The sequence below is a fragment of the Cognatitamlana onchidii genome, assembly GCF_004804355.1.
GTDB classification, from domain to species: Bacteria; Bacteroidota; Bacteroidia; order Flavobacteriales; family Flavobacteriaceae; genus Cognatitamlana; species Cognatitamlana onchidii.
In genome coordinates this window covers 461,371-519,041 of record NZ_SRWZ01000003.1, presented here as the reverse complement: position 1 = coordinate 519,041, position 57,671 = coordinate 461,371, and the positions used below count along the sequence as shown (strand labels likewise).

At 33.6% G+C, this 57,671-nt stretch carries 59 protein-coding genes and 1 tRNA gene (1 of these 60 running past the window's edge); 33 read left to right on the top strand and 27 right to left on the bottom strand.

What is annotated here, in order from left to right; genetic code table 11:
- Window positions 1-149: 149 nt before the first annotated feature.
- Together E5D58_RS08550 and dnaA are read right to left on the bottom strand one after the other, a co-directional pair.
- The gene (locus E5D58_RS08550) at window positions 150-602 is read right to left on the bottom strand and encodes a low molecular weight protein-tyrosine-phosphatase (RefSeq protein ID WP_235835874.1); all 453 of its coding nucleotides are present in this window, start codon (window positions 600-602) and stop codon (window positions 150-152) included.
- An 11-nt stretch (window positions 603-613) separates the two neighbouring features.
- On the bottom strand, window positions 614-2,041 hold the full coding sequence (dnaA, locus tag E5D58_RS08545) for a chromosomal replication initiator protein DnaA (protein ID WP_136481430.1): 1,428 nt from the start codon (window positions 2,039-2,041) through the stop codon (window positions 614-616).
- A gap of 191 nt (window positions 2,042-2,232) precedes the next feature.
- Here dnaA and E5D58_RS08540 point away from each other — a divergent pair, with 191 nt between their 5' ends.
- Window positions 2,233-2,634, top strand: a complete 402-nt coding sequence (locus tag E5D58_RS08540; RefSeq protein WP_136481429.1) for an acyl-CoA thioesterase — start codon at window positions 2,233-2,235, stop codon at window positions 2,632-2,634.
- Here the strand turns inward: E5D58_RS08540 and E5D58_RS08535 are convergent.
- From E5D58_RS08535 to ribD, 3 genes are read right to left on the bottom strand one after another with little or no spacing between them, the layout of a single operon-like run.
- Window positions 2,631-3,245: an IMPACT family protein gene (locus E5D58_RS08535; protein ID WP_136481428.1), complete on the bottom strand. Its 615-nt coding sequence runs from the start codon at window positions 3,243-3,245 to the stop codon at window positions 2,631-2,633. The genes E5D58_RS08540 and E5D58_RS08535 overlap by 4 nt on opposite strands.
- Window positions 3,246-3,250: 5 nt before the next feature.
- Window positions 3,251-3,865, bottom strand: coding sequence for an HAD-IA family hydrolase (locus E5D58_RS08530; RefSeq protein ID WP_136481427.1), 615 nt, complete (start codon window positions 3,863-3,865; stop codon window positions 3,251-3,253).
- Window positions 3,858-4,832 carry a bifunctional diaminohydroxyphosphoribosylaminopyrimidine deaminase/5-amino-6-(5-phosphoribosylamino)uracil reductase RibD gene (ribD, locus tag E5D58_RS08525; protein WP_136481461.1) on the bottom strand — a complete coding sequence of 325 codons (975 nt, stop codon included), beginning with the start codon at window positions 4,830-4,832 and terminating at the stop codon, window positions 3,858-3,860. The genes E5D58_RS08530 and ribD overlap by 8 nt, the downstream gene beginning before the upstream one ends.
- 154 nt (window positions 4,833-4,986) lie before the next feature.
- On the opposite strand from ribD, the gene E5D58_RS08520 reads away from it, so the two are divergent.
- From E5D58_RS08520 to E5D58_RS08505, 4 genes are all read left to right on the top strand, one after another.
- Entirely contained in the window at window positions 4,987-5,478 is a 492-nt protein-coding gene (locus E5D58_RS08520) for a GNAT family N-acetyltransferase (protein WP_136481426.1), read from the top strand.
- 45 nt (window positions 5,479-5,523) lie between these two features.
- Window positions 5,524-6,369 (top strand): peptide chain release factor N(5)-glutamine methyltransferase, encoded by an 846-nt coding sequence (gene prmC / locus E5D58_RS08515; protein ID WP_136481425.1) that lies wholly within the window; start codon window positions 5,524-5,526, stop codon window positions 6,367-6,369.
- 1 nt (window position 6,370) lies between these two features.
- Complete coding sequence (gene ligA / locus E5D58_RS08510) at window positions 6,371-8,368, top strand: NAD-dependent DNA ligase LigA (protein ID WP_136481424.1); 1,998 nt, start codon at window positions 6,371-6,373, stop codon at window positions 8,366-8,368.
- A gap of 86 nt (window positions 8,369-8,454) precedes the next feature.
- Window positions 8,455-9,219, top strand: coding sequence for a hypothetical protein (locus E5D58_RS08505; protein WP_136481423.1), 765 nt, complete (start codon window positions 8,455-8,457; stop codon window positions 9,217-9,219).
- An 11-nt stretch (window positions 9,220-9,230) separates the two neighbouring features.
- Here the strand turns inward: E5D58_RS08505 and E5D58_RS08500 are convergent, their stop codons facing one another.
- On the bottom strand, window positions 9,231-9,605 hold the full coding sequence (locus E5D58_RS08500; protein WP_136481422.1) for a DoxX family membrane protein: 375 nt from the start codon (window positions 9,603-9,605) through the stop codon (window positions 9,231-9,233).
- A gap of 176 nt (window positions 9,606-9,781) precedes the next feature.
- Between E5D58_RS08500 and E5D58_RS08495 the strand changes: the two genes are divergently transcribed.
- Window positions 9,782-10,540, top strand: coding sequence for a hypothetical protein (locus E5D58_RS08495; protein WP_136481421.1), 759 nt, complete (start codon window positions 9,782-9,784; stop codon window positions 10,538-10,540).
- On the opposite strand, the gene E5D58_RS08490 is transcribed toward E5D58_RS08495, so the two are convergent.
- Window positions 10,537-11,454 carry a bifunctional metallophosphatase/5'-nucleotidase gene (locus tag E5D58_RS08490; RefSeq protein WP_136481420.1) on the bottom strand — a complete coding sequence of 306 codons (918 nt, stop codon included), beginning with the start codon at window positions 11,452-11,454 and terminating at the stop codon, window positions 10,537-10,539. The two genes, E5D58_RS08495 and E5D58_RS08490, sit on opposite strands and share 4 nt — an antisense overlap.
- Entirely contained in the window at window positions 11,454-12,215 is a 762-nt protein-coding gene (locus E5D58_RS08485) for a 5'-nucleotidase C-terminal domain-containing protein (protein ID WP_235835873.1), read from the bottom strand. The genes E5D58_RS08490 and E5D58_RS08485 overlap by 1 nt, the downstream gene beginning before the upstream one ends.
- Window positions 12,216-12,273: 58 nt before the next feature.
- On the opposite strand from E5D58_RS08485, the gene E5D58_RS08480 reads away from it, so the two are divergent.
- The 14 genes from E5D58_RS08480 to E5D58_RS08415 all read left to right on the top strand — a co-directional run bounded on the left by E5D58_RS08480 (window position 12,274) and on the right by E5D58_RS08415 (window position 25,483).
- Entirely contained in the window at window positions 12,274-12,795 is a 522-nt protein-coding gene (locus tag E5D58_RS08480) for a DUF6913 domain-containing protein (protein WP_136481419.1), read from the top strand.
- 2 nt (window positions 12,796-12,797) lie between these two features.
- Window positions 12,798-13,673: a 4-hydroxy-tetrahydrodipicolinate synthase gene (gene dapA / locus E5D58_RS08475; protein WP_136481418.1), complete on the top strand. Its 876-nt coding sequence runs from the start codon at window positions 12,798-12,800 to the stop codon at window positions 13,671-13,673.
- Window position 13,674: 1 nt separating this feature from the next.
- On the top strand, window positions 13,675-14,598 hold the full coding sequence (locus E5D58_RS08470) for an ion channel (RefSeq protein ID WP_136481417.1): 924 nt from the start codon (window positions 13,675-13,677) through the stop codon (window positions 14,596-14,598).
- A gap of 109 nt (window positions 14,599-14,707) precedes the next feature.
- Complete coding sequence (locus E5D58_RS08465) at window positions 14,708-15,508, top strand: outer membrane protein assembly factor BamD (protein WP_136481416.1); 801 nt, start codon at window positions 14,708-14,710, stop codon at window positions 15,506-15,508.
- Between the two features lie 12 nt (window positions 15,509-15,520).
- Complete coding sequence (locus tag E5D58_RS08460; protein ID WP_136481415.1) at window positions 15,521-15,850, top strand: DNA-directed RNA polymerase subunit omega; 330 nt, start codon at window positions 15,521-15,523, stop codon at window positions 15,848-15,850.
- A gap of 5 nt (window positions 15,851-15,855) precedes the next feature.
- Window positions 15,856-17,067 (top strand): bifunctional phosphopantothenoylcysteine decarboxylase/phosphopantothenate--cysteine ligase CoaBC, encoded by a 1,212-nt coding sequence (coaBC, locus tag E5D58_RS08455; protein WP_136481414.1) that lies wholly within the window; start codon window positions 15,856-15,858, stop codon window positions 17,065-17,067.
- Complete coding sequence (porD, locus tag E5D58_RS08450) at window positions 17,060-17,947, top strand: type IX secretion system protein PorD (protein ID WP_136481413.1); 888 nt, start codon at window positions 17,060-17,062, stop codon at window positions 17,945-17,947. The genes coaBC and porD overlap by 8 nt, the downstream gene beginning before the upstream one ends.
- 63 nt (window positions 17,948-18,010) lie before the next feature.
- Window positions 18,011-19,663: a DNA repair protein RecN gene (gene recN / locus E5D58_RS08445; protein WP_136481412.1), complete on the top strand. Its 1,653-nt coding sequence runs from the start codon at window positions 18,011-18,013 to the stop codon at window positions 19,661-19,663.
- 51 nt (window positions 19,664-19,714) lie between these two features.
- Window positions 19,715-20,530, top strand: a complete 816-nt coding sequence (locus E5D58_RS08440; RefSeq protein WP_136481411.1) for an enoyl-ACP reductase FabI — start codon at window positions 19,715-19,717, stop codon at window positions 20,528-20,530.
- A gap of 63 nt (window positions 20,531-20,593) precedes the next feature.
- Complete coding sequence (locus E5D58_RS08435; protein WP_136481410.1) at window positions 20,594-21,604, top strand: glycosyltransferase; 1,011 nt, start codon at window positions 20,594-20,596, stop codon at window positions 21,602-21,604.
- Entirely contained in the window at window positions 21,601-22,557 is a 957-nt protein-coding gene (locus tag E5D58_RS08430) for a YbbR-like domain-containing protein (RefSeq protein WP_136481409.1), read from the top strand. The genes E5D58_RS08435 and E5D58_RS08430 overlap by 4 nt, the downstream gene beginning before the upstream one ends.
- Window positions 22,554-23,144 (top strand): dephospho-CoA kinase, encoded by a 591-nt coding sequence (gene coaE, locus E5D58_RS08425; protein ID WP_136481408.1) that lies wholly within the window; start codon window positions 22,554-22,556, stop codon window positions 23,142-23,144. The genes E5D58_RS08430 and coaE overlap by 4 nt, the downstream gene beginning before the upstream one ends.
- A 63-nt stretch (window positions 23,145-23,207) precedes the next feature.
- A complete protein-coding gene (locus E5D58_RS08420) occupies window positions 23,208-24,776 on the top strand; it encodes a sensor histidine kinase (RefSeq protein WP_235835879.1) in 1,569 nt (522 codons plus the stop codon).
- A 2-nt stretch (window positions 24,777-24,778) separates the two neighbouring features.
- The gene (locus E5D58_RS08415; protein ID WP_136481407.1) at window positions 24,779-25,483 is read left to right on the top strand and encodes a response regulator transcription factor; all 705 of its coding nucleotides are present in this window, start codon (window positions 24,779-24,781) and stop codon (window positions 25,481-25,483) included.
- Window positions 25,484-25,620: 137 nt separating this feature from the next.
- Here the strand turns inward: E5D58_RS08415 and corA are convergent, their stop codons facing one another.
- Genes corA through E5D58_RS08380 form a run of 7 tightly spaced genes read right to left on the bottom strand, consistent with a single transcriptional unit; the run spans window position 25,621 to window position 31,092 of the window.
- Window positions 25,621-26,688, bottom strand: a complete 1,068-nt coding sequence (gene corA, locus E5D58_RS08410) for a magnesium/cobalt transporter CorA (protein WP_136481406.1) — start codon at window positions 26,686-26,688, stop codon at window positions 25,621-25,623.
- A 28-nt stretch (window positions 26,689-26,716) separates the two neighbouring features.
- Entirely contained in the window at window positions 26,717-27,253 is a 537-nt protein-coding gene (locus E5D58_RS08405; RefSeq protein WP_136481405.1) for a mechanosensitive ion channel domain-containing protein, read from the bottom strand.
- 51 nt (window positions 27,254-27,304) lie between these two features.
- Window positions 27,305-28,270, bottom strand: coding sequence for a septum formation inhibitor Maf (locus tag E5D58_RS08400; RefSeq protein WP_136481404.1), 966 nt, complete (start codon window positions 28,268-28,270; stop codon window positions 27,305-27,307).
- Window positions 28,271-28,287: 17 nt separating this feature from the next.
- The gene (locus E5D58_RS08395) at window positions 28,288-28,881 is read right to left on the bottom strand and encodes a Maf-like protein (RefSeq protein WP_136481403.1); all 594 of its coding nucleotides are present in this window, start codon (window positions 28,879-28,881) and stop codon (window positions 28,288-28,290) included.
- Window positions 28,881-29,795 carry a geranylgeranylglycerol-phosphate geranylgeranyltransferase gene (locus tag E5D58_RS08390; RefSeq protein ID WP_136481402.1) on the bottom strand — a complete coding sequence of 305 codons (915 nt, stop codon included), beginning with the start codon at window positions 29,793-29,795 and terminating at the stop codon, window positions 28,881-28,883. Before E5D58_RS08390 ends, E5D58_RS08395 begins: the two co-directional genes overlap by 1 nt.
- An 18-nt stretch (window positions 29,796-29,813) precedes the next feature.
- Window positions 29,814-30,344 carry a KdsC family phosphatase gene (locus tag E5D58_RS08385; protein ID WP_136481401.1) on the bottom strand — a complete coding sequence of 177 codons (531 nt, stop codon included), beginning with the start codon at window positions 30,342-30,344 and terminating at the stop codon, window positions 29,814-29,816.
- The gene (locus tag E5D58_RS08380; RefSeq protein WP_136481400.1) at window positions 30,334-31,092 is read right to left on the bottom strand and encodes a Rossmann-like and DUF2520 domain-containing protein; all 759 of its coding nucleotides are present in this window, start codon (window positions 31,090-31,092) and stop codon (window positions 30,334-30,336) included. Before E5D58_RS08380 ends, E5D58_RS08385 begins: the two co-directional genes overlap by 11 nt.
- A gap of 59 nt (window positions 31,093-31,151) precedes the next feature.
- Between E5D58_RS08380 and E5D58_RS08375 the strand changes: the two genes are divergently transcribed.
- Window positions 31,152-31,553, top strand: a complete 402-nt coding sequence (locus tag E5D58_RS08375) for a group III truncated hemoglobin (protein WP_136481399.1) — start codon at window positions 31,152-31,154, stop codon at window positions 31,551-31,553.
- Between the two features lie 117 nt (window positions 31,554-31,670).
- Complete coding sequence (gene ccsA, locus E5D58_RS08370; RefSeq protein WP_136481398.1) at window positions 31,671-34,859, top strand: cytochrome c biogenesis protein; 3,189 nt, start codon at window positions 31,671-31,673, stop codon at window positions 34,857-34,859.
- A gap of 97 nt (window positions 34,860-34,956) precedes the next feature.
- On the opposite strand, the gene E5D58_RS08365 is transcribed toward ccsA, so the two are convergent.
- Entirely contained in the window at window positions 34,957-35,679 is a 723-nt protein-coding gene (locus E5D58_RS08365; RefSeq protein WP_136481397.1) for a DUF3307 domain-containing protein, read from the bottom strand.
- The gene (locus tag E5D58_RS08360) at window positions 35,673-36,275 is read right to left on the bottom strand and encodes a transcriptional regulator (protein ID WP_136481396.1); all 603 of its coding nucleotides are present in this window, start codon (window positions 36,273-36,275) and stop codon (window positions 35,673-35,675) included. The genes E5D58_RS08365 and E5D58_RS08360 overlap by 7 nt, the downstream gene beginning before the upstream one ends.
- Window positions 36,276-36,477: 202 nt before the next feature.
- On the opposite strand from E5D58_RS08360, the gene E5D58_RS14970 reads away from it, so the two are divergent.
- Window positions 36,478-36,630 carry a hypothetical protein gene (locus tag E5D58_RS14970; protein WP_168796663.1) on the top strand — a complete coding sequence of 51 codons (153 nt, stop codon included), beginning with the start codon at window positions 36,478-36,480 and terminating at the stop codon, window positions 36,628-36,630.
- Here E5D58_RS14970 and E5D58_RS08355 read toward each other — a convergent pair.
- Window positions 36,627-37,283 (bottom strand): HAD family hydrolase, encoded by a 657-nt coding sequence (locus E5D58_RS08355; protein ID WP_136481395.1) that lies wholly within the window; start codon window positions 37,281-37,283, stop codon window positions 36,627-36,629. The two genes, E5D58_RS14970 and E5D58_RS08355, sit on opposite strands and share 4 nt — an antisense overlap.
- Window positions 37,284-37,408: 125 nt before the next feature.
- On the opposite strand from E5D58_RS08355, the gene rlmF reads away from it, so the two are divergent.
- Window positions 37,409-38,290, top strand: coding sequence for a 23S rRNA (adenine(1618)-N(6))-methyltransferase RlmF (rlmF, locus tag E5D58_RS08350; protein WP_205660310.1), 882 nt, complete (start codon window positions 37,409-37,411; stop codon window positions 38,288-38,290).
- An 85-nt stretch (window positions 38,291-38,375) separates the two neighbouring features.
- Here the strand turns inward: rlmF and E5D58_RS08345 are convergent, their stop codons facing one another.
- Entirely contained in the window at window positions 38,376-40,205 is a 1,830-nt protein-coding gene (locus E5D58_RS08345) for an SLC13 family permease (RefSeq protein ID WP_136481393.1), read from the bottom strand.
- Window positions 40,206-40,499: 294 nt separating this feature from the next.
- Between E5D58_RS08345 and bshB1 the strand changes: the two genes are divergently transcribed.
- Together bshB1 and E5D58_RS08335 are read left to right on the top strand one after the other, a co-directional pair.
- Window positions 40,500-41,219, top strand: coding sequence for a bacillithiol biosynthesis deacetylase BshB1 (gene bshB1, locus E5D58_RS08340; protein ID WP_136481392.1), 720 nt, complete (start codon window positions 40,500-40,502; stop codon window positions 41,217-41,219).
- Between the two features lie 115 nt (window positions 41,220-41,334).
- Window positions 41,335-41,408, top strand: a tRNA-His gene (locus E5D58_RS08335).
- Between the two features lie 85 nt (window positions 41,409-41,493).
- On the opposite strand, the gene E5D58_RS08330 is transcribed toward E5D58_RS08335, so the two are convergent.
- The 5 genes from E5D58_RS08330 to E5D58_RS08310 are packed head-to-tail and all read right to left on the bottom strand — an operon-like array spanning window position 41,494 to window position 46,711.
- Window positions 41,494-42,150 carry an alpha/beta hydrolase gene (locus tag E5D58_RS08330; RefSeq protein WP_136481391.1) on the bottom strand — a complete coding sequence of 219 codons (657 nt, stop codon included), beginning with the start codon at window positions 42,148-42,150 and terminating at the stop codon, window positions 41,494-41,496.
- Window positions 42,151-42,483: a hypothetical protein gene (locus tag E5D58_RS08325; RefSeq protein WP_136481390.1), complete on the bottom strand. Its 333-nt coding sequence runs from the start codon at window positions 42,481-42,483 to the stop codon at window positions 42,151-42,153. It lies immediately after the preceding gene.
- A gap of 2 nt (window positions 42,484-42,485) precedes the next feature.
- Window positions 42,486-43,742, bottom strand: coding sequence for a dihydroorotase (locus E5D58_RS08320; protein WP_136481389.1), 1,257 nt, complete (start codon window positions 43,740-43,742; stop codon window positions 42,486-42,488).
- On the bottom strand, window positions 43,739-45,664 hold the full coding sequence (locus tag E5D58_RS08315; protein ID WP_136481388.1) for a vWA domain-containing protein: 1,926 nt from the start codon (window positions 45,662-45,664) through the stop codon (window positions 43,739-43,741). The genes E5D58_RS08320 and E5D58_RS08315 overlap by 4 nt, the downstream gene beginning before the upstream one ends.
- A 39-nt stretch (window positions 45,665-45,703) precedes the next feature.
- Complete coding sequence (locus tag E5D58_RS08310; protein WP_136481387.1) at window positions 45,704-46,711, bottom strand: glycosyltransferase family 2 protein; 1,008 nt, start codon at window positions 46,709-46,711, stop codon at window positions 45,704-45,706.
- Between the two features lie 84 nt (window positions 46,712-46,795).
- Between E5D58_RS08310 and E5D58_RS08305 the strand changes: the two genes are divergently transcribed.
- Together E5D58_RS08305 and E5D58_RS08300 are read left to right on the top strand one after the other, a co-directional pair.
- Window positions 46,796-48,688: a M61 family metallopeptidase gene (locus E5D58_RS08305; RefSeq protein ID WP_136481386.1), complete on the top strand. Its 1,893-nt coding sequence runs from the start codon at window positions 46,796-46,798 to the stop codon at window positions 48,686-48,688.
- Window positions 48,689-49,200: 512 nt separating this feature from the next.
- On the top strand, window positions 49,201-50,280 hold the full coding sequence (locus E5D58_RS08300) for a hypothetical protein (protein ID WP_136481385.1): 1,080 nt from the start codon (window positions 49,201-49,203) through the stop codon (window positions 50,278-50,280).
- A gap of 212 nt (window positions 50,281-50,492) precedes the next feature.
- Here the strand turns inward: E5D58_RS08300 and E5D58_RS08295 are convergent, their stop codons facing one another.
- Window positions 50,493-51,989: a S10 family peptidase gene (locus tag E5D58_RS08295; protein ID WP_136481384.1), complete on the bottom strand. Its 1,497-nt coding sequence runs from the start codon at window positions 51,987-51,989 to the stop codon at window positions 50,493-50,495.
- A gap of 46 nt (window positions 51,990-52,035) precedes the next feature.
- Window positions 52,036-52,800, bottom strand: coding sequence for a TIGR02757 family protein (locus E5D58_RS08290; RefSeq protein ID WP_136481383.1), 765 nt, complete (start codon window positions 52,798-52,800; stop codon window positions 52,036-52,038).
- 213 nt (window positions 52,801-53,013) lie between these two features.
- Here E5D58_RS08290 and E5D58_RS08285 point away from each other — a divergent pair, with 213 nt between their 5' ends.
- Both E5D58_RS08285 and E5D58_RS08280 read left to right on the top strand, forming a co-directional pair.
- Window positions 53,014-53,832, top strand: a complete 819-nt coding sequence (locus E5D58_RS08285) for a hypothetical protein (RefSeq protein WP_136481382.1) — start codon at window positions 53,014-53,016, stop codon at window positions 53,830-53,832.
- Window positions 53,833-53,910: 78 nt separating this feature from the next.
- The gene (locus E5D58_RS08280) at window positions 53,911-55,089 is read left to right on the top strand and encodes an MFS transporter (protein ID WP_136481381.1); all 1,179 of its coding nucleotides are present in this window, start codon (window positions 53,911-53,913) and stop codon (window positions 55,087-55,089) included.
- A gap of 63 nt (window positions 55,090-55,152) precedes the next feature.
- Here the strand turns inward: E5D58_RS08280 and E5D58_RS08275 are convergent, their stop codons facing one another.
- On the bottom strand, window positions 55,153-55,824 hold the full coding sequence (locus tag E5D58_RS08275; RefSeq protein ID WP_136481380.1) for an ABC transporter ATP-binding protein: 672 nt from the start codon (window positions 55,822-55,824) through the stop codon (window positions 55,153-55,155).
- Window positions 55,825-56,097: 273 nt separating this feature from the next.
- On the opposite strand from E5D58_RS08275, the gene folE reads away from it, so the two are divergent.
- The 3 genes from folE to E5D58_RS08260 all read left to right on the top strand — a co-directional run.
- A complete protein-coding gene (folE, locus tag E5D58_RS08270) occupies window positions 56,098-56,685 on the top strand; it encodes a GTP cyclohydrolase I FolE (protein WP_136481379.1) in 588 nt (195 codons plus the stop codon).
- Between the two features lie 51 nt (window positions 56,686-56,736).
- Window positions 56,737-56,997: a hypothetical protein gene (locus tag E5D58_RS08265; RefSeq protein WP_136481378.1), complete on the top strand. Its 261-nt coding sequence runs from the start codon at window positions 56,737-56,739 to the stop codon at window positions 56,995-56,997.
- A gap of 125 nt (window positions 56,998-57,122) precedes the next feature.
- Window positions 57,123-57,671, top strand: the 5' end (the start) of a protein-coding gene (locus E5D58_RS08260; protein ID WP_136481377.1) for a CTP synthase. The gene runs 1,092 nt beyond the window's last position; 549 of the gene's 1,641 nt are visible here — the first part of the coding sequence; its start codon is at window positions 57,123-57,125; the stop codon falls past the right edge of the window.

Sequence of the window (57,671 nt, the reverse complement as noted above, 5' to 3'; positions counted from 1 at the left end):
CGTTTTTTTTATTAAATAACATCAAGTTGTTAAATTAAAACAGCTGGTTACTATTAGTGTTTATAATATAAAAATTTTGTTTTTTTAGAAAAAATGGTGTTACGTGTAAAGTTAAGGAATAAAGACCATAGCGTGTTTAAAAGCGTAAATTAAGCAAGTTCTTTTGCAATAACGTCGCAAGCTTCATCTAACATCTTGTATACATTTTTAAACCCTTCGGTTCCACCATAATATGGGTCGGGAACGTCGTAGTTTTTACCTGGATGTACCTTGTTTAATATCAAGTCTACTTTAGATATATCTTGATTGGTTCGAGCAAGTTTTACAACATTGTCGTAATTAGACTGATCCATAACATAAATATAATCGAAATGATCAAAGTCTGAAACTTCAAATTGTCGGCCTTTTAAATGCGAAATATTCAATCCATTTTTACTTGCAATGGCTTCCGATCTTGGGTCTGGTGCACTACCAATATGATAAGCTGCTGTGCCTGCAGAATCTATTAAAAAAGTGCTATGGGGTAATTTAGATTTAAGAATGCCCTCTGCTAAGGGAGAACGGCAGATATTTCCCAAGCAGACCATTAAAATTTTAGTCATGCTATTTTAAGTTAAATAGATAGCTTTTTGGTGATATCTTCAACATACTTCCTAAACTGTTTGTCTGTTGATGATAAATTATCAACTGTTTTACAGGCGTGAAGTACGGTAGCGTGGTCGCGTTTTCCTATTTGCGACCCTATGCTAGCAAGCGATGCTTTTGTGAATTTTTTTGCAAAAAACATGGCTAATTGACGCGCTTGTACAATATGGCGCTTTCTGGTTTTAGATTGTAGAGTATCAACATCCATTTGAAAGTAATCTGAAACTACTTTTTGAATGTAGTCTATAGAAACTTCTCGTTTCGTGTTTTTTACAAATTTTTCAACAATCACTCTAGCTAAATCAATGGTAATTTCTTTTTTATTGAAAGAAGATTGAGCGATTAAAGAGATAATAGCTCCCTCTAATTCTCGTACATTAGATTTAATGTTTTTGGCAACATATTCAATAATATCTTCAGGCATTTCAACACCATCACGATATAACTTGTTTTTTAGTATAGATATTCTGGTTTCAAAATCTGGATTTTGAAGTTCAGCAGATAACCCCCATTTAAACCTTGAGAGCAAACGCTGTTCAATATCTTGCATATCAACAGGCGCCTTGTCACTAGTTAAAATGACTTGCTTCCCGTTTTGATGTAAGTGATTAAAAATATGGAAAAACACATCTTGTGTTCCTGTTTTACCAGAAAGAAACTGTACATCGTCTATGATTAAAACGTCGATAATTTGGTAAAAATGAATAAAATCATTTCTATTATTTTTCTTTACAGCGTCTATATATTGCTGTGTGAATTTTTCAGCAGAAATATATAGAACAGTTTTTTCTGGGTATTTATCTTTAATATCAACTCCAATGGCGTGTGCAAGGTGCGTTTTCCCCAAACCTACGCCCCCAAAAACCAATAATGGGTTAAAAGAGGTTCCGCCTGGTTTCGCGGCTACAGCTAATCCAGCACTTCTAGCCAATCTATTGGAATCTCCTTCTAAGAAATTTTCAAAACTATAGTTAGGGTTGAGCTGTGATTCAATTTTCACATTTCTAATTCCTGGAATAACAAAAGGGTTTTTTAACTCTGGGCTTTTATTATTCAAAGGAATGTCAACGTCCTGCGATTTTACAGCTAGTCTGTTAGAACTTGGTATTTTTTCTGTAAAAGGTTGTTTATTGCCATAGGTGTTTTCCATCTTAATGATGTACACCAATTTGGCCGTTTCTCCAAGCTCTTTTGTAAGCGATACTTTTAAGATTTTAACGTAATGTTCTTCTAACCACTCATAAAAGAACTTACTAGGTACCTGAATACTTAAGGCATTATCGGTAAGTTTAACTGCAACAATAGGTTCAAACCAAGTTTTGTAAGCTTGCGGTTGGATGTTATCCTTTATAAATTCAAGACAATTGTTCCATACCGATTGCGCAGTTTTACTCATTTTTTAATTCTATAGGTTTATTTGGTTAGTTTAGAATACGTGCAAAAATTGCTTTTGCATCCCCCTTTTCTAGTGTGGCAAATATGTGAACAAAAATCTTAAAAAAAAAATCCTTTTCTATTGAATTTTTAGAAATTTTTATGCATGTTTAACCTCCAGCCGAAGCTACAAAAAAATATTCAATAAAGCTTATGAAATTCGATGAAATACAAATAAGAGTGAGATACGGTGAAACAGACCAGATGGGTGTTGTATATCATGGCAATTATGCACTATACCTAGAAATGGGGCGTATTGAGTGGTTACGTAAAATTGGAGTTTCGTATAAAGAAATGGAAGAAAATGGTATTATGCTTCCAGTAGTTTCTATGAGTTTAAACTTTAAAAAATCAGCGGGTTATGATGATGTAATTAATGTAAAGACTCAATTAAAAAAAGCACCTACAGTAAAGATTGAATTTGACTATATTATTACTAATGAAAAAGGGGAAGTTTTAACTACAGCCAATACCGTTTTGGTTTTTATTGATAAGAGAACCAACAAACCAACAAGACCCCCGCAGTATATCTTAAAAGCTCTAGAGAATCTTTAGTTCACTTTTTTGATATCTACTTCATAAACTCTATCAAATAACTCGAAAATATTTTGTGAATCGTTCTTTCTTACAGAAATGTAAATTTTACAGGCCATTTCTAGTTCTTGATTCGAAATAGTTATTTGCTTCTCTTTTATAAGTCTCATGACGGTGTTCATGTGTTTATAGTCAAAAGATATAATAAAATTAACATCTATGGTTTTTTCAACAATTAGAGATTGTTCTAATACCATTTGTGCGGCCGTTTTGTATGCATTAATTAACCCGCTAACTCCAAGCTTAACCCCTCCAAAATACCTTACAATTATCACAAGAACGTTTGTTAGTTGAAACGACTGAATTTGTCCGTAAATAGGTGCGCCAGCCGAATTACTTGGCTCGCCATCATCATTGGTTCTATAAAAGATTTGTTCTGTTCCAAGTTGATAGGCATAGCACCAGTGTCTGGCAGCGTGATGTTCTTTTTTAAGCTTTGTTAAGTGGGTTTTAACATCATGTTCTGTATTTACTGGAAATGCATAGCCAAAAAACTTACTGTTTTTATCTTTGAATAAAACAGGTGCAGGCGCCGTGATTATGGTTTTATAGGTGTCTTTTAGTTGAGACATAAAATTTAATCAAATAATTTTTTATAAATTTTAAACAAGCTGGTGACATCTTCTTTATAGGGTTTAATATGCCATGTGTTTATATTATGGGTTTTGGCCGCTAAAATGTTGTACTCATTATCATCAATAAAGAAGCATTCCTCGGCTTTAAGTTGGTTTTCTCTTAAAACAAACTCAAAAATATATTGGTTAGGTTTTACCAAGTTTATTTCATGAGACAGGTAAAACTTATTGAAACAAGCTTTAAATTCCTCATAAAACATAATGTGTTTCTTTATCCAGTTTATATGAAGTTCATTCGTGTTGCTTAAAAGAATGAGGTTGTATTTTGATGATTCTTTGAGCGTTTTTAAGAAATCTAATCGACGTTTCGGGAAATCTTTCAACATAAAGTTCCAAATACGCGTAAGATTTTGAGGCGAAAGTTGTGGGAATTTTTTAGAATAAAACGCAAGAAACTCACTAGTCGATATTAAGCCCTGTTCATACAGACTATTATTAAGAAGCATATCTTCCGATAATTTATCTATTTGAAAAGCATTAAGTGCATGCTCCTGCGCTCCTTCAATATCAAGGTTTATGAAAACATTTCCAAAATCGAAAATTATGGTTTTAATCATTTATATACAGGTTAAGGGTGTCTTTTAGGATGTAGTTTTGGTCTATCAAGTTTCCTTTTAAACTTGGTCCTTGGACTCCAGAACCAAACTTAGTTTGCCCTACAAATACTCTGGCTTCGTCCCATAAATTGGCGTCAATAAAGGATTGTAATGTTTTAGAGCCTCCCTCAATAATAACAGAAGTTATTTGGTTATCAAACATAATATCACATATTTTATTCGCATCTATAGGATTTTTAAGCTCAGTAATATGGACGGTAGGTGCTTGATTATCAAAAATGTTATAAGATTTTGCTAGTTTAGGCTTTTTGTCAATTACCACTCTAATCGGGTTTTTACCAACCCAATCTCTTGCTGTTAAGCTAGGATTATCCTGAATAACTGTGTTGGTTCCAACTAATATAGCATGTTCTTCGGTTCGCCATTTGTGAACTAGTTGCCTTGAATATATATTAGTGATCCATATAGGTTTGTTTTCAGTTTTTGATTTAGGAGCTATAAGACCATCTGCCGTTTCTGCCCATTTCAAAATAATGTAGGGGCGTTTTTTATTATGAAATGTAAAAAAACGTTTGTGATGCTTTTTGCAAGCTTTGTCTAAAACTCCAACCAATACTTCAACACCAGAATCTTCTAGCTTTTTTATGCCTTTACCTGCTACCTTTTCATGATCATCAACACAGCCTATAACCACTTTTGGGATTTTATGTTTTATAATTAAGTCGCTACAGGGAGGCGTTTTTCCGTAGTGTGAACAAGGCTCTAGCGTTACGTATAGAGTGGCTGTTTTTAATTGGTTTTTGTCTGTAACAGAACGTATCGCATTAACCTCGGCATGATTGCCACCATAGGCACTGGTATATCCTTCTCCAATAATTTTACCGTTGTTAACAATAACGCAACCAACAGAGGGGTTGGGGTAGGTCTTACCAAAACCGTTTTTTGCAATTTCAATACAGCGTTGCATGAAGTTATGATGCGAGTCTTGTTGCATTATAATAATCTTGTTCAAATCCAATCATAGTTGCTTTCTAAGCTAATGTTGATAAGATTATGATTTTTTTAATGATGATTTTTTCCTATTTGACGTATCTTCACTTACTGAAAATATCGTAATCAAGGTGGGTAAAGATACTATAGTTATACGAGAAATAGAACCTCAAGATAACAGGCAGCTAGAAGAAGTTATTAGAGCTTGTTTTCATGAATTTAAAATACCACTAGAGGGAACGGCTTATGCCGATGCTGAAACACCCAGAATGTATGAGTCTTATCAGAATGATAATGATATTTATTTTGTTCTGGATAGAAATGGTGTGATACTTGGTGGTGGAGGTGTAAAGCCTCTTAAAGATTATGAAAATGACGTTTGTGAAATTCAAAAAATGTATTTTTCACCGCAAGTAAGGAATAAAGGACTAGGGAAATCTTTATTTAAAAAATGCTTGGTTGAGGCAAAAAGGATGGGGTATAAACAATGTTATTTAGAATCGGCACCTCAACTTAAGGCCGCCATTCATATTTATGAGAGCTTTGGTTTTAAACATTTGGAGTCTGCTTTGGGTAATACAGGACACTACTCTTGCGGGGTTTGGATGATTAAAGATTTGTAAACTAATGAGCTGTAATGCCACCAAACATTTTAATAAGTGTTTAGAATGAAATTAAAGGCCATTCAAAATTTATTTCATGAAGAGTTGAAATTAATATTTCCTAGTCAGGAGATTGACAGTTTCTTTTATATGTTAATTGATAGGTATTATGGAGTGAGTAGAATTCAATTAGCAACTAGCCGGGATAAATCTGTCCCAGATGCTAGCAAAATTATAGAATCACTAGGGCTTCTTAAAAAAGAAAAACCTATTCAATATATCTTAGGAGATACGATCTTTTTCGGTTTACCTCTTAAGGTGAATGAAAATGTACTAATTCCACGTCCCGAAACTGAAGAATTGGTTGAATGGGTGCTTAAATATGCTAGGACCACCAATGAAATAAAAATACTGGATGTCGGCACAGGAAGTGGGAGTATAGCTGTTTCTTTAGCAAGTCATTTACCTGATGCCACTATTTATGGTTTAGATATTAGTTCTAAAGCTTTAAAGGTTGCAAAAGACAACGCTCAAATAAATAAAGTGAACGTTAATTTTATTGAGGCCGATATTTTGAGTTTAGACTGCATAAAAGATGTCGAGTTTGATATTATCGTTTCAAACCCTCCCTATGTTAGAGAAAAAGAAAAGAAACAAATGAAGGCTAACGTTTTAAATAACGAGCCACATTTGGCTTTATTTGTAAAAGATAATGATGCGTTAAAGTTTTATAAGGGGATTATCAAATTTTCAAGGATAAGTTTAAAAAGTGGCGGTATGTTGTTTTTTGAGATTAATGAATACTTAGGCAAAGATATGATTGCGTTGTTTCAAGCACATGAGTTTTCTAAGGTGGTTTTAAAGCAAGATATGTTTAAAAAAGATAGAATGATAAAAGGGATTAAAGGCTAGAATGGATAAGGTTAAAAAACAAATAGATACTTTAAGAGAGGTTTTAAGAAACCATAATTACAATTATTATGTTTTAGATAAACCTACTATTACAGATTATGAGTTTGATTGTAAATTAAAGGAACTTCAAGGGCTTGAAAAAAAGTACCCCGAGTTTTTTGATCCCAACTCACCAACACAACGCGTAGGTGGTTCTGTAACCAAGAATTTTGAAACAATAGTTCATGAACATCGTATGTATTCTTTAGATAATTCATACTCAAAAGAAGATTTACAGAATTGGGAAGCGCGAATAAAAAAGTTAGTGGATGGTGAAATTCAATACACTTGCGAGTTAAAATATGATGGTGCTTCCATAAGTTTAACATATGAGAATGGGAAATTATTAAGAGCGGTAACTAGAGGTGATGGGTTTCAAGGAGATGATGTAACAGCAAATATTAAAACGATTAATTCTGTACCACTTCAATTACAGGGGGACTATCCAGATAAGTTCCATATAAGAGGTGAGATAGTATTGCCTTTTGCAGGTTTTAATAAAATGAATGAGGAGCGCATCGAGATTGGCGAAGAACCTTATAGAAACCCGAGAAACACGGCTTCTGGAAGTTTAAAATTGCAAGATAGTGCCGAAGTTGCAAAGCGCCCTTTGGAATGTTTATTGTATAATATTACTGGTACTAGACTTGGTTTGAAATCGCAATATGAAAGTTTGCAAAAGGCAAGAGCATGGGGGTTTAAGGTGCCAGATGCTGCAAAATTGGCAAATTCAATAGAAGAGGTTTTAGAGTTTGTGATGTATTGGGACGAACAGAGACATCATCTTCCATACGAAACAGATGGGGTTGTTATTAAGGTTAATAGTTTACAACAACAAGAGGAGCTGGGTTACACAGCGAAGGCGCCCCGTTGGGCTATGGCTTATAAGTTTAAAGCCGAGCGTGTTTCAACACGACTCCATAGTATTACCTATCAAGTAGGTAGAACAGGGGCTATAACGCCTGTAGCTAATCTTGAGCCTGTAGAATTAGCGGGTACTACAGTTAAGCGCGCTTCATTACATAATGCCGACCAAATTGAAAAGCTTGATGTACGTGTGGGTGATGAGGTTTATGTTGAAAAAGGTGGAGAGATTATTCCTAAAATTCTAGGTGTCGATTTAACTAAACGACCATTACATTCCGAACCAACCAAATATATAGAGCATTGTCCAGAGTGCGCAACAGAACTCGTTAGAAATGACGGAGAAGCGCAACATTACTGCCCAAACGAAAGTGATTGTAAACCTCAAGTTATTGGTAGAATTCAGCATTTTATATCTAGAAAAGCCATGGATATCGATGGTTTAGGGGGAGAAACAGTCGCTTTATTGGTTAATGAAGGGTTAATAAAAAACTATTCAGATTTATATGAGTTAACCAAGGAGCAAGTTATGCCTTTAGAGCGTATGGCAGAAAAAAGTGCCGATAACCTTATAAAAGGTATAGAGAAATCAAAGGCTATTCCTTTTGAAAGGGTGTTGTTTGCTCTGGGTATTCGATATGTCGGGGAAACTGTGGCTAAAAAACTGGCTAAACATTACAAAAATATTTTAGCCATTGCCGAGGCGTCAAAAGAAGATTTGGTTAATGTTGATGAAATTGGAGTCAAGATCGCAGAAAGTGTTTGTGATTTTTTTAATTCAGAAAAAAATAATCATAACATCGAAAGACTCAGACGATTTGGCGTTCAACTTGAGTTATCTGCAGATGTGCTTCAGAATCAAACAGAAAAACTTAAAGGAGAGGTTGTAGTGGTATCTGGTGTGTTTGAATCTGTCTCAAGAAATGAACTTAAAAAACTAATTGAGGACAATGGAGGAAAGGTAAGCAGCTCAATTTCCTCAAAAACCAGTTATATAGTTGCAGGCAGCAATATGGGGCCGAGTAAAAAAGAAAAAGCGGACAGGCTAAATATCCTATTAATAAACGAGTACGAATTCTTACAAAAAATAGAATAATTTAACCTTTTTATCGATAAAAAGCTTTTTTATTCGTTTAGTTGTTAAATTATTGTTATGTTTGAACATTAACCATAATCTTTGTTATGTCCAAATCTAACATCTTGGTTGGTTTAGTGCTATTGCTATACATACTTTTCATTGGCTTTGAAGTTAGCGGTGAAACGAATATAGCTTTTTTACTAAGCTCATTATTAGTTCCAGTAATTACTGTGGGTTACATTTTCTTTTCCAAAAGAAAAAATGTTTACTTTCTACTTTTTTTAGTACTTTATTCTATCTCAGATATATTAGGAGTCACTGTTCACTATATATTGTATTATAACTTCCAATATGTTGATAGTATTAGGTTTTATGAATTAGACTATTATATAGGGAGTTCAATGTATATTTTGGGGTATTTGCTATTATCTATTGTAATTGTTAAAACGATTTCTTTTAAGCATGTTTTAAAGAATTTTAAAATTCATCTAGTTGTTTTAACAGCCTTAAACATATACCTTATCTATGTGCTTCAATTTATTGTAGAGTCTAATATAGAATACAGATATGAGTACTATGTAGAATTGGTTTATAACGTCGTTATGCTTTTATTTTTATCCATAGCTTTAATATCTTATTTCTATAGAGATAATAAAAAATCGCTTTATTTATTTGTGGCTGCCTTATTTATAGTTTTTTCTGAAGTATTGGATGTAGCTTATAATTATATAGACCAAAGGGCCTTGCTAAGTGTAATAGGAACATCATTAGCTTTATGTGCATTTTATTTCTTTTACCAACAGGCCAGATTTAGGTATGGTGTGCGCCACCAAGAAGAGGAACGCTATGCTCTTCTAGATGAGTGCTAGCCCGAAATTATCTATTTAAAAAAAGGCACTTTAAGTCGGTTCATATAAAGCAATATTCCAGAGAGTATAAATGTAAATATGGCTGTAAAGAAAAGTAAGCCTCCGTCGTTTTTTACTTCAATGCCTATTTGGGTTAAATGCATCACGATAGCTCCTCCAATAATGCCCAACGTTAATATGGCTCCGGCCCAAACAGTTTTTGGGATTAATAATAATATTCCAGCAACTAGCTCTAATACACCAATACCAATTCGCCCATAAGGTTCTAAACCAACCTTTTCAAATATATAAATACTGTCGGGGTGAGCTGTGAATTTATAGCGTAAAGTCTGAATTAATATAATGGCAACAATCAGTCTTAGAACTAAGGGAATGAACTTTTTCATATTTAGTCTTATTTGTATTGTGCATTAGACGTTTAAGTATTCATTACATTTCATTTTTTGAGGTCAATCTTGGATAAAACGCAAGTCCATTGTGTTTTTTATCGATAAAAGGGGTGATTTTTACGATGTAAGTATAATAATCCCTATGTTTGGTTCGACCGACTTATGCAATAATCATGGAAAAACTAAGCTTAAATAATTACAATAGAGTTTTGCTTGCTACATTTTTTAACTTGGCCGCGCTTAGTGGAATTGCAATATTTATTAAGGATAAAGGCTTATTTGTTGCCGTAAAATCGTTAAGCATACCTGTTTTTTTACTGTTCTTTTTTGTTAAGAATTACCGAATTAAAATTCCATTAATGTTGTTTTTGGTGTTTACTTTTTTAAGTGACAACGCTAATATAATTTTCTATAAGTTTAGTGTGGTTGGAGCGGAAAGTACCCTATACTGTTTGGCCTTTACGCAACTAATAGCTGCCATTTTACCAGACTTTAAGTTTTTTAGATTGGACAACGTCATTAAGGCCTACCTATTTTTAATTCTTTGTGTCGTGCTTTTCTTTTTTAAACTATTGTACGATATGGTTGGATTGAATACCCAACTAAGTGCTTTGGAATTAATTTTGTTTTTTGCGAGGTGCTTATCAGTGTTATTTCTTGTTTTTATGGCCTTTGGAGCATATTTGCAAAATCAAACTAAAAAGTCTATTATGTTTTTCATTGCAGCTGTATGTTTTGGATTCTCAGGAGTAATAGATTATATAAGTCTATCATTTATTGGTAATGCATCCACTTTTATCCTGTTTAACCGGGTTATTTATCTTTTAGGCGTATTTTTTATTTTCAAGTTTATTATTGAAGAAAACGAGCTTAATAATCGATCTAGAAGTGTGCATGAGCAATATTTTTCAGAAGACAATATCTGGGTTTAAAGAGGTATCGAAATACCATTAGCCGATTTGTTTTTTTTACGGTCAAAATAAAAATCAATTTTTCCAAGATTAAGTCCATAGCACCCCACTTGGTTAACCAGAACATCTTCATTATTTATGTTTTTAATTAATGTTGGTTTTTCTAAAAAGGTGTGCGTATGTCCTCCAATTATTAAATCAATGTCTTTTGTCGTTTTAGCTAGTTTTAGATCGCTTACCTTGTTTGGGGTGTTATGGTAATGATACCCGAGATGTGAAAGACAGACTATCAAGTCGCAATTATGGTCTGTTTTTAAAATTTTGGTCATTTCTTGCGACATTTCTATTGGGTCTAAATATTTAGTTTCTTTATACATGGATTTGTTTACCAGTCCTTTGAGTTTTATTCCTAAGCCAAATACGCCAATTTTTATACCTCCTTTTTTAAACACCTTATAAGGCTTGCAATGAGAGTCCATTATTGTATTTGTAAAGTCATAATTAGCAGATATAAATTGAAACTTAGCATGCGGAAGTTGTGCAAACAACCCTTCTATGCCATTATCAAAATCGTGATTTCCTATGGTAGCAGCATCATATTTTAGTATGCTCATAAGCTTAAATTCGAGCTCACCTCCATAAAAATTAAAATATGGCGTGCCTTGAAAAATATCACCAGCATCTAACAGAAGCGTATTAGGATTATCTTGTCTTATAGATTCTATTAGGCTTGCTCTCCTTGCTATACCGCCTCTATTAGGGTTTCTATAGTGGTTTTCCTTGAAACTATCAATATGACTATGTACATCGTTTGTATGTAAAATAGTAATTTTAGTTGGTTTTAATGAGCTTGATAAAGCCTGTAAGCTTCCTGTTCCCATTGCTGTAAAAGTAGCGGCAGCAGATGTTTTTTGAAGAAAGTCTCTACGTTTCATTAGTCTTTTATTTGAATCAATCTAAGGTCAATTTCCGGGTTAATGGTGTCTACCTTTTTGAAGTTATCAATAAGCGCATTTCTTATTTTGTATCGTGTTTCATATACCGTATCATGTGCTTTAAAAAAGGTCATATTGTCGCCACCATTAAGCAAATAATCACTGGTAGCCACATAATACGTTTTTTTGGGGTTAACAGTTCGACCTTTTATTTTTGCTTCAATAATATTGAAGTTTGCATTTAAGATTAATTGGAGCTTTGAAATAGGATGTGCTATTTTGTTTTTAGCTAGGTAAGTTGTTAAATTATTTACTTGAGATCCTTTAAGAGCAACTATTACAATGGTGTTTTCAAAAGGCATTAACTCATAGGCATGTCTTGCAGAAATAGGTCCTTGTGGCACTATGGCCCTAATGCCTCCATGATTTAGCAAAACCATATCTATTTCATGCCCGCTCCATGTTTTGAAAATGGGGTTAGCCTGGTCGTAAACAACGTCTGCCATATAATTTCCAATGGCTGTGTTTAAGAAGCCGTCGGTTTTGGAATAGGTGTTAGCAGAATAGGTTAAAATACTGTCTAACTCTGTATTAATATAATCTCTGTAAGGCTTAATAAAGTTTTCAACATCAGCATTGGGTTCTAGACTATTATCAATGGAAATTTGAGAAACACTAATTTTTGAAAGATGATGTTTTTTGCTTTTACAATTCAGAAAAAGAAAAAAATATAACAAAAACATTAAATATGTAAACCTCATGTAAAAATCAAATATTTTGCTTGTACTTTTGCTACCTTTGCGCAAAGTATAAAGGTAAATGATTTTAAAAGGTTTTAAGGAGAAATCAAATCAAAAATACTTGAACAAATTACTGTCCGAACGACACGTAAATGTTAACGAAGACCCGGTTAAGAGCTTAGGTGTTATTTTCAATATTAATGAAATTGACGATTTTGAATTATTTACAAAATTTGCAGATTTAATTAAAGTAAGACCTAATATTACTAAGATTATTGCGTTTTCCCAAAATGAAAAAGAATCCGTAAAATCTTGGGATAAATGTTATAACAGAAGAGATTTTGGACGCCATGGGATAGTGAAGAATGCCGAGTTAGACACGTTTTTAAATACGGAGTTTGATTTGTTAATTAGCTATTATGAAGAGGAGATTTTAGAGTTGAAGCTGATGACAGCGCTTTCAAAGGCTAAGTTTAAAATTGGTATTTTACAAGCAGATGAGCGGTTGAATGATTTAATCATTAAAACCAAATTAAAGAATATTGATTTGTTCAAAAAAGAGGTTTATAAATATTTAAAAATATTAAAAAAAATAAAGTAGTAATGAGTAAATTTTTAGGCACAGGAGTAGCATTGGTTACGCCATTTAATGCAAACTTAGAGGTAGACCACGAGGCTCTTGCTAATATTGTAAACTATAATATTGATAATGGTACAGATTACTTAGTAATTTGTGGTACCACTGCTGAGAGTGTTACCCTTACAAAAGAAGAAAAAAAAGACGTTTTAAATACAATTACTAAAATCAGTAATGGTAGGGTGCCACTTGTTTTGGGTATAGGGGGGAGCAATACAGCTTCAATAATTAAAGAAATAAAGTCTACAGATTTATCTCAAATAGATGCAATTTTATCGGTAGCTCCCTATTACAGTAAGCCAACACAGGAAGGTATTTATCAACATTTTAAAGCAATTTCTGAAGTGTCCCCAGTAGATTTAATTTTGTACAATGTACCTGGTAGAACCTCAAAAAATATGGATGTTGATACAACCCTAAGACTTGCTAATGATTTTAAGAATGTTATCGGAGTAAAAGAGGCAGGTAATAATATGTCTCAATATTATGAGTTAATTAAAAACAAACCAAGTGATTTTTTAGTGATTTCTGGAGATGATGATTTGGCTCTTGGTGTTACTTTGGCTGGAGGAGCAGGAGTTATTTCTGTTATAGGCCAGGCGTTTCCAAAGGAATTTTCTGAGATGATTCGCTTAGGTTTAAATGGAGACGCGAAGGCAGCTTTTAATAGTCATTTTAAGCTTATGGATGTTATTGGGTACATTTTCGAAGAGAATAACCCTGCCGGGATTAAAGCTGTTTTTAAAGCGCTGAACTTATGTAGTGACCAGGTTAGACTACCTATCGTTCCAGCTTCAAATGTATTACAAGAAAAAATCAATAGTTTTGTAAGAAACTTTTAATTTGGGTAAAAAGATAAAAGATCCTGGTTTAGGGAATTCGTCAGCGCAGTTTGCTAAACGAATGATTAACAAAGATGGGTCTTTTAATGTTGTTCATGTAAACAAGAAAAGGCGCTTTTCTGAAGCCTATAATTTTCTTATTGGTATTTCTTGGTGGCAGTTTTTTGTGCTGTCCTTTTTGTCTTATATCATCGCGAATGTCTTTTTTGCAAGTATCTATTTTTTTATTGGAATAGAGGAGGTCACGCTCTCGCAGAGAAATGTTTACAAGGATTTTGTTAATGCTTTTTTCTTTTCTGCACAAACCTTTACCACCTTAGGATACGGAGCTATGGCGCCCAAAGGTATGGCTAGTGGAATCGTATCGTCTATAGAAGCGTTTCTTGGTCTTATGTTTTTTGCTTTTACCACGGGGCTACTGTATGGTAGGTTTTCAAAGCCAAAGGCCGCTATTCGATTTAGTAAGCAAATAGTTTTTAGGGAATTTAGAAATGGCCAAGCGTTAATGTTTAGAATTGAGAATAACAGAAACAGCACCATGATAGATCCTAAGGTTTCTGTGAATTTAAGTCTTTCAAAAAAGAATAAAAAAGGCGAATATGTTAATGATTTTTATGTCTTAAAATTAGAAAGACAGACCATTCGTTTTTTACCTACTACATGGACTTTGGTTCATTTAGTAGATAAGGAAAGTCCATTGTTTGAGTTTTCTGAGGAAACGTTGTTGAAGCAAAATGGTGAGTTTCTTGTACTGGTTAGTTATTACGACGAATCTTTCAATCAAGAAGTGCATCAAATGTATTCATATTTAATAAGCGACATTAAGTTTAATTATGGCTTTGTTAAAGCTTATTATTACAATGAAAAAGGGGAAATGGTTTTAGATCACAAGCTATTTGATTGTGTAGAATCTTTAAAAAGTTAAATATTACTTAAACCGTAGTACTACTGCATTCTCAAGAATTACTTTCGTCTAAAATTATATTTTTAAAATCCATTATAATAACTTAATTTTGCATTCTGTTTAAAAATCTATGAAAAAGTTTTTTTACATATTCCTAATTAGCGCTGTTTTAACCAGCTGTGGTGAGTATCAAAAGGTGCTTAAAAACCCAGATGTTGCGGCTAAATTTAAATTGGGAGAGAAGTTATACAACGAGGGTAGATATGATAAAGCCAATAAGTTGTTTGCTCAAATAGTTCCAAATTACAGAGGGAAGCCTCAAGCAGAAAAACTCATGTATTTGTATTCTAATTCTTTTTATAAGATGGAAGATTTTTATGTAGCTGGTTATCAATTTGAGCGTTTCGTGTCTAGTTATCCAAGAAGTGAAAAATTGGAAGAAGCCTCTTTTCTAAGTGTAAAGAGTTACTACATGTTATCACCTCGATATAGTAAGTCTCAAAAAGAAACTAAGGAAGCTATTACCAAATTACAAGAGTTTATCAACTTATTTCCAGACTCACAGTATTTACCAGAGGCAAATGAAATGATGAAAGAGTTGGTGTTTAAACTAGAAAAAAAGGCTTTTGAAATAGCAAAACAGTACAATACGATATCAGATTATCAAGCATCTATAAAGTCGTTCGAAAATTTTATTTTTGAATATCCAGGGTCAACATTAAGAGAAGAAGCTTTATACTATAGATTTGATTCGGCATATAGATTAGCTATTAACAGTGTTGAACGCAAGAAGCAAGAACGTTTAGAAGTAGCTAAAGACTATTATAATACTTTTAAGGGATCTTATAGCGAATCAGAGCACATAGAAGAAGTTGATAAAATGGCTTTAGTAATTGAAGAAGAATTAAAAGAATATAGTTCAAAAAGTTAAATAACTATTACAATGGATTTAAAAAAAACCAACGCTCCGGTTAATACAGTAACGTATGACAGAAATCAAATTGATGAGCCAACAGAGAACATCTATGAGTCAATTTCTATCATTTCAAGACGTGCTGAGCAAATTAATACAGAGATTAAAAAAGAACTCATCGATAAGTTAGAAGAATTTGCTACTTATAATGATAGTCTTGAAGAAATCTTTGAAAATAAAGAGCAAATAGAGGTTTCTAAGTTTTATGAAAAATTACCTAAGCCTCATGCGTTAGCCGTACAAGAATGGTTAACAGATAAAATATATTTTAGAAATACTGAGGAAGACTCTCAGGAATAATTCTTATGAGTATACTAAGCGGCAAAAACGTTCTGTTAGGTATTACAGGTGGTATTGCCGCTTATAAAACTGCTTCGTTAGTAAGGTTATTGGTGAAATCGGGAGCGGAAGTAAAGGTGGTTATGACCCCTGCTTCTAAAGATTTTGTAACACCTTTAACACTCTCAACACTTTCCAAAAACCCGGTTTACTCGTCTTTTGTAAATGAAGAAGACGATAATGCTGTATGGAACAATCATGTAGATTTAGGTTTATGGGCAGATCTATTTATAATAGCACCTGCTACGGCAAATACCATGTCAAAAATGGCAAATGGTGTATGTGATAATTTACTACTAGCTACTTATCTTTCTGCAAAGTGCCCAGTATATTTTGCTCCGGCTATGGATTTAGACATGTACAAGCATCCTACAACTGTTAAATCCTTTGAAAAGCTAAAATCTTTTAATAATATTATTATTCCTGCAACAAGTGGAGAACTAGCCAGTGGTTTAATTGGAGAAGGAAGAATGGCAGAGCCAGAAGATATAATCACCTTTGTAGAAAAGGATATCTTAGAAAAGCTACCGCTCAAAGGGAAAAAAGTGCTTATTACGGCAGGGCCAACCTACGAAGCTATTGATCCTGTGCGTTTTATTGGGAATCATTCCAGTGGTAAAATGGGATTTGAAATAGCAAAAGCTTCGGCTAATTTAGGTGCTGAGGTAATTTTAATAACGGGGCCAACACATCAAGATATTGCGCATACTTTGGTAAAGGTTATTCCTGTTACCAGTGCTCAAGATATGTACAACGAAGTACATAAACACTTTAAAACAGTTGATATTGCTATTTTATCTGCTGCAGTGGCAGATTATAAATCTAAAGAAATAGCTTCTCAAAAACTAAAAAAGAAGTCTCCAACGTTAATTTTAGAGTTGGAGAAAACTCAAGATATTTTGGCGTCTCTAGGACAAATTAAAAAAGGGCAATATTTAGTTGGTTTTGCTTTAGAAACGAACAATGAAATTGAGAATGCCAAAGACAAATTAATAAGAAAGAATTTAGATTTAATTGTCTTAAATTCGTTAAATGATAAAGGTGCTGGTTTTAAGGGAGACACTAATAAAGTTACTTTTATTGACAATAAAGAACAAATTACTGAGTTTCAATTAAAATCGAAGGCAGATGTTGCTCAAGATTTATTAAATAAAATCATATCACAGATTGATGCGTAATATTTTTGTTTTACTAATGTTCTGTTTTACAGTTCAGTTATTTGCACAAGAGCTAAATTGCAATGTTGTAGTAGACGCCAGACAAACCGGAAACGAAAATTTTCCAATTTTTAAAACCCTAGAAAAGCAGGTTACCGAATTTATTAATAACACAAAATGGACTAATAAAACGTATAAATCGCAGGAGCGTATTAATTGCAGTATGGTTATTAATGTGAATAACTACTCTGGAGAAACCATGAGAGCGACCTTGCAGATTCAGTCGTCCCGTCCTATTTACGGTTCTGCGTTCAGTACGCCTATCTATAATTTTAATGATAAGGACTTTACATTTACATATCTCGAGTTTCAAAATTTAATTTATAATCCAACCCAATTTGAGTCTAATTTAATTTCTGTTTTAGCATTTCATGTATACATGATTTTGGCCTTAGATGCAGATAGCTTTTCTCCAAAAGGAGGCGATGATTATTATAAACAGGCTCAAGTTATTACTAATTATTCGCAACAAGGGAATTTTAAAGGCTGGAAAGTAGAAGATGGTTTACAAAGCAGATTTGCGCTAATAGACAATATTTTGTCGCCTACCTACAGAGAATATCGAGAGGTGATGTATGACTACCATAGGTTAGGTTTGGATGTTATGAGCGAAAATGTAAAAGCAGGTAAAGAAGCCATCGCAACGTCTTTAACTAAATTTCAGGCTATGAATAGTCGTAGACCTAACTCTTTTTTACTCCGTACCTTTTTTGATGCTAAATCCGAAGAAATAGAACAAGTTTTTACTGGCGGTCCCAATGTAAACATCGCAAAAGTTAAAGAAACTTTGCAAAAAGTAGCCCCAATGTATTCCAGCAAATGGGAAAATATTAAGTACTAAAAATAAGTTCGTTTTTTGTCGCATTTACTATCTTTATTTTTCATTAAATAGTTTCTATAAGTTTTGCTTACCTCATTATCCATTAAAAATTATGCGCTAATAGATAGTTTACAAGTCGATCTTAACGATGGTCTATCTATTATTACAGGAGAAACAGGGGCCGGAAAGTCTATTTTATTAGGGTGTTTATCTCTTATTTTGGGAAAACGTGCCGATTTAAGCAGTTTGAAAGACGCTACTAAGAAATGTATTATTGAAGCCGTTTTTAATATTTCGGACTACCAACTTAAAGAACTGTTCCATAAGGAAAACTTCGATTATGAAGACCAAACAATTATAAGAAGGGAAATACTGCCTTCAGGAAAGTCTAGAGCTTTTGTAAACGACTCTCCAGTAAATTTAAGCAGTTTGCAGGTATTAGGAGAACGTTTAATTGATGTGCATTCTCAGCATCAAACATTACAGCTTACAAGTAATGAATTTCAGTTTCAAGTTATTGATGCATTGGCGAATAATGCCACTGAATTAAGTGCATATCAATCCGAACTAAAGGTTTTTAAAAACCTTCATAAAGAACTTAATGCGCTTTATGAGCTTAAAGCCAATGCCATAAAGGAGCATGACTATAATCTGTTTTTGTTTAATGAATTGTCTGATGCCAATTTGGTCGAGGGTGAGTTGCAAGCTTTAGAAGAAGAGTATGAAACGTTGAACAATATAGAAGACATTAAAGGGCAACTTTCCGAAGGGTATCAACTACTTAATGATGAGCAATTAGGAGTTCTTTCCTCTTTAAGGATGTTAAAACTGGTATTTCAAAAGCTATCAAGTTTATCTTCAAAATACGAAGAACTCTTTAAAAGGGTGGATAGTAGTTTAATAGAAATGGACGACTTTTTTAATGAGGTTTATATGCTGCAAGAAGGTCTTGATGCCGACCCTAATAGATTAGAGGTGGTAGATTCTAAATTGAAAGTACTACATAGCTTGCTTCAAAAGCATACCGTTTCAAGTGTTTCTGAGTTAATAGATTTAAAGAATCAGTTGGAAGATAAAATTTCAGAAACAGAGAATTTGGATGAGGATATTCAAGAAAAAAAAGATGCCATTAAATCTAAAGAAGCTATTTTAAATAAACTGTCGGTCGAAATTCATGAAAAACGACTTAACATTATTCCTGAATTAACAGCACAATTACAAACAATTTTGAGCACTTTAGGCATGCCAAACGCCCAATTTAAAATAGGGCTAGACCTTCGCACTTCTTTTTTTACGAACGGAAGAGATGAGTTATCCTTTTTGTTTTCTGCAAACAAAGGCGGGCACTTTAACGAGCTTAAAAAAGCGGCTTCTGGAGGCGAGTTGTCTAGGATTATGCTTGCTATAAAGTCTATATTAAGTACTTATATTAAGTTGCCAACTATAATATTTGACGAGATTGATACTGGTGTTTCTGGAGAGATTTCTAACAAAATGGGAGATATTATGCTGCAGATGAGTAAGACGATGCAAGTTGTGTCTATTACTCATTTACCTCAAATAGCAGCAAAAGGGCATTCTCATTTTAAAGTTTACAAGGAGGATGTTGATAACATCACCCAAACCAATTTAGTAAAGCTTAACCATGATGAGCGAATTGTTGAAATAGCTCAAATGTTAGGAGGTAAAACCATATCCACATCGGCTATGGCTCATGCTAAGGAATTACTTAATTAATTAGTATCTTTGTGGGCTGAATTAACGAATCAAAATACAAAACTAAAATATATGTATAACTTACTAAAAGGAAAAAAAGGAATCATTTTTGGAGCATTAGACTCGAATTCAATTGCTTGGAAAACAGCAGAACGTGTTCATGAAGAAGGCGGGCAATTTGTTTTAACCAATGCACCAGTTGCTATGCGTATGGGGCAAATTAATGAATTAGCTGAAAAAACAGGTTCTCAGATTATCCCTGCAGATGCGACGTCGCTAGAAGATCTTCAAAACTTAGTGGAGAAGTCTATGGAAATTTTAGGAGGTAAGATTGATTTTGTTTTGCATTCCATAGGAATGTCTATAAACGTTAGAAAGGGTAAGCACTATACGGATCAAAATTATGATTGGACGCAAAAAGGAACCGATGTTTCTGCCATGTCTTTCCATAAAGTAATGCAAACTTTATACAAGTCTGATGCCATGAATGAGTGGGGAAGTATTGTGGCCTTAAGTTATATGGCGGCGCAACGTGTATTCCCAGATTATAATGATATGGCCGATAATAAGGCTTATTTAGAAAGTATAGCACGTAGTTTTGGGTATTTCTTTGGAAGAGATAAAAAAGTGCGTGTAAATACTATTTCGCAGTCGCCTACACCTACAACGGCTGGAAGTGGTGTTAAAGGATTTGATGGGTTTATAGCCTACGCAGATAAAATGTCACCACTTGGTAATGCTTCGGCATTAGATTGTGCTAACTACACCGTATCCTTGTTTAGCGATTTAACAAAGCGCGTAACTTTACAAAATCTATACAATGATGGAGGATTCAGTAATATGGGGGTTAGCGATGCTGTAATGTCTACCTTTGTTGGCGAAGAATAAAAACTGTATTATATTGCCTTAAAGCCACCTGTTTTACGGTGGCTTTTTTGTTACATTTGTGTTATGTCGTTACAGTTTTCTTTTATTATTCCGGTATACAATAGGCCTGATGAAATTCAGGAACTTTTGCAAAGTTTTATGGGTTTAGAGGGGGGCTTCAAGTATGAGATTGTTATTGTTGAAGACGGTTCTATCAAATCTTCAAAGGAGGTTGTTAATGCTTTTAGTGAAAGGCTTAGTATATCCTATTATTATAAGGAAAATACTGGTCCTGGTGATTCTAGGAATTATGGTATGGAAAAGGCAAAAGGTAATTATTATATTATTCTAGACTCAGATTGTATTCTTCCAAAAGAATATTTAAGTGAAGTTTCTGCTAGTTTAAAAAAAAACTATGTTGATTGCTTTGGAGGGCCAGACGCAGCTCATGAATCTTTTACCAACCTTCAAAAGGCTATTAACTTTTCTATGACCTCTGTACTTACAACAGGCGGTATACGTGGAGGAAAAAAAAGTATAGATAAGTTTCAACCTAGGAGCTTTAATATGGGGCTTTCAAAAAAAGCGTTTGAGGCTTCAAAAGGTTTTGGTCGAATTCATCCTGGAGAAGATCCAGACTTGTCCATAAGGCTTTGGAATTTAGGTTTTAAAACCAAATTAATACCTAAAGCCTTTGTTTATCATAAACGCAGAATTTCTTGGAGTACGTTTTATAAGCAGGTAAATAAGTTTGGTATGGTTAGGCCTATTTTAAATATGTGGCATCCTGCCACGAAAAAATTAACGTATTGGTTCCCATCTATATTTATGCTAGGTTTAATGGTATCCATTCTGCTAGCATTGGTTGGTTTTAGTTGGTTGTTTATGGCTTATATATTGTATTTTATTATAGCAGTTTTTTTAGCACTGATATCTACAAAAAATATAGTGGTTGCTATGCTTGCAATTCCAGCCATATTAGTGCAGTTTATAGGTTATGGCTATGGTTTTTTGAAATCAACCATTGCGATAACAGTTTTAAATAAGAGGCCAGAAAATCAATTTCCGAACCTTTTTTTTAGAAAGAAATCATGAAAAGTTTAAAATCACAAATATTAGCTTCCTTTAAGAATAAGAGAATCAATGTATTTCTGTTATTTCTGTTGTCGTCATTTGTGATTTTAATATTTACCAAGCTTTCAAAGGAGTATACAAATACGGTTTCATTTCGAATAGAAAAAGTTAATATACCTCAGGAATACGTGATTTTAAACGATTCTGTAAACCTGAAAATCACATTAAAAACGCATGGTTTCAAATGGTTAAATTATTATTTAACAAAGCCAAAAGTAGTGATTGATTTTACCAAAGATGTGTATAAAGAGGATAGCGTTTTTGTATATAGCAAGTCCCTATCTTATTTGAAAAACACCCAATTCGACAAGAATGTTGATTTATTAAGCCTTGAGCCAGAAAGACTAACATTTAGATTTGGTGTTAATATGGTGAAAAAAGTTCCTGTTGTGGTTCGTAGCAATATTGAATTTAGCCCTGGTTACGATATGGCGTCAGCTTTATGGGTAGACCCAGACTCTATTGTAGTGGTTGGCCCAGATTTGCTGGTTTCAAAGCTAAATACCTTGGAAACAGAGACAATTAGTTTAACGGATGTAAGAATCAATATTAACGAAAACGTTCAACTAAAACTACCAAAGAATAGTAAGGATTTAAAGTTTTCTGTAGATGAAGTATTAGTGCAGTCTGAAGTTGAAAAATTTACAGAAGGCACTTTAAAAATTCCTGTTACAATGATGAATGTTCCTAATGGGCTAAATGTAAAATATTTTCCAAAAGAGGTTACAGTATCCTATTATGTAAGTTTAAGCAACTTCGAGTCTGTTACAAAGAAAGATTTTATGGTGGTATGTGATTTTAACAAAATAAGCGATAATCAAACATTCTTGAAACCTGAATTAGTTAGGTATCCTAAAACTGTTAGAAATACTAAAATAGATTATCAACATATAGAATTTATAATTACCAAATGATTGTTGTTGGACTTACAGGCGGTATTGGTAGTGGTAAAACCACGGTAGCGAAGGCGTTTGAAGCTCTAGGGGTGCCTGTTTATATTGCCGATAACGAGGCTAAGGCGCTGATGAGAAGGTCTAAGGTCATTAAAAGAAAACTTATTGAATTACTCGGAAATAAGGCTTACGTTAATGGTGATTTAAATAGACCTTATATAGCTAAGCAAATTTTTAACGATAAAGCATTACTTGAAAAAATGAACGCTATTGTTCATCCTAAGGTAGCAAGGCATTTTGAAAAATGGGTTTTAAAGCAAAAATCTCCCTATGTTATAAAAGAGGTTGCTGTGTTGTTTGAAAACGGAGGGTATAAAGCCTGTGATTATGTAATAACAGTTGTGGCTCCAAAGGAACTAAGGATTGAGCGTGTTCTGCAACGAGATGAAACATCTCCAGATAAGATTATGGCTATCATGAAAAATCAATGGGAAGACTCCGCAAAGGTAAAATTATCAAACTTTGTTATCGAGAATATTTCTATCGAAAAAACAAGGGAGCAGGTTGCTGAGATTCATAAGGAAATAACAAGAAATATTAAATTTTAACATTTTTGTTAATGTAAGGTTAAAACAAGAACCTGCTAAATGTTAAAATGTTAATTTTGGATGATGAGTAAGAGAGTTTTTATCCTACTAATATTACTGATGAGCTTATCTCTTATAGGTATTATCTCTATTCAAGCTTATTACATTAATGATGCTGTAAAAAATGAGAAAGCGCGTTTTAAGTTTAACGTGGTGACTGTTTTAAATAATGTATCTAACACCATTGAAGAAGTAGAGTTTGAGAAATATTTTTCAGAATATTTAAGTTTAGATAAGGAAGAAAAAGCAGACGAAGAGGCCGTTTCGCAGTTGTTGATCTATAGAAAAAACAATAGTACCAAAGAAACACTCTTATATAAAAGTAACGTTTTAGAAGTAGACTATAAGTTGTCTTCATCGCTCTTTGACATTGGTTTAGATAGTCTTGATATTACGAATATTATTGGTAATTCTAGCACAGAAATTTATAGAGATGAAAGTGTGCCAGAAAAAGATCTAAAAAGCCCGATAACAGAAATAATTAGAACCGGTACTTTAGATGAAGCTCAAAAATTGAGTTTTAAGAAAAACTTTAAGGAAGTTTTTAAAAGAAAGCCCATCTACGAAAGAGTTTCAGAAAAAGAAATTAAAAGACTTCTTTCCGAGAAACTCAAAAAATACGGGATTGATATAGGTTTCGAGTTTGCCATTTATAGTCATGATTTGGCTACCAAAGTGCGCAGCGATAATTTTGAATACGACAAAAAATCAACTTTTGGTGTGCCTGTTTTTTATGATGAAAATAATAGAAGTTTATACCGATTACTTGTAAATTTTCCTGGCGACAGAGAGTTTATTTTATCTGGTGTAATTGGCATGATCTTATTGTCTATTGTGTTTACATCAGTAATTATTTTGGCCTATGCCAGCGCCTTATTTCAGTTGGTTAAACAACGTAAAATATCGCAGATTAAAACGGATTTTATAAATAATATGACCCATGAATTTAAAACACCTATTGCTACAATAAATTTAGCTTTAGATGCTATTAAAAATCCAAAGGTTATTGATGATAAGGATAAGGTAATTCGTTATCTCTCGATGATAAAAGAGGAGAATAAGCGCATGCATGCTCAAGTAGAAAATGTACTAAGAATATCTAAACTAGAAAAAAATGAACTAAACATTAGTAAGGACAGAGTTGAATTACATGACTTGATTGAAGACGCTATTACACATGTCGAACTAATAGTTGAAGATAGAAAAGGGTATATCAAGACTTTTTTTAGTGCAGATAAATCCTCTGTTTTAGCCAATGAAACGCACTTTACAAATGTAATAGTTAATATATTAGACAATGCGATTAAATATTCGCCAGATGCGCCGAGAATTGAAGTGTCTACCGAAAATGCAGGAACTAATATAATACTTAAAATAAAAGATGAAGGTAGCGGAATGAGCAAAGCCGCTGCAAAAAAAGTGTTTGAAAAGTTTTATAGAGAGCACACTGGGAATATACATAATGTTAAAGGCCATGGCTTAGGTTTAGCATATGTTAAACGTATTGTAGAAGACCATCAAGGTCATGTGTCAGTAGAATCAGAAAAAGACAAAGGAAGCACGTTTGTAATTAAGCTTCCACTAATATCATAACTATGGAAGAATATAAAAAACGCATTTTATTAGTTGAAGACGATCCTAACTTTGGAACAGTTTTAAAGGATTACTTAATGATGAATGACTACGAAGTAACTCATGCTAAAAATGGTATGGAAGGGTTTGAAAAGTTTAAAAAAGATGATTTCGATTTATGCATTCTTGATGTTATGATGCCATATAAAGATGGCTTTACGCTAGCTAAAGAAATACGTGAAAAGAATACAGATGTCCCTATCATTTTCTTAACAGCAAAGACCATGAAGGAAGATGTATTAAAGGGATACAAGGTTGGAGCCGACGATTATTTAAATAAACCGTTTGATAGTGAGGTTTTATTGATGAAAATTAAGGCCATTATACAGCGTAAGGCGACAGAAACTATTTCTGATAGTAAACAATTTGAATTTAAAATTGGACGCTTCGATTTAAACTCTAAGCTAAGGTTTTTAAAATTCGATGGTGGAGAGCCAGTAAAGTTATCGCCTAAAGAGAATGAATTATTGCGCTTATTAGCATTGCATGAAAATGATTTAATGCCAAGAGAACTGGCTTTAACTAAAATATGGCGGGATGACAACTACTTCACCTCACGAAGCATGGATGTGTATATTGCTAAACTGCGAAAGTATTTAAAACTTGACGAAAAAGTTGAGATTTTAAATATTCATGGTGAAGGTTTTAGATTGGTTGTAAATAGCTAATAGCTTTCTTTTAAAACAAACTTGCTTATTATAAGAATACTTCGAAATGAGGGTTTCTCGTAATGACGCCTTCAAAATACTTTTCTGATAATCTCATTTTAGTTTTTAGTAGTGTAGTATGTAAACGATTAGAAGAGTTAAAGCCACTTTTTTCGCCTAAAATACCAGAGCATGGCAATAACAATAATAGCCATAGTAACCCAAACAACATAATAACCGTTTTTATAGTGGAGTTCAGGTATATTGTGAAAGTTCATTCCGTAAACACCGGTTATAAAGGTTAGTGGGATAAAAATAGAGGCCATAATGGTAAGCACCTTCATGATTTCATTCATTTTATTATTTATGGTCGTCATATACATCTCCATAAGACTCCATATCATTTCACGATAAATCTCAATGTTTTCAGAAACTTGAGAAATATGATCATTAATGTCTTTAAAGTAAGTGGTTGTCTGTTTTTGGATAAGTGCATGATGACTTTTTTCAACCTTGTTAATGACCTCTCTTATTGGTAAAATAGTTCTGCGCACTCTTAAAACCTCTCTTTTTAAGTCTTGAATAGTTCTGCCTGCACTTTTATCGATTTCACCACTAAATATTGCGCTTTCTAGGTCTTCAATTTTGTCTCCTAATGTTTCAATAATTCCAAAATAATGATCTATTACGGTATCTATGAGCGCATAAAGTAAATAATCTGCATGCATCTGCCTTATTCTTCCAACAGCATGTCTTAAACGGTTTCTAACGGTATCAAAAACATCGTTCTCAGCTTCCTGAAAAGAGATAACATAGTTTTTTCCAATAATAAAGCTTATCTGCTCAGATTCAAGTTGCTGTGTTTGGGTATAATTCAACATTTTTAATACGACAAAAATATAATCGTCATATTCATCAACTTTTGGGCGCTGCGCTATATTTACAATATCTTCTAATACAAGCGGATGAAATCCAAAATGATATCCCAGCTTTTCAATATCTTTAACATGATTAAGCCCATTTAAATTAAGCCAAGTTATGGTGTCCGTGTGTTTAAGATTAAAGCTTTCTTCAACAGATTTCAAATTCTTCTCAATACAGGTGTCTTTATTATACTCAAAAACGACTAAATCCAACTCGTCTTTGAGTCTATCTCCTGTGTAGACAACAGTTCCTGGAGCTTGTCCAAGCTTTTTTTTTGACCTATAAACTCGTTTTCTTGGCATACCCTAAATCTACCAAAAAAATATAAAATTATTTTGAAATTGTTTCAGGCTTATCTTCAATAGCATCTTTTTCTACAATGCTAACCGCTTTTTGAAGCATTAAATTATTTGGATAAGTAATTAAGTCGCCATTATTTAATCTAAGATATAAGTGAAATGCTCTAATATCTTCAATAATAGCTTCTACAGGAAAATCTTTGTCATGAATATTTATTTTATCTCCCACCTTATACGGGAAATTAAAAAACATGATAATACCGGAGGTCACGTTGCTTAAAATAGACCAAACAGCAAAGAGAGCAATCCCCAGAATAGCGAAAACAGATGAGAAAACAACGGCCAATTCTCTAAATCTGGCACCAAAAATAAAGGCTTCAATAATTAATGCTAAAAGTATGGTTGTGCCGTTTACATATCGACAAATCAGACTAATTCTTGCTTGGTTTATACCACTTTTTCTTCCTAGTTTTCTAATGGCAATAATGGTAATTAACCTTAGAATAAATAAAATAGCTATTACAAAGGCTGAAATAATTAGCTCACTGCGATAGGTTTCAAAAAACATAAAAACTTAATTAAAATATAGTACAAAGATACGCTGTAAACCAATAAGATTTTAGTTAAGCATTAGTGTTTCTCGTAAAACTTCATCCGAATTCCTGTTTTTATTCCAGTATGGTGTTTTAATGGATTTTAATTTGGAAGCTCTAGTGGTTAAAACCTTAGAGTTAGAACCAAACCCGCTCTTATACGATTCTTCCCAGCCTAAAATATCATACGGAAATTCAGGATTGAAAGTAATAGTAAGTGTTCGGTTTAAACTTGGATAAGTTATATGGTACATGTCATTTTTTAGCACTGCTTTAGCAGGGTAAGCCTTAATAGGAACATGCTTTAGTCTTATAAATTCCAAAGCAGGGATTATTTTAAGATCACCAATGGGTAAAGATTTTGGATTTAACCTTAGTTGTGTCCACAATTCGTTTTCTAAAATAGATTTGTCTATGACAAGCTTTTTGTCCGCTTCACCTTCAAAATAGGAGTGCAGTGTCACTTCATATTGCTCTCTATTGTTAAGTTGTACGTAGGTATGACCACACCACTCCTGCATAGAACTTGATACTTTTAGAGCATGTTTGTTATTGGTAACAGGGTAGAAGGTACTTTGCATAATAGAATATGGATAGATACCTGTATTAAATGTTTTGGTGGCATTGAGCTTTAAAACAGAGATGTTGTTTTTGTGCCTATTATCAGCTTTTACTTGAATTTCAGGTAAGAAATCTTCAGTTACATATATTAACACAGCTTGGCCTTTTCTTAGTTCTCCATATCTAGCTTGCTCTAGCGTGTAGGACGAAATTTCAGCTTCACCAGTATACCAATAATCATTAAATTCAGGAGGTAATGGATTGTTTTGAGGAATGGACTTTTCTATGTTTAAAGGCTCATTATTTAGTGCTACAGTTTTTGTTTGAACTTTATTGGTACATGATGCCGTGAGTAATAAGAAGACACCAGCAATTGACGAAAAAATGGGTTTCGATTTTATACTCTTAAAAAGTTTCTTTAACGTTTTCATACCTTAAATTTACAACGCTAAGGTCTTTCCGCAATGCTATTTAACGTTTTGTAAACAAGGTGAGTGGGGAGCCCCATAACATTAAAGTAAGAGCCTTCAATTTTTGTTACACCTATTTGACCAATCCAATCTTGAATGCCATAGGCTCCAGCCTTATCAAATGGTTTAAAGGTTTTAAGGTAATAGTTGATCTCTTCATCAGAAAGTGACTTAAAGGTCACCTTTGTAATACTATGTAAGGTTTTTTCATAATCTATAGTGGTAAAGCAAACCGATGAAATAACCTCGTGAGTGGTATTGCTGAGCGTTTTTAAAATTAAAAAAGCGTCGTTTTCGTCTAAAGGTTTGCCCAAGGCTTTATTATTATGCCAAACAATAGTGTCGCTAGTTATAAGTATATCTTTAGGGTTAAGTTCTTTTTTGAAGGCAAGAGCTTTTAGCTGAGCTAAATAATTACAAATTTCAAAATGTCTTAGCCGGGGTGGGTATTCTTCTTTTATTGGTTTTAGTCGAACCTCAAAGTCTAACCCTAAATCTTTAAAAAAAGTCTGTCTTCTTGGAGAGCCAGAGGCCAATATAAGATGATGATTTTTAAGTTTTTCGTGTAGCATTAATTAAGAATTACGTACTTGTATAAAAGTAAGGAAAGCATCCCGAAAAGCATCACCAATTTATAGAGATTGCTTATTGCATGGAAATCTTTCTTTGATTTAGCGCTAAAGGTTTTTACAGAAATGTAAATAAATGGACCAATTACAAGCAATAAAAAGTATAGAACCGCAATAGGCTGTTTGTATAAGTTTAAAATGGTATATAATATAATAGCTCCCAATGGGAAAAAATTTAATACAGATAACACATGTTTTGCACGCGCTCTGCCTATAACGATAGGTAAAGTATTCATGTTAGCATTGTAATCACCATCAATGTCTTCAATGTCTTTAGCTATTTCTCTAAGTAGGGTCAATGCAAAAGCAAAAACACCATAATCAAAGATTGTCTTAAAAAAAACTATTTGAGTTGCTCTGTTAAGAGCTGTTATATTTGGTAATAACTCAAAAACTCCAACAATAAGGATGCTAGACCCTACTAAAAAGGATATAACAATGTTGCCAATTAAAAAGGTGCGCTTTAATTGGGTTGCATAAACGTATAGCAGTGCCGAAATAACTACAAACAGAATAAAAAAGCTTGATTGGTTAATTAGTTTTGTCAGTAAAAAACCTATAATAACACCAAAAGAGGTGAAAACGATATATAGGTTGTAAGCCGTTTTAAGGGAAATAGAATGCCCTACAATTATTTTGTCGGGTTTATTAATTAGATCGGTTTGAATATCGTTAATATCATTAATAATATTACCAGCAGCAGCAATACATGTGGTTGCAATTATGAGAAGAAAAATTCCTGCACTATTGAGACTTGTTTGAGCGCCAAAAGGCTCCAAGAGCGCATATTTAATAAGTAATTGCACAAGTGCAATCATGAGAAGGTTTTTCCAGCGAATAAGGTTTAAGAAGTTCAAGTTATTTTAATTCAAAAACTAATCATACTTAGCACTAAAATTACCACTCCATTTACTTTGAACCTTTAAAACTTGTTCAATAACATCCCTAACGGCTCCTTTACCACCATTTTGATGGGATATATATTTTGAAATAGCCTTTATTTCGGGAACGGCATCTTGGGGGCAACAAGGCAAACCAATAACTTTCATAACCGGAAAATCTGGAATATCATCACCCATATATAAAGCGTTTTCAGATTTTACTCCCTTTTTGTTGAAGTAGTCATTTAGCTGCTCTATTTTATTATGAGCTCCCAAATAAATATCAGTAATCCCTAAACCTTTTAAACGCAACCTAACGCCTTCATTTGAACCCCCAGAAATAATACAAACATTAAAACCTTGGTCAACAGCCGTTTTTAAGGCATAGCCATCTTTAATATTCATGGTTCTAAGCATTTCACCAGAAGTAGTTACCGTAACCGAGCCATCGGTAAGTACGCCATCAACATCAAAAATAAATGTCGTGATGTGTTCTAAATATTCTTTATAACTTTTAGCTTCCATGAGTTTTTTGTATTGAGTCTGTTAAGAGATTGTAGATGTCTTTATGTTGTTCGTTTTTTAGCAATTTTAAATGGGCTGAAATAGTTTTTTTATCATGCCGTTTGGCAGGTCCTGTTTGTGCCATGTATGGGGACATATTTTGAATTTTTTTAGCTGTTTCAAGAATAAGTGGTTTGAGCAGGTCAAACTCGGCACCTTCGCTTTCGGTTATCTCATGACCTATTCTGTAGAGCTGATTGGTGAAATTATTCACATAAACAGCTGCTAAATGAAGTACACGACGCTGATTGCTATTTACACGTTTTGTAGGGCCGCCAAGGGCTTTTGCAAGTGTTTTAAGTATCGGATAGCATGCTTTGTCAATGGTTTCAATGCAAATAGGGACTTCCGTAAAATCAATAGTAGCTTCTTTACTAAAGGTTTGTAATGGGTAAAGGACCCCACGCTTGTGCTTCTTATCTAAATCGTAAACGTTAATGCTTCCAGAAATATGAACAACCAATTTATCTTCATAGGGTATTTTTGAAGAAAGTCGCGCAATAGCATCATCGCTCACCGCTAAAATATAAACATCAGCATCTGCTAAATGGTTTATATTATCAGTAATTGCAACCTCGTTTTGATACGAAGTAATACTGTTTAGTGTTCTGTTATACCATTGAATTACAGAAACATCGGAGTTGGTTTTAAAAGCTTTAAATAGGTGCGTAGCAACATTTCCCGCACCGAGTAATACAACTGAAATCATATGTGCTAAAATAGTTATAATTACCTGATTTAAAAACCTATTACTTTATCTTTGTTGCTATGGTAAAAAAGGATATTTCAACTAGGGAAGATGTGTTTTTATTGGTTTCTCAATTTTATGCTAAGGTAAGAAGGGATGATATCTTAGGGCCTTTTTTTAATGATTTAATCACAGATTGGGACAGCCATATAAATAGGTTAACCACATTCTGGGAGTCTAGCTTATTTATTACACGAAAATTAGAGCAAAGATATCAAGGAGACCCATTAGAGGCGCATATCAAAGTAGATAAGGTTAATAATCATGCTATTACGGAATTACACTTTGGACTTTGGTTAAATTTATGGTTCCAAACCATTGATGAATTTTTTGCAGGTGATTATGCCGAAAACGCGAAACGAAGGGCGAGAAAAATGGGTTCGTTTTTATACCTCAAAATCTTTGAAGCAAGACAACAATAGTTGTGACTCACAAATGTCTAAGTTCATTGAATTTACAGCTGGTTTTTTAAATACTTTAACACGAAGGAATAAACATAAATCCTTAAATTTGCACGACCTCAAAAAAGGGTTACAATTATGCAAAAAAAACTCGCCAACATTTTCTTTTCTACAAGACTTACCGCTGTGTTATTTATTGTTTTTGCTGCAGCTATGGCTACAGGAACATTTTTAGATGCAGGACAAGAAACATCTCCAACGCCTTACACAAGAAATTTAATTTATAATGCTTGGTGGTTTGAAGCCATTATGGTCTTTTTTATTATTAATTTTCTTGGCAATATTTTTAGGTTTAGGCTCTATAAAAAAGAGAAATGGGCCACATTTATTTTGCATTTATCTTTCATTTTTATTCTACTTGGTGCGTTCATTACACGTTACGCAAGTTTTGAAGGCATGATGGCCATTCGAGAGGGGGCGACCGAAAATACGTTTCTTTCTCAGAAAACCTATATCACGACTTATATTGATGGTGATTACAAAATTGACGGCGTACCACAACGACTTACTTTAGAACGTGAAGTGGATTTTTCTGGGCGACTTAACAACAAATTCAAGGTTAATACAAAATACGACCAACAGCCCATAACAATAGAATTGGAGAAATTTATTGTTGGGGCAGAAGAGGATATTATTCCAGATTCCAATGGGGAGTCTTATTTAAAAATAGTAGAAGCTGGAAGTAATGGACCTCATAACCATTTCTTAAAGGTGGGGCAAGTGTCTAGTATTCACAACATTCTTTTTGCACTCAATATACCCACGGAAGGCGCGATTAATATCACATTTGAAGACAACAAGTTAACTATCAATTCGCCCTTTGAAGGGGAGTATATGACCATGGCTACTAGGGCTCAAGGGAAATTAGTAAAAGATAGTTTGCAACCACTTCATTTAAGGTCAAGATATGTTATTGGAAATATGCAAATGGTATTTCCTAAACCCGTCGTTAAGGGGGTATTTGATATTGTAAAACCATCAGGTTTATTGAAAAGCAGTAATGAGGATGGCGTTAAGCTTAAGGTGACCACTAATGGGGAAAGTAAAAGTGTTGCTATATTAGGTGGAAAAGGTAGTAATGGAAGGTTTAAGCAAATACAAGTTGGTGGCTTAGATTTTGCTTTTAAGTACGGGTCGAAAGTATTAGAGTTGCCGTTTTCAATTAAACTAAACGATTTTGAAGCCGAACGTTACCCAGGTACAGAGCGAGGGTTTTCTGCTTTTTCTAGTGAAGTAACGGTTATAGATGAGAGAACTCAAAGCTTTGATTATAAAATATTCATGAACAATATATTAGATCATGATGGTTACCGATTTTTTCAATCCAGTTTTGATCCTGATGAAAAAGGAACGATACTTTCTGTTAATCATGATTATTGGGGTACATTAATTACCTATGCAGGATATTTAATGTTGTATTTTGGTTTAATGGCGATTCTTTTTGTAAAAGGGTCTCGATTTGGAGATTTAAAAAAGCATTTAGAGAATGTAAAGTCTAAGAAAGCTAAGCTTACTGCAATAATCGTTTTATGTTTGGGGCTGCAAGGTTTTACTCAGGAACATGGCGCTCATAATGGTCATGACCATGCTACACCATCAAAATTCCAAATAGATTCAATTCTAAAGGCAAATATTACACCTAAAGCACATGCCGATAAGTTTGGGCATCTCGTTGTTCAAGATTTAAGTGGTCGTATGATGCCTGTTAACACCTACGCTTCAGAGATGCTTCGTAAGTTGAGCAAGAGTGATGTTTACGAGGAGTTTGATGCCAATCAGGTGTTTTTGTCCATTCAAGAAAGCCCTAGACTTTGGTATAATGTTCCTATTATATATTTAAAACCTAAAAAGGGAGATTCTATAAGAAGTATTATTGGTGTTTCAAAAGATAAGAAGCATATCGCTTTAGCAGATTTTTTCACCGATCGAGGCCAGTACAAATTAGCACCCTTTTTAAATGAAGCCTATAAAGCGCAAGTGCCTAATGGTTTTCAGAAGGAATTCAAAGAAACAGATCAAAGAGTTAGCTTGTTATATAATGCTATTGAAGGGATGTCTATGAAGATATTTCCTGTTCCCGAAGATGACAATAATACTTGGATATCTAATTACGATTTTAGACAAGACATAACTGTGATTAAAGACACGTTGTATAGAAACTTTGTAAAGAATGGGTTTACCGCATATTTAGTTACCTTAGATGGTGCAAAAAAAACAGGGGATTTTTCGGAAGCAGAAAAACTTCTGGAAGCCTTTAAAAAGACGCAACACCGATATGGAGGTGCTGTAATGTTAAGTGATGATAAGATAAAGACCGAGGTGTTATATAATAAGTATGACATATTTAAAAAATTATTCAGTTGGTATTTATATGCAGGTAGCTTACTATTTATTTTATTAATTATTCAAATTTTTAATGATAAAAGGAAACTGGTAAATACAGGTGTTTCGGTATTTAAAATTGCGATACTTGGGCTTTTTGTGTTACATACGGCTGGGCTTATTGTACGTTGGTACATTTCAGGTCATGCCCCTTGGAGTGACGCCTACGAATCCATGATATATGTGGCTTGGGCTACCATGTTTTTTGGTTTGGCCTTTGGTAGAAAAAGTGATTTAACCATTGCAGCAACATCCTTTGTAACGGCTATGATTTTAATGATAGCTCATTGGAACTGGATGGATCCGGCAATTGCTAATTTACAGCCCGTATTAAATAGCTATTGGCTCATGATTCATGTGGCGGTTATTGTAGCAAGTTATGGTCCTTTTACCTTAGGGATGATTTTAGGTATTGTGTCTTTGCTTCTTATGATTTTTACAACCGAGTCTAATAAGTTGAAAATGGATTTAAACATAAAAGAGCTTACTATAATCAACGAGATGTCTTTAACGGTTGGTTTAGTGATGCTTACTATCGGTAACTTTTTAGGTGGTATGTGGGCTAATGAGAGTTGGGGACGTTATTGGGGTTGGGATCCCAAAGAAACTTGGGCGCTTATTAGTATTATGGTTTATGCTTTTGTTATCCATATGCGCTTAGTCCCAGGGTTGCGTGGACGATGGTTTTTTAATCTCATGTCTATAATTGCCTTTTCAAGTATCTTAATGACTTATTTTGGGGTAAATTTCTATTTGGCGGGACTACATAGTTATGCTAGTGGAGACCAAATTGTAAGTGTTAAGTTTATTGCTATCGCTTGCGCAATTATTGCGATACTTGGTTTTTTCGCTTATCGTGGGTATGCCAAGTTTTATAAAAAGTAAGATGTTTTATTAATGGTAAAAAGTCCGATTTATTTTTTTTTATTTCGGATTATTTTGCGCGTCTTTGGCATCATTTAAATCAAATTATAGTATTGGGTTAATTTTCAATCAATCCTGAAACATATACATACCCTAATGCAACCAAGATAGCTAAGCCAAAACTTAGTAAAGTTCCAATTAAAATGTATTCTGTGAGTTTTCGGTCTTTAGCTTTTGATAAGTCTCCAAATCTAAAAACAGATTTAGCGGCTATTAAAAAACCTACACCTTCCCAATGATTGGTGATAATGAATGCAAATACAAATAAGCGTTCTAGTATGCCAATATAAGCTCCTGCATCTTTTAAAGAAGCTTCTTCTGTGTATGCTCTTAAATTCCATTTGGAAATAAGGGTTTTCATGATGATTGATGATACTTTTGTCGCACAAAGAATAGCTGTTAAAAACAGGAGAATTTGGGAGCTAAAAAGCGTGTTTAAATTAATGGTATAGGGTTCATACAGTTGTATCACTAAGGCTATAACAATAAAGTGAGCTAATTGGTCTAGGCCAAATAAAAGCCTGTTATTTACTTTGGGTTTCAGGTGCAACTTAGTTATGTCGATAATGAGGTGCGAGCTTACTATGATTAAAATACCAATCCAGTATTTGAAATTAAATCCTAATAAAATTAGTAAGGTTAGGCCGTGAACTGCAATATGCCAATATAGAAATTTTGACGTGTGTTTGTGGGCTTCTTTATGTAATACCCATTTTTGTGGTTGAAGTAAAAAATCGCCAATAAGGTGGGCTAGAATTAGTTTAATGGCTAATGTTAACATAAGGTGTTAATTTGGGTTTTATAGTATTCTAGTAATATAGACAGTTCATCAAAACCAGCGCGTTTTAATCCTTGACTAATGTTGCCTTGTGTTTTTCCTAAAAGATTGGCTATTTGTTTTTGATTTAACTCTGGGTGTTCTAAAGTAGTCTTTACAAGTCCTGCCGTGGTTTGTGTCCAATAGTTTATTGTTAAAAGAGCTAACTGTATCATGATATTCATCGGAATATCGAATGCCTCAAAAGGCGATTTTATAGCTAACGTGGTTTTTTTTAAAGCCTCAAAACATGCTCCAGAATTAATGAAAGCTGTGCCGTTCGATTCTGTAATCCTTTCTGAATCAAAGGTTTTGTTACCTAAACCAATAGCGAGCCTAACATCTAAATTTTTAAATTGTTTTATGGTCGCTTTAATTAACAAGCAAGCATGAAGTGCTTTTTGGGGAGGGACTTCAAATTGAAAGCTATCACCTCTAAATATATCCCAAGTTTTGGGTGTATTCCCTAAAGAATTGAGTACAGATTTAAGCGCAGCTAGCCATAACTCTGGAGGAACTTCCTTAGAATTAATGATATCGCCAGTTATAATTGTTGTCATGTCAAAAGATCTCGTTGTACCAAATGTACTGTTTTTAACTATAATCACAAAAATATTAGCTAATTAATTAATAATTTGTAATATTAGTTTTTAAGATGATATTTTTAAATATTATTTCTTAAGATTATAAAAAACCGTAATAGTTTAAAAAGGATAATCTTAATATCTTTGACCATCAATTTGATATTTCATAATAGAGTTTATGGCTAAAGAAGGGAGCGAAAAGAATACTAAGAATAAAGCAAAGCATGCCAGGCTTATGGCTCAAAAGAAAAACAAGAAAAAGGAAGAGGCTAGTTTGAGAAAAGCACGATTAAAAGCTATTATTCAAAAATCGAATGAAGCACAGCGCTAAAATCTAGTTTTTATTTTGTTAAATGAAACCTCTCTAAAATCTGAAATTACCATATCTGCCTTTGTGTAGTCCTGATTCTTTGAATGAAAGCTATCATACCCAACACAAAAAATATCAGCGCTTTTTGCAGCTTCAATGCCATTGGTAGAATCTTCTATCACCATACATTCCTCTTTTGAGAAGCCAGTGGCTTGCGCAGCTTTAATGAAAATTTCTGGATGAGGTTTAGACTCTTTTAGGTCACCTCCGCTTAATTTAGATATAAAGTATTGGTTTAAATCAAATCTATTAAATACCTGGTTTATACTGGTCATAGCAGCAGAAGAAGCTAGTACTAGATTTAAACCGTTTTTATGGTAGTCTTTAATTAAATCTAGAACACCATCTATTAAACCCAATTTAGAATTAGTATCGAAAAACTGTTTATAATGTTTACGTTTTAGCGCTACTAAGGTTTCAGGAGCTTCGTTAAGATTAAAATGATCGCACAAACGTTTGCAGATATTAATGGTAGACTGTCCCGTGAAAGATTCGTAAAGTTCTGAAGAAACACGAATACCAACTTCATCAAACATGTCATGATACGCCTTATTATGCATAGGTTCACTATCAATAATAACACCATCCATGTCAAAAATAACTGCTTTTAACATTTTAAATTTTTGTGCGAAGATATAAGAATTCGTTTCAACTACCTAAACCCAATTTGTAATTTCTATTTGCTAATTTTGTTAATTAGAAATGGTATTTATCCAAACGAAATTAAACATAGTAGCTTATCAAAAAAACAATCGATTTACACCCCAAAAATAAACATAACACTAGTTACGACTTTGATGCGTTGTGCGATGTATTACCATCTTTGGAGCAGTTTGTATTCGAAAACAAGTTCAAAACAAGGACTATTGATTTTGCAAAACCTAGGGCGGTTAAAGCATTAAACAAAGCCTTACTAATTAAATATTATAATATTAGTTTTTGGGAGTTTCCAGATACAAATTTATGTCCACCCATACCTGGACGAGTAGATTATATACATCACCTCTGCGATTTGTTAAAGCGTTCTGGAATTGCCGCGAATGTTAGTATTTTAGATATAGGAACGGGAGCGACCTGTATTTATCCCCTCTTAGGGAATTCTGAATACAACTGGACATTCGTGGGCTCTGATATTGATAAGAACTCTTTAAAAAATGCCAAAAGCATAATTAATAGAAATAGATTATCAAGTAGTATAACTTTAAGGTTTCAAAAGGATAGCTCTCATGTATTAAGCAATATTATTAAGGATACCGATGCGTTTTCTGCCTCAATGTGTAACCCTCCTTTTTATAAATCTGAAAAAGATGCTAAAGCCGAAAATAAAAGGAAGCTAAAAGGACTAAATAAAGAAGGGCAGACCTTGGAAACTCGTAACTTCTCGGGCCAAAGTAATGAGCTATATTATAATGGAGGAGAAAAAGCTTTTCTTCATAACTATTTATACGAAAGCTCTTTATTTAAAGAACAATGTCATTGGTTTACCTCATTGGTTTCGAAAAAAGATTTGCTTAAAGGAATGTATTCTTCGTTAAATAAATTAGGAGCCACAGATATTAAAACTGTTAATATGGGGCAGGGTAATAAAATCTCTCGTATGGTGGCTTGGACGTTTCAATAACAATATTTGAGGATATAATAAAGGAGCCCTTTTAGAGCTCCTTTCGAATTTATTTAAACTATAAGATTACCCTGTTAAAAATAGATTAAAAAGGCCATATTAATGGAACCAAAATAAGAGATATAATTAAGAACACAAGTAACAACGGCGCGCCTACTTTTAGGTAGTTCATAAATTTATAGCCTCCAGCGGTCATTACCATGGCATTGGTTGTTGTGCCAATTGGGGTTAAAAAAGCTGTAGAGGCGCTTATTGCAACTACAATCATAAACGGGGCGGGGGATAAATCTAAAGACTGGGCAGCTAAAATAGCAATTGGGGCCATAAGAACCGCTGTAGCCGAATTGTTTATTACTTGACTAAAGGTTGTGGTTAATAGGAATATCCCTCCCAGCAATAGCAATGGGTGTATCGCGCCTAAGTATTCTACCAAGGCATTAGCAATAAGTTGTGCGGTGCCTGTTTTTTGAAGAGCAATTCCCATCGGGATCATAGCGGCAATCATAACCACACTAGTCCAGCTAATACCTTTATACGCTTTTGAAATGGGTACGCAACCGGTTAATAATACCACACCAGCCGATATTAAGGCTGCTATAGAACCAGGAACGATTTTGAAAACCATAAATATAATCATAAGAATTAGAGCTCCTAAGGCTATATACGATTTTGAACTTAAGCTATCCACATTTTTTGCCATGCCCTCGGGACTACCAATAATAACAAGGTGCTCGTGCTGTTTCTTTAAATCTTCAATACTATTCCAACTGCCTCTAAGTAAAAAAGCATCCCCTGCTTTAATGATTATTTCTTTATCTTTTAACGGTTTATTATTTCTTGATGCCGCTAATAGCTGAATTCCAAATCGCTTAAAATAATCTCCTAATTTATATTTTCTGCCAACTAACATAGAGTTAGGATTAACAATAACTTCGGTCATACCAACTTCTTGATTAATAAGATTGTTTTTAAGCTCGTCTGTAATTGGCTCAAGTGGTAAAAGACCTAAGCGAAAAGTAATCATCATTTTATTAATAGCCTCAGTATCTCCTTTAATAGTAATGATATCGTGGTATAAAAACTCTGTGCTTGGATCGGGAAATTCAATAAACTGAGGAACTCCTTTCAATACATTTGGGTGTCTTCTTTTAATACGAATAATAGAAACATTATAGGTTTTTTCAAATTTCCATGCCTCTATTTTAGTATTTAAAAGAGGAGAAATAGATCTTACCCTAAGTCTATAATAACCATTGTCTATTTGATATGCTCCAATCCAGTTGTGTAGAGTAGATTCAATATTTACAGGTTTATTGTTAGTTTTATTATTAGGCAATAATTTATATCCAATATATCTAAAATATAGTAAGGCAATAATTAATAATGGCACACCAATTAAGGCAAATTCAAAAAATGAAAAACCTTCGAAACCAGCATCTACCAACGCGTTGCTAGCAATAATGTTAGGAGGCGTACCTGTTAGTGTTAACAACCCTCCAGTATTAGATCCAAAGGCAACAGGCATTAACATTTTTGAAGGTAAGGTTCCAATACTCCATGCAGATGAGATGGTAAGTGGCATCAATGTAGCTACTGTTCCTGTATTACTTACAAACCCAGAAAGAACCCCAGCACCAAGAGTTACTATAACCAATAGTTTAGGTACACTTTTTCCAGCCCATTCAACAAATTTCTTACCGGCCATTGCTGTCCAACCGGTCTGAGCTATACCTTCACCTATTATAAACAAGGCAGCAATCATAATAACAGTAGGGTTGCTAAAACCACTTAAAGTTTCCGAAGATGTTAAAATCCCTGTAAGGTATAAACTTAACATGGAGATTAAAGCAACAATATCTGGTGTAAACTTTCCCCAAACAAAGAGGCCAATGGTAATTACTAAAATTGCGAGCATTAAATAGATCATATTCTGTAATTGTTTATTAGATTTAATCTTTTATTTCTTACGAGGTAAAATTACCATAGTATTTGAGGGTGCATTATGACTAATATCATACTTTAAAAATACATCTTATTTTTTCGTAATTATGATTATTTGAGGGGCTAATATAGGAATGTGCCAGACGAAAACGTAATAGTAATAATGAGAATTTAAGTATTCTTAATATCTTTATTAAAATTGTTGTTTGTGAGGTTATTTTTTTAAGTTTTGTAGAACACTTTGTAATGTAAATACAGATAAATTGATATGAAATTAGATATTTTGGCCATTGGCGCACATCCTGATGATGTGGAATTAAGTTGTGGTGCAACACTGGCAAAGGAGGTGGCTCGAGGAAAAAAAGTTGGGATACTTGATTTAACCCGTGGGGAATTAGGAACCAGAGGTAGTGCTGAAATTAGAGATAATGAAGCCAAAGATGCTGCTGTAATATTAGGAGTTAAAATAAGAGAAAACCTAGCCTTCGACGACGGCTTTTTTTGTAATGATAAAAAGCATCAGTTGGAAGTTATAAAGGTTATAAGGAAGTACCAACCAGAAATTGTAATATGCAATGCTGTTGATGATCGACATATTGATCATGGAAAGGGGAGTAAATTGGTTAGTGATGCCTGTTTTTTAAGTGGTTTAATTAAAATTAAAACAAACTTGAATGGAGGTGAGGTCCAAGAAGCATGGAGGCCTAAACAGGTATATCATTATATACAATGGAAAAACCTTGAGCCAGATGTTGTGGTGGACGTATCTGGATATATAGATACTAAAATGGCGGCAGTTTTGGCTTATAAAACACAGTTTTATAACGCTGAAAGTAAAGAACCTAAAACCCCTATTTCGAGTAAGAACTTTACAGATAGTATTATCTACAGAGCAAGAGATTTAGGCCGCCTAGTTGGCGTTGAGCATGCCGAAGGCTTTACCGTTGAAAGGTATCCAGCTGTGGATAGTTTATTAGATTTAAAGTAGTTAGGAAATACGTTTTTTTAATTTTGAAATTAGGTTGAAAATATTAAAAAAAGTCTTTGTAGATAAGACTTAAATCAATTACATTTGCACACGCATTGCAAAATGCAGTTACACGGTGGTTGTAGCTCAGTTGGTTAGAGCATTGGTTTGTGGTACCAAGGGTCGTGGGTTCGAATCCCATCATCCACCCAAAAATAAAAGCCTCTCAATATTTTGAGAGGCTTTTTTTGTTTTTAGGATATTTATCTTTTTGGACAGAATAATTAGTGTCTCCTTAAATACGCTTTTTTAACCATTCTTTGAACTCATAGAAATTCTGAGGCGCTACACCATGACCTACAGGAAATTCTGAAAATTGGTTTTTTATATTTAAACTATTTAAAAACGATGGGGCCTGTCTAGCCCAATCAATAGGAATTACTTGGTCTACACTTCCATGAGAGCAATAGAAATCTAAGTAACTATAGTCTTTTGCTTTTAAACTTTCAGGAAATACTTCAGGTACAATATAACCGCTTAAAGCTACTATATTCTTTACTTTTTCGGGATATGTTAGCGCAATGGCATAACTTAAAATGCTCCCTTGACTAAAACCTAGTAAGGACACATTATCTTTATTAACAGGATATGTAGAAATAGCTTCATCAATAAACCTAGAAATCAAATCCCTAGATGCTTTAGCTTGTTCAATGTCATTCCATTTGCCACGTTCTGCATCAAAATTAATGGCATACCAAGCATTGCCATAAGGTTGTATAGGGTAAGGAGCTCTTACGGAAATAATAAAAAGTTCATCTGGTAATTCTGAAGCAAAAGAAAACAAATCATTTTCATCGCTACCGTAACCATGCATCATAATTAATAATGGCGCATTTTCTGTTAAAGTAGATGCTTTTATTACATGATTGAGAGAAAGTGAGGTATTGAGCATTTAGTTTCCGAGATTAGAAAATATTTTTTGATAAAAATCACCAACAAGGGGAATAGGCTGGGCTTTTCTGCTAATGGCATTAGAGAAGCCATAAACAAATAAAACAGCAAAAAATAAGTAAAACCCGGAGGTAACTAGCCAACTATCAAAACTTCCAACAATATACCCTAAGGCATAAAAGGTAAGCCATAGCCCTAAAGATTGTCTTATATGGAAACTAGCAAAAGGACTTTTGTTGTCGTTATTTAAATAGTAGGCTATTATGGTTCCAAAAATCGTGATATAACTTATAATAGCATTTTTTCTACCTTTTTCAATATCTTGTGTGGTCATAATTATGCAATTATTACTGCTTTATTGTTTGCTATAATGCCGTAGACTTTTCCTTTTAAAACTTCGTTTTCAAAAATGGCATTTTTCGATTTCGACCTCATATTCGTTTTTGTAAAGCTAGTGCTCATATCTGGGTTAAAAAGGCTCAAATTTGCACGTTCCCCAATTTCTATGGGAGTCTGTTTTAAACCAAATCTGGATTTCCCTCTAGTTAAAAGGTCAATAGTCTTTTTTGTTGTGAATATGTTTTGCAAGGCTCCAAAAGCAGATTCTAGACCAATGCTACCATAATTAGCCAAGTCAAATTCCACCTTTTTTTCTTCAATATCGATGGGGGTATGGTCTGAGGTTACCATGTCTATCGTTCCGTCTTTAACCCCCTCAATTAAAGCATCCACATCTTTCTTAGTCCGCAACGGAGGCAACACCTTAAAATTGGTGTTAAACTCACTTAAAACATCATCCGTAAAGTATAAATTATGAATCGCAACACTACACGAAACATCAAGTTTTTTCTTTTTTGCTTCTCGTATTAATTCTACAGACTGTTCTGTTGATATGGTAGGTATGTGTAATTTACCTCCAGTATATTCTAAAAGAAATAAATCCCTTGCTACTTGTAAGGCTTCTGCCAGAGCAGGAAGTCCTTTAAGCCCCAATTTTGTACTGGTAATATGTTCGTTCATCACACCATTTCCAGCAATTTTGTTTTCTTGTGGGAATGAACAAACTAAGCCATCAAAATTACTTGCATATTGCAATGCAATTTTCATCAGGTTAGGGTTAGAGATAGCTTTTTTATAGTCATAGAAAGCCTTTGCTCCAGCTTGACTCATGTCGTATAACTCCGCCAAATCTTCACCCTTACTTTTTACAGTTAGGGCACCAATGGGTAATAAAGAAACAGCACTCTTAACTGCTTTAGAATTAAGAAAAGAAATGTCTGTATTGGAATCAATAACTGGATTTGTGTTGGGGTTAAGTGCAATAGCTGTAAAGCCTGAATGTGCGGCGGTTTCAAGCCCGTTATCTATAGTTTCACGTTCTTCAAAACCAGGTTCTCCAAAACTCACGCTACTATCAAACCAACCTTGCGAAACATGTAGGTTGTCTAACTTAATCTCTTTATAGCTTTTAGCGTTTTTTATAGCATTCGCAATCTTAGTAATCACACCATTTTCAACTAATATATCTTTCGTGGCATTATGAAATTCACTCTTAGGATCTATTATTGTGGCAGATTTTATAAGTACGTTCATTTAAAGAATTTTAATATGAGCATTTCAGTGATTAATAAGACTAGGGCAAAAATAACAAACCATTTCCATAGCTCATTAACTTTTGTATCACTTTTTATTGCGTCAAGAACAGCAACGACAGAGTTGTTTACACTTGCATTACTTATTTGAGATAAATTTTTGTAAACTAATTTACTTTCATTTCTTGAGTAATTATAACTTACATTTAATATTGAATCTTTATTGTTTAAAACAGCATATGTACCTGCTTTAGAAGGTTCTTCTATCGAGCTTATTCTAACTTTAGAATTAAAGTATTGTTGTCTTGGAATGATGCTAATAGCGCCTTTATTTAAAGATAATACAGCGTCTTGTTTCATTTGTGCCTCAACTTCAAATGTGTTTGCCTCACCTATATTGTAATATATCTCAGGTATTTTATAGCTGTTTCTTCCAATGTTATATAACGTAGGAACAATAAGTGGGGAGTTTTTAAAGTTTGAGTTATCATTGTTAAGAGCAGATGTAAATAGGTAAACATGCTTATAACTAGTCAGAAAGGCGTTGCCGTCTTCAAAGGATAAAGTGTTAGAAAATCTAGAGCTTCTTAAACTATAGTATTTGTTGGTTCTGGGATATTGAAAATTATTTACCTGTTTTTCAAACACACCTTTATTGTATAAAGGATGTGCATAGTTTATGTTGGTTACTAACTTAGTAGTGGTTATTTCTTCTATAATCTCACAGCCATATGGGGAAATCAATACATTATACGAGTCTTTATTTAATGAGGAAGACGGAATGATTAGTAAAGAACCACCAAGTTTTAAAAATTGAGTAAGGGTTATAGATAATGCTGTTGGAATATTCTCAAGTTCATTAAGAACGATAAGATTTTGCTGCTCTAAAATATTGAAATCTAATTGGTTTTTTGATGTTGCTAGGTAGTCGAACTCACTAGACGTGTATATCTTTTTTAAGAAAGAATCTTCCGCTTCATTAATGCTTAATACTTTAATTTTTGCAGTTCTATTGATATTGAAATAAAGTGAGTTATCAAACTGTAAATTAGAATCTTCAATGCTTATTTGGCCATCAATAGCTTCATTACTGGGTATTGAGAATGAGGTTTCGGCCGTTTCATTTATAGCTACAGATGTTTTTGCAATAAGGGTTTCTCTGTTAAATAAAGAAACAGGCAAGTTTTCTAAAGGAGAACCGCTATTTGATAGTTTGACATTTAGAGTAATGGAAGTGGGTGATGTGCTAGATATAAAAACGCTGTCTAAACTAATATTGTTGGTTTCCGCAGTTACTAGTTGCACAAAATGAATGTTTGAAAGCTGTGAAGAATTTGCGCTAAGTTCGGATGCATCTTCTTGAAAGTCGGAAATAAATATTAAGTTTTTCAACACGCCTTCTTTTTTTGAAAATAGCGCTTGACTTTTCAATAATGCAGCTTCATGATTTAGTTTCGTTGAAGAGTATTCTAACTTTAATAAATCGTTTTTTATGGCTTCAATAGTCGTGTTTTTATAAGTATCATCATTAGTAATTAAAGAAAAGGTTTCTTCACTTGGTATGTTGTTAATGAGATCTTGTACAGCTCTTTTTAAAAGTTCACCTTGATTGCCTTTGGCTTGCATGCTAAAAGAGTTGTCAAGATACACGACTGTTTCTTTTTCAACATTAAAGGCATCAGAATTTGATATGTATGGTTGAGCAAAAGCAATAACTAATGTTGTCAGTAGTAGCAGTCTGATGCTTAGAATAAGCCATTTTTTAATTCTAGAACTCTTTCTTGTCTGCAACTTTGCCTCTTTTAAAAAAGCGACATTCGTAAACTCAATTTTCTTAAATTTTCGGAGTTGAAAAAGATGAACTATTATGGGAATAAGCAGTAAAAATAAAGCGTAAAGAAGTTCGGGGTGTTTAAACTGCATGTCTAATTTCGATTAAACAAACCTACATATTTTTTTTCATTAACAAAAGAAAACATAATCTTCAATAGGTTTTAAGTCTAACGATGTCATATAGTGCAATATGTCATTTTGATCACCTTTATTAGCAACGGTAATAATGCTTTGAGCATTTTCTATCTTTTTTAAAAAATCAAACGGTTTTAAAACAACTCCATAAATGTCTTTACCAATCTTTTTGGGGTTGTCACAAATCCATTCAAAATCAATCCCTTTATCAATTAAGATCTTTGCTACTTTTTTTCCTTTTTTACCAGCTCCCCAAATTACCAATGTTTTTGTCTTATTAAAGTCTAACTCTAAAAAGTAATGCAGTTTTATACCAATAAAATGGTTTTCGGCATAATGCTCATGAGTTCTGGAAGTTCTGGTATTATAATCGCGCCAGTCATGCAATACTTCATTACAAGGAAGGCATTTGTATTGGTGTTTATAAAATCTAAAGGCTAAATCATAATCTTCTGGGTATCGGTTAGGGTTAAAGGCATTACATGCAATTAGGTCTTCTCTGTATACCATCCAGCATGGCGAAGGAATAACACATTCTTTATATATTTCAGAATAATTTGCACCTGTTTTAGTTAGTTGGTTTAACCAGGTTTCATAGCTTTTATATCCCGCCTTTATTCCTGTTTCAGAGAAGTAATTTACCATGCCAATTGCCACATGACGTTTCCCAGAATTAAGTAAACTAGTACTTAATACTTCAAGTTTTTTAGGTTGCATAATATCATCACTATCCATTCTTGTAATCAGCGCTCCGCCAGACTTACTAAACGCGTAACGTAGTGCTTCAATAATTCCTTTTCCTGGGTTTTTAAGTAGTTTAATTCTAGAATCTTGCTTTGCATACGTTTTTACAATCGAATAACTAGCATCTGTTGATCCGTCATCAATGATTATTAATTCCCAATTAGAATAAGTTTGCTTTAGTACAGAATCAAGGCATTCTTTTAAAAAGGATTCTGTGTTTTTAAAGGGAATGAGAATACTTATAAGTGGGTTTTCCATGATGCGAATTTAACAAAACCTTAAGAATGCAACTGGTAACATAATGGTATTTTGCTTGTCATTTAAAAAATAAAATATAGATTCATGAATTCACGTATATTATCAGTCTTATTCGTAGCTTTTTTACTAGCAAGTTGTAGCTCCACAAAAAATAGTAAAAACGATTTAGCCATTAATGTGCCTATTGAAACTTCTATCGATTTAATGAACATTAACGACGATAGAGCACCAGTAACAGTTAACCCAGGGCGTTTTACTGTTGAAACTGTAACTTACAGACTACCACGAGTTATTCAAGGAACCTATTCGATAAGTAATTTTGGAAAATATATTGACGATTTTAAGGCTATTGATTATGAAGGTAATGAATTACCCGTTAATAAAATTGATACCAATACATGGACTGTATCTAGTGCCAAGAATTTAGATAAAATTACCTACTTAGTAAACGACACCTATGATATTGAAGTAACTGGGGGTATTGGAAAGGATACCCCATTTTCTCCTGCTGGAACTAATATAGAGTCAAAAAATTATGTTTTAAATTTACATGGCTTTATTGGTTATTTTGATTCGTTAAAAAATAATCAATACAAGCTCGATATTGCTGCGCCTGCGGATTTTGTGCGTTCTTCTGCACTTCAAACTATGAATTCTACTACTGGCGAAGATGGAACAACCATAACAACCAGTTATTTTGCGCCTAGGTATTTTGATATTACAGATAACCCGATGATGTACGGTAATCTAGATGTAGAAGAATTTCAGGTTGGAGATATTAAGATTGTATTAAGTGTCTATTCACCAAATCAGGTTCATTCAGCAGCATCTCTTAAGGAAACGGTTTTAAAAATGATGCAAGCCCAAAAAGCGTATTTAGGTGATATTAATGTAACTCCTAGATACGATATTTATTTATATCTATCGGAAGAGAAAGGAGATTCTCCTAAAGGTTTTGGAGCCTTAGAACACCATACGTCCACGGTGGTTGTATTTCCTGAATCTATGTCTGAAGAGACCTTGGCGAGTAGTATGATAGATGTAGTATCTCATGAATTTTTCCATATAGTTACACCGTTAAGTGTGCATTCTGAAGATGTGCATTATTTTGATTATAACAACCCAACCTTTTCAAAACATTTATGGATGTATGAGGGGGTAACAGAGTATTTTGCTAATTTATTTCAGGTAGATCAAGGGTTGATTGACGAGCGTGAGTTTTATAACAAAATGATGACTAAAATTGATGGGTCTAAGCGATTGGATGATGCCATGAGTTTTACAATAATGAGTGAGAATATTTTAAAGGTTCCTTATAAGGACCAATATTTGAACGTATATCAAAAAGGTGCTTTAATAGGTATGTGTATTGATATTTTGTTGCGTGAAGAAAGTAATGGTCAAAGAGGTATTTTGTCTTTAATGAAAGAGTTGAGTAATAAATATGGGAAGAATAAACCTTTTGAAGACGACAAGCTTATCGAAGAAATTACAGCTATGACTTATCCGTCTGTTGGAGTATTTTTTGAAACTCATGTAGAAGGGGATATTCCAATTAAATATAATGATTTTTTAAACAAAGTGGGTTTAGAAATTGGTGAAGGAAGAGTTGAAACTAACTACATTTTAATGAACGGCATGCCTATTGTAAGCGGTGATCCAGAAAAAGGAACCATTTTCTTTACGGAAAAGGTTTTAGAAAACAGTTTTTGGGCAGATCAAGGAGTAGAAGCCAACGATGTTATAAAGAAAATAGACGGAAAAGAGATGAAAATGGCAAACGCTAATAACCTTTTGCAAGAGGTTTTTATGTGGAAGCCAGGAAAGGATATTGAAGTTGTATTAGATAGAAATGGCGAGGAAGTTGTCATTAAAACCACGACCACAAAAACATATACTAATGGTACGGCTATTATGGAAATGGCGGATGCTTCTGAGGCGCAGAAAGTGTTGCGCGAGGCTTGGTTGAAGGGCTAGGACTAAATCTATATGATATTAAAGGATTGGTAAACTATTATTTACCAATCCTTTTTTTTTTGTGTTAATAATTTGAGTAGGGATGATATTATTTCTATCAAAATAAAATTTACAGAATAAAGTTGACTTAGTAGATTAATTAAGAGCATTGGTTCAATGTATAGTTTTCGTGGCATTTATCTCCAAAAGGGCAAAATATAATGCTAAATAGAGATTGATAATTTAGTAATAAGCCGACAATTTTTGTAGCGAACGAATGTGAATTTTAGATAAAAAAATGAGCTTGAACCTAACCTATATTTTTATTAAATAGTGTAATTCATTAAAATAATACCTAAGTTTGTGTTTCAATTATTTACGATTAATTTCCACTTCAAATTTAAGCATACGGCTATCTACAGGTTTTTTTTGTGGTTCATTGAATTGATATGACTTATTATAAATTAGAGGTGTAAAGCAAGAAAATTTATTTAGAAATTATGAAAATGATAAACAAATTTAGAACTCTATTAATGCTGCTTTTTCTAGTATTAAATTTGCTAGAAGTAAACGCACAAAGTGGTATACAATTTCCAAAAAAAGATTCCACTAATGTGTCTAAGGATTGGCCATATAGCTTACCCATTTGGGGGCAAAAAGTAGTCGATAGGAATTTTGAATTACAATTACCGTTTGGTTTCAATGTGAATTATGTGTTTAATCAAATGTCGCTGGAATTAACAGAGTTTAGTATGAATTTTTTCGATGGAGAAAATTTAGATGATATAATTAATCCAGAAACTTTAAATTTTACTGAGACGGTTGCAACAACAAATGGAGTAAATTTAAGAGCTGATGCTTGGATATTACCTTTTTTGAACTTTTACGGAATTTATTCAAAGAACCAAGGTACAACTAAGGTGTCTTTTCAACCGCAGGTTGTTGAAAATAATTTAGGTCCAAATGGAAACTTAAAAGAAATAAGAACACTTGAGAAGCCCATAGATGTACCGGCAGTAGTATTTAACACAAATTCATTTGGATTTGGGACTACACTTGTTTACGGTTGGGATGACTATTTTGTTAGTACGGATGGTAATATTACTTGGACTACATCAGATTTATTGACCCAGACGGTTACTTTTTTTGTAGGCTCTGCTAGAATAGGACGGAGAGTGGTATTTAATAACAATATGAAGCTAGCGGTATATGTTGGTGCCATGTATCGTGATTTTGTAAATAAAGAAAATAATACAGGGTCTATTGGAGTGCCAGAATTGGATGAAGCCATGCTCAGAGCTATAGATGGTTTTTCTGCTATTAATAATGAACAAATAACCTTTTGGGAAAGTTTACCTGATGCTACTCCGGGAAAGGATGAGAAGTTAATGGACTTATATGCTAGAGCGGACAGACTTGATTCTGCGGCCGATAGAGTAGAAAATTCAGACGCCATAAATTATAGTATTAAGAAGGAGATTATTGATAATTGGAGTACCCAAATAGGTTTTAATTTTGAGATATCTCCACATTGGATGTACAGGGCTGAACTAGGATATCGTGATGATCAAAAGTTTTTTATGACCGGTCTACAGTATCGATTTGGTCTTTAGGACTTATAAATAAGGCGAAAAACCTATTTAATGCAATGGCTACGTTTTGATTAGCTATAGTGAATTATCTCATAACATTTTTTTGATACTTTATATATGCTTACTTTATGAGTTAATTAAATCAAATCTAAAGGGTGCTTTTTCTGGTTAAAAATGAAAATGAGTTAAAATCAGCATTTAAAAATAAGAGCAGGTTAAGTATTCTAAATTCGCTATTCCTTCATGTATTTGGCTGCTTTTCCTTTGCTTAAACTGTTATTTATAAATGCACGAAGATCATTGTTAGCTGTAATTAAGTCTTCATTACGCAAATACATCATATGACCACTTCTGTAGCCTTTAAATGTAAAGCGGTCCTTCATCTTTCCACTCGGATCAATTTGCCACATTGTGTATTTAGCCCCGAAGTAAGTGGTAGCGCCGTCATAGTAACCAGATTGTATAAGGACTTTTAAAAAGGGGTTCTGTGCCATGGCTTGCCTTAGGCCGTCACGTGTATTGTCATTTCTTTTGTCCCAAGGATGCACATCTCCAAAAACTTGGTATTTAATATCTGTTTTAAAATTTAAGTGTTTTCTAATGTAGTAGTTTATAGCTGGGGTAAAGGCATGATTCCATGACATGAGTTCTGGACTATAATCAGGACTACTACCTGTTTCTCTTTTATCTAATCCTAAATACCTAGAATCTAACCTTCCAATAGTATGTCCTGTTTTGTCTCTTAAAAGCTCCTTCCAAAAAAAGGCTGTAGGCACGTCTAGATTATTCTGTAAAATAGATTTTTCGCTTAACCCAGAGTAAAAGGCCATTTTTTTTGCAATTTGTAGTTTTTCCGTTTCATTAATAAACCCACCTTTTGCTAGAGCAGGCATTAAACTATGTATGGCAAATTTTTCGGCTTGAGGTAAAATATCTGTCAAATCTTTTTCTTGTAATTCATTAGGAAGCATTTTTTGATACCATGCGGCAGCCGTAAAATATGGCAGATTTAAAGCAGAATAAACAGGCTGATTGGTATTATAAAGTTTATAGTCTGCAGGAGATACTAAAATCACACCATTTAAATACATCCATTGCTTGTTTTGCAATTCATTAGCAAGTCCCATAACTCGGGTGCCTCCATAACTTTCACCAATAAGATATTTAGGAGATTCCCATCGGTTAATTCTAGTGACAAATGTGTTTATCCATTCAGCTAAATAGCTTATATCGGCATTAATACCAAAAAAAGTTTCGCGTTTAGGAAGTTCTCCTTCTTTATTAGGAATCATTCTTGAATATGCGGTGTTTACGGGGTTTACATAAACAATATCAGCCACATCAAGAATCGAATTTGGGTTGTCTGATACGCCATAAGGTTGAATTGGATAACCCTCATCATCAAGGTTTAAAACTTTAGGACCTGTATATGCAATATGCATCCAAACAGACGCCGACCCTGGGCCGCCATTAAAAGAGACAATCAATGGTCTATTAGCTTTATTACTTACGTTTTTTCGTTCATAATAAGTATAGTATAATGAGGCAATAACTTCTCCTTTTTTGTTCCAGACAGGCTGCGTTCCCGCTGTGGCAGTATAGGAAACACTTTCATTTTTAATGGTTGCTGAATGAGACGTAACTACAATAGTATCAACAGGTAATTCAAGGTTTTGAGATACGCCAAAACTGGTTATAAAAATAAATATGGCCAAAAAAAGGTTTTTCATAGTATCTATAAGTTTATGGATTTGTAAAGGTAATGATACTTATTTTTTAGAATCCCTCAAAAACGCCTAATCCAAACAAAGCGAAATCGTATTTTACAGGGTCATCGGCGTCAAGCGCCCGTAAACGGGTATCCAATTCTAGTAATGCCTTCGCATCATTCTGTTTTCTGGTTAATAACCCCAATTTTCTAGCTACATTTCCGGAGTGAACATCTAAAGGACAAGATAAAGCAGATGGCTTTAAAGATGTCCAAATACCAAAATCTACGCCAGCGTTATCGGTTCTAACCATCCATCTTAAAAACATATTAATACGTTTTGCGGCCGAATTTTTCATTGGATCACTAACGTGTTTTTCAGTCCTCTTTAAATGATCTATTTCAAAGAATATCGATTTGAATTTTGAAATAGCTGGCTGTAACGACTCATTTTCTAAATGGTTTTCGAAAATAGTTTCAAGGCCATTATATGAGTTGTAAATATGCTTTAAGGATTTAATGAACTGAAGACAATCATCACCATTAAAAGTTCTATGAACAAACGTTTTGAGCTTTTCTAAATCTTTATTCTCATGGTTTATAACAAAGTCATAGGGAGAAAAATCTAGAAGCTCCATGAGTTTCTTGGCATTATTAATAATACTTTTTCGATTTCCCCAAGCAATAGTGGCTGTTAAAAAACCGGATATTTCAATGTCTTCTTTTCTATTAAACTGATGAGGTATTTGAATGGGATCGCTTTCAATGAACTTAGGGTTATTGTAATTTTCAACTTTTGTGTCGAGAAATTCTTTTAATTCTTTATGCTGCAATGGTATGTTTTATTCTAATAAATCTATGGTAAAAATACAATATATAACTTTTAGTAGGATACGTATGTTATTGTGAATCATGAGATTTTTATCTGTAAAAGACTAAAAATATCGACGAAATACATTATTACAGTGTTGTTTATCGATTGCTAGAACGTTTTAAGACTAAAACTCAACAGAATTCGTTAATTCGATTAATAAACATAATAAACCATGAAAAAGATTATAACCTTATTGTTAGTCATGCTTTTTATGAGTTGTGATGAAGACAATATTAAAGACAATGTAGAAACTGCTGATCCAACGGCAACTATTGAAGCTTTGAATGAATATGTATTAGTTAATAGAATATTCCAAGATGTTGGAAACAACAATGGAGATGCTGTTTTGTCAGCAGAAACATCGGTTAACACTAATAAGAAGACCTCCACAAAGGACGAACCCACTATTACTGTAACACCTTTTGATTTAAATACATTTCCTAAAACGATTGTTATAGATTTTAAGTCTGGTATACTTTGTAAAGATGGTGTCACTAGAAAAGGAGTTATCACTGTTGTATCCACAAATTGGTATGGACAAGAGGGGAGTGAGCATACGGCGACTTTTGATAATTATTATCACAATGATTACCTAGTAGAAGGGACGCATTTTGTAAAAAACTTAGGAAAGAATAATAATGATGAGTTACGATATGCTGTAACTATTAAAAACGGGAAGATAACTACAGCGGAAGATGAAGTTATTACGTATACCGAAGATTCTTTTAGAACCTGGGTGGCCGGATCTAATACGCCTATTAATATCTGGGATGACGAATACGAGCTGGAGGGAACGCAGAATGGTGTAAACTCTAAAGGTATTGATTATACTCTGTCTGTTAAAGAACCATTACATTTTGTATTATTACCAAGATCTATTAAGTCTGGTATATTGAATATTGATATCGGTAAGATTAAAGATATTGAACTAAATTACAACAATTCTACTGTTACTATTTTAGGAGTTGAATACCCAATTTTAGTAAAATAAAAACAAGTTTTTGTAATTTTATTAATTGAGATAGACTAAGTTTCCAAATTTAACTAATTTGGAAGCTTATTTTATTTAATGAAGCAGAGCAGCAAAGTTTTAGCCTTAATCGTGTTTTCTCAGTTTTGCTGTACTTCTTTATGGTTTGCAAGTAATGCTGTTCTTGAAGATTTAATACAAAGCTTTCAACTAGATTTTTCTGCTCTAGGCCATCTTACTTCGGCCGTTCAATTGGGTTTCATATTTGGAACCTTATTATTCGCATTATTTACAGTAACAGACAGGTTTTCGCCATCGAAAGTATTCTTTTTTAGTGCCTTACTTGGTGCCTTTTTTAATTTAGGGATGATTTTGGAAGACCAGAATCTGTTTGGTCTTATTCTGTGTAGGTTTCTCACAGGTTTTTTTTTAGCAGGGATTTATCCTGTTGGAATGAAAATAGCTTCCGATTATTACCAAGAAGGTTTAGGTAGTGCACTAGGTTTTCTGGTAGGCGCATTAGTTTTGGGTACGGCGTTTCCTCATATTATTAAAGGAAGTTTTTCAGGCGTAGTTCCTTGGAGAGTTATGATGGTCATTACTTCAAGTATGGCAGTCTTAGGAGGGTTTTTAATTTTTGCATTGGTAGATGATGGTCCTTTTAGAAAACCTCTCAAGGGGTTTGATGCTGGGTTATGGTTAAGGTTGTTTAAAAACAGTAAATTTAGGTCTGTTGCGTTTGGGTATTTCGGACATATGTGGGAACTCTATGCCTTTTGGGCATTCACCCCTGTTTTGTTAGAAACTTATGCTTCTAATAAAATGGACGTAAGTTTTAACGTGCCTTTTTGGAGTTTTGTTATTATCGGTGTAGGAAGTTTAGCTTGTTTGCTTTCAGGAAAGCTTTCGATTAAGTTTAGTGCAAGGCGAGTGGCAGGAGTAAGCTTATTTTTATCATGCTTGTGCTGTTTATTATCTCCGGTATTTTTTGAAATCCAATCAAAATCAATGTTTCTAATGTGCATTGTATTTTGGGGCATGGTGGTTATTGCAGATTCTCCTTTATTTTCAACATTGGTTGCTCAAAATATTAGCCAATCAAAAACAGGAACAGCCTTAACTATTGTAAATTGCACGGGCTTTGCAATAACAATCATAAGTATTCAAATTATAAGTTATTTGCTAAATATTGTTGATAATAAAAATGTGTTTATGGTCTTGGCAATTGGCCCGATTTTAGGACTTATAGCATTGTTTAAAAAAAGAAATGAGGTTTAGAGCAATTTTATGATTTCGTTCTTAATATTTGCGCAAATCAAGCACAAAGGAATACGTGTTTTATTAATTGCTTTGGTGGATAATTTTACCATCAACCATAGTAAGTTTTCTATCGGCCATATTGGCTAAATCGGCGTTATGAGTTACAATAACAAATGTTTGCCCATATTCATCTCTCAGTTTAAAAAAAAGATTGTGCAAGTTTTCGGCAGATTCACTGTCTAAATTTCCAGAGGGTTCATCTGCAAAAATATAATCAGGGTTATTTATAAGTGCTCTTGCTACAGCAACACGCTGTTGTTCGCCTCCAGATAATTCGTTTGGTTTATGATGATATCTATTAGAAAGCCCTAAAAAATCTAAAAGTTCTTTGGCCCGCTTTTCTACCTCTTTTTCATTGGTGCCTTTAATAAAGGCGGGTATACATACGTTTTCTAAGGCTGTAAATTCTGGTAACAATTGATGGAATTGAAAAATAAATCCTATATGCTCGTTTCTAAATTTAGCAAGGCTTCTATCATTCAAGCTACTTATATCTGTGTCATTAATGCTTAATTCGAAAGGTTCTTTGTTAGAAGCGGTATCAAGTGTCCCTAAAATCTGTAGCAGCGTAGTTTTTCCTGCTCCAGATGCTCCAACAATAGAGATAACTTCACCTTTTTTAATTTCAATATTAACGCCTTTTAAAACTTGAAGGTTTCCGTAATACTTATGGATGTTCTTTGCTTGAATCATTGCCGAGTTTTGAACGGTGAAATTAACACATTATGAATTGATGTACAATTATCTATTAGACTTGCTCTTGTATATTTCTTTATTTCAAGATAATAAATCTATCGGTGCCATTTTAAAACAGCATTTGTTTCTTTTATTCATAACCCTATGGTAAGATTGCAGTTAGACGCTATTATTCTTTTATTTATAAAAATTAAACACCTAATTGTTTTGCTCTAGTGTGTGTAATGCATATTTTACTAACTTTAAAACTAAAACTTCAATAAAAAAAAGATGCCATATAAGAGTTTTGAAGAATATAACATGCAGGTTACAGACGATGTTAAGAATAGATATAAAAGTATTATTAGTGATTTAGGGGAAGACACGCAAAGAGACGGTTTATTAAAAACACCCGAGCGTGCGGCAAAAGCCATGCAGTTTTTAACACAAGGTTATGAGCAAGACCCTGTTGCTATTTTAAAAGGAGCCATGTTTAAGGAGTCTTATAATGAAATGGTTATTGTTAAGGATATAGAACTTTATTCATTGTGCGAACACCATATTTTACCTTTCTTTGGAAAAGCACACATCGCATATATACCCAATGGTTATATAGTTGGGCTAAGTAAGTTACCTCGAATTGTGGATGTGTTCGCAAGACGATTGCAAGTACAGGAGCGCCTAACCGAACAGGTTTTAGATTGTATAAATGATACCTTAAAACCGCAAGGGGTGGCTGTGGTTATTGAGGCATCGCATATGTGCATGATGATGCGTGGGGTTCAAAAACAGAACTCGTTGACTACTACGTCTGGGTTTAGAGGTCAGTTTGAAAAAATAGAAACTCGAAACGAATTTTTAAAACTTATCGGAAAGTAATCGTTAATTTGTTGGTATGCTTATTGTTAAATAATTAGCAAATAATAAAACATGAGTAAATATAAAAAGTTGCTAATAGGTATCATACTAGATGTTATTGGTTGTATTTCTTACTTCTTGCCAGGAATTGGAGAGTTTTTTGATGTTATTTGGGCGCCCGTAGCAGGTTGGTTAATGACAAAATTATATAAAGGTAAGGAAGGTAAAATTGCTGGATTAGTTGCCTTTGTAGAGGAAGCCGTACCTGGTTTAGATATTATACCTACGTTTACACTAATGTGGTTGTATACCTACGTTTTCAAACAAAACTAGTTCTGTTAAAATAAGTTGCGTTTTGGGAGTTGTACCTGCATCAAAGAGATGCATTTAAATAACTAAAAACAATTCTTAAATAACTGTTTTAATTTTGTAAATTTGCCTGCGTTTAAAAGCGCATCATGTCAACTACCACAAAATACATTTTCGTAACTGGCGGAGTTACGTCATCCTTAGGAAAAGGAATTATAGCCGCCTCTTTGGCTAAATTATTACAGGCTCAAGGTTATAGAGTTACTATACAAAAATTAGATCCCTATATAAACGTAGATCCTGGTACCCTCAATCCATATGAGCATGGGGAGTGCTATGTTACCGAAGATGGTGCAGAAACCGATTTAGATTTGGGTCACTACGAGCGTTTTTTAAATAGACCAACTAGTCAGGCCAATAATGTTACCACCGGAAGAATTTACCAAAGTGTCATACAAAAAGAACGTAGAGGTGAGTTCTTAGGTAAGACGGTTCAGGTGGTTCCTCATATCACTGATGAGATTAAAGAGCGTGTTCAAATTTTGGGTAAGTCTGGCGAATATGACATCGTTATAACAGAAATTGGAGGTACTGTTGGAGATATAGAATCCTTACCTTATATTGAAGCAGTAAGACAGCTACGCTGGGATTTGGGAGAGGATAATGGTATTGTTATTCACCTTACCTTAGTTCCCTTT

Coding starts and splice junctions, on each gene's coding strand:
- E5D58_RS08550 (WP_235835874.1), bottom strand. CDS start 602: ATGACTAAAATTTTAATGGTCTGCTTGGGAAATATCTGCCGTTCTCCC.
- dnaA (WP_136481430.1), bottom strand. CDS start 2,041: ATGAGTAAAACTGCGCAATCGGTATGGAACAATTGTCTTGAATTTATA.
- E5D58_RS08540 (WP_136481429.1), top strand. CDS start 2,233: ATGAAATTCGATGAAATACAAATAAGAGTGAGATACGGTGAAACAGAC.
- E5D58_RS08535 (WP_136481428.1), bottom strand. CDS start 3,245: ATGTCTCAACTAAAAGACACCTATAAAACCATAATCACGGCGCCTGCA.
- E5D58_RS08530 (WP_136481427.1), bottom strand. CDS start 3,865: ATGATTAAAACCATAATTTTCGATTTTGGAAATGTTTTCATAAACCTT.
- ribD (WP_136481461.1), bottom strand. CDS start 4,832: ATGCAACGCTGTATTGAAATTGCAAAAAACGGTTTTGGTAAGACCTAC.
- prmC (WP_136481425.1), top strand. CDS start 5,524: ATGAAATTAAAGGCCATTCAAAATTTATTTCATGAAGAGTTGAAATTA.
- ligA (WP_136481424.1), top strand. CDS start 6,371: ATGGATAAGGTTAAAAAACAAATAGATACTTTAAGAGAGGTTTTAAGA.
- E5D58_RS08505 (WP_136481423.1), top strand. CDS start 8,455: ATGTCCAAATCTAACATCTTGGTTGGTTTAGTGCTATTGCTATACATA.
- E5D58_RS08500 (WP_136481422.1), bottom strand. CDS start 9,605: ATGAAAAAGTTCATTCCCTTAGTTCTAAGACTGATTGTTGCCATTATA.
- E5D58_RS08495 (WP_136481421.1), top strand. CDS start 9,782: ATGGAAAAACTAAGCTTAAATAATTACAATAGAGTTTTGCTTGCTACA.
- E5D58_RS08490 (WP_136481420.1), bottom strand. CDS start 11,454: ATGAAACGTAGAGACTTTCTTCAAAAAACATCTGCTGCCGCTACTTTT.
- E5D58_RS08485 (WP_235835873.1), bottom strand. CDS start 12,215: ATGAGGTTTACATATTTAATGTTTTTGTTATATTTTTTTCTTTTTCTG.
- E5D58_RS08480 (WP_136481419.1), top strand. CDS start 12,274: ATGATTTTAAAAGGTTTTAAGGAGAAATCAAATCAAAAATACTTGAAC.
- dapA (WP_136481418.1), top strand. CDS start 12,798: ATGAGTAAATTTTTAGGCACAGGAGTAGCATTGGTTACGCCATTTAAT.
- E5D58_RS08465 (WP_136481416.1), top strand. CDS start 14,708: ATGAAAAAGTTTTTTTACATATTCCTAATTAGCGCTGTTTTAACCAGC.
- E5D58_RS08460 (WP_136481415.1), top strand. CDS start 15,521: ATGGATTTAAAAAAAACCAACGCTCCGGTTAATACAGTAACGTATGAC.
- coaBC (WP_136481414.1), top strand. CDS start 15,856: ATGAGTATACTAAGCGGCAAAAACGTTCTGTTAGGTATTACAGGTGGT.
- porD (WP_136481413.1), top strand. CDS start 17,060: ATGCGTAATATTTTTGTTTTACTAATGTTCTGTTTTACAGTTCAGTTA.
- E5D58_RS08440 (WP_136481411.1), top strand. CDS start 19,715: ATGTATAACTTACTAAAAGGAAAAAAAGGAATCATTTTTGGAGCATTA.
- E5D58_RS08435 (WP_136481410.1), top strand. CDS start 20,594: ATGTCGTTACAGTTTTCTTTTATTATTCCGGTATACAATAGGCCTGAT.
- E5D58_RS08430 (WP_136481409.1), top strand. CDS start 21,601: ATGAAAAGTTTAAAATCACAAATATTAGCTTCCTTTAAGAATAAGAGA.
- coaE (WP_136481408.1), top strand. CDS start 22,554: ATGATTGTTGTTGGACTTACAGGCGGTATTGGTAGTGGTAAAACCACG.
- E5D58_RS08420 (WP_235835879.1), top strand. CDS start 23,208: ATGAGTAAGAGAGTTTTTATCCTACTAATATTACTGATGAGCTTATCT.
- E5D58_RS08415 (WP_136481407.1), top strand. CDS start 24,779: ATGGAAGAATATAAAAAACGCATTTTATTAGTTGAAGACGATCCTAAC.
- corA (WP_136481406.1), bottom strand. CDS start 26,688: ATGCCAAGAAAACGAGTTTATAGGTCAAAAAAAAAGCTTGGACAAGCT.
- E5D58_RS08405 (WP_136481405.1), bottom strand. CDS start 27,253: ATGTTTTTTGAAACCTATCGCAGTGAGCTAATTATTTCAGCCTTTGTA.
- E5D58_RS08400 (WP_136481404.1), bottom strand. CDS start 28,270: ATGAAAACGTTAAAGAAACTTTTTAAGAGTATAAAATCGAAACCCATT.
- E5D58_RS08395 (WP_136481403.1), bottom strand. CDS start 28,881: ATGCTACACGAAAAACTTAAAAATCATCATCTTATATTGGCCTCTGGC.
- E5D58_RS08385 (WP_136481401.1), bottom strand. CDS start 30,344: ATGGAAGCTAAAAGTTATAAAGAATATTTAGAACACATCACGACATTT.
- E5D58_RS08380 (WP_136481400.1), bottom strand. CDS start 31,092: ATGATTTCAGTTGTATTACTCGGTGCGGGAAATGTTGCTACGCACCTA.
- E5D58_RS08375 (WP_136481399.1), top strand. CDS start 31,152: ATGGTAAAAAAGGATATTTCAACTAGGGAAGATGTGTTTTTATTGGTT.
- ccsA (WP_136481398.1), top strand. CDS start 31,671: ATGCAAAAAAAACTCGCCAACATTTTCTTTTCTACAAGACTTACCGCT.
- E5D58_RS08365 (WP_136481397.1), bottom strand. CDS start 35,679: ATGTTAACATTAGCCATTAAACTAATTCTAGCCCACCTTATTGGCGAT.
- E5D58_RS08360 (WP_136481396.1), bottom strand. CDS start 36,275: ATGACAACAATTATAACTGGCGATATCATTAATTCTAAGGAAGTTCCT.
- E5D58_RS14970 (WP_168796663.1), top strand. CDS start 36,478: ATGGCTAAAGAAGGGAGCGAAAAGAATACTAAGAATAAAGCAAAGCAT.
- E5D58_RS08355 (WP_136481395.1), bottom strand. CDS start 37,283: ATGTTAAAAGCAGTTATTTTTGACATGGATGGTGTTATTATTGATAGT.
- E5D58_RS08345 (WP_136481393.1), bottom strand. CDS start 40,205: ATGCTCGCAATTTTAGTAATTACCATTGGCCTCTTTGTTTGGGGAAAG.
- bshB1 (WP_136481392.1), top strand. CDS start 40,500: ATGAAATTAGATATTTTGGCCATTGGCGCACATCCTGATGATGTGGAA.
- E5D58_RS08330 (WP_136481391.1), bottom strand. CDS start 42,150: ATGCTCAATACCTCACTTTCTCTCAATCATGTAATAAAAGCATCTACT.
- E5D58_RS08325 (WP_136481390.1), bottom strand. CDS start 42,483: ATGACCACACAAGATATTGAAAAAGGTAGAAAAAATGCTATTATAAGT.
- E5D58_RS08320 (WP_136481389.1), bottom strand. CDS start 43,742: ATGAACGTACTTATAAAATCTGCCACAATAATAGATCCTAAGAGTGAA.
- E5D58_RS08315 (WP_136481388.1), bottom strand. CDS start 45,664: ATGCAGTTTAAACACCCCGAACTTCTTTACGCTTTATTTTTACTGCTT.
- E5D58_RS08310 (WP_136481387.1), bottom strand. CDS start 46,711: ATGGAAAACCCACTTATAAGTATTCTCATTCCCTTTAAAAACACAGAA.
- E5D58_RS08305 (WP_136481386.1), top strand. CDS start 46,796: ATGAATTCACGTATATTATCAGTCTTATTCGTAGCTTTTTTACTAGCA.
- E5D58_RS08300 (WP_136481385.1), top strand. CDS start 49,201: ATGCTGCTTTTTCTAGTATTAAATTTGCTAGAAGTAAACGCACAAAGT.
- E5D58_RS08295 (WP_136481384.1), bottom strand. CDS start 51,989: ATGAAAAACCTTTTTTTGGCCATATTTATTTTTATAACCAGTTTTGGC.
- E5D58_RS08285 (WP_136481382.1), top strand. CDS start 53,014: ATGAAAAAGATTATAACCTTATTGTTAGTCATGCTTTTTATGAGTTGT.
- E5D58_RS08280 (WP_136481381.1), top strand. CDS start 53,911: ATGAAGCAGAGCAGCAAAGTTTTAGCCTTAATCGTGTTTTCTCAGTTT.
- E5D58_RS08275 (WP_136481380.1), bottom strand. CDS start 55,824: ATGATTCAAGCAAAGAACATCCATAAGTATTACGGAAACCTTCAAGTT.
- folE (WP_136481379.1), top strand. CDS start 56,098: ATGCCATATAAGAGTTTTGAAGAATATAACATGCAGGTTACAGACGAT.
- E5D58_RS08265 (WP_136481378.1), top strand. CDS start 56,737: ATGAGTAAATATAAAAAGTTGCTAATAGGTATCATACTAGATGTTATT.